This is a genomic window from Pedobacter agri (genome assembly GCF_032678665.1).
In the GTDB taxonomy this organism is placed as follows: Bacteria; Bacteroidota; Bacteroidia; order Sphingobacteriales; family Sphingobacteriaceae; genus Pedobacter; species Pedobacter agri_A.
This window is the reverse complement of the sequence record NZ_JAVTSH010000005.1, coordinates 173,015-230,685: the sequence shown is the minus strand read 5'-3', so window position 1 is coordinate 230,685 and position 57,671 is coordinate 173,015. Positions and strand designations below refer to the sequence as shown.

The 57,671-nt window shown below is 38.3% G+C and carries 43 protein-coding genes and 1 tRNA gene (2 of these 44 running past the window's edge); 15 read left to right on the top strand and 29 right to left on the bottom strand.

Annotated features, from left to right (window positions below):
• The 11 genes from R2Q70_RS12230 to R2Q70_RS12180 all read right to left on the bottom strand — a co-directional run.
• Positions 1-991: the 5' portion of a sialate O-acetylesterase gene (locus R2Q70_RS12230; RefSeq protein ID WP_316807862.1), read on the bottom strand. Its footprint begins 572 nt before the window's first position; only the first 991 of its 1,563 coding nucleotides appear in the window; it begins with the start codon at positions 989-991; its stop codon lies beyond the left edge, outside the window.
• Between the two features lies 1 nt (position 992).
• Positions 993-2,825: a six-hairpin glycosidase gene (locus R2Q70_RS12225; RefSeq protein WP_316807861.1), complete on the bottom strand. Its 1,833-nt coding sequence runs from the start codon at positions 2,823-2,825 to the stop codon at positions 993-995.
• A 148-nt stretch (positions 2,826-2,973) separates the two neighbouring features.
• Positions 2,974-3,816, bottom strand: coding sequence for a glycoside hydrolase family 43 protein (locus R2Q70_RS12220; protein WP_316807860.1), 843 nt, complete (start codon positions 3,814-3,816; stop codon positions 2,974-2,976).
• 332 nt (positions 3,817-4,148) lie between these two features.
• Entirely contained in the window at positions 4,149-5,549 is a 1,401-nt protein-coding gene (locus tag R2Q70_RS12215) for a glycoside hydrolase family 140 protein (protein WP_316807859.1), read from the bottom strand.
• Between the two features lie 3 nt (positions 5,550-5,552).
• Positions 5,553-8,657 (bottom strand): DUF6298 domain-containing protein, encoded by a 3,105-nt coding sequence (locus tag R2Q70_RS12210; RefSeq protein ID WP_316807858.1) that lies wholly within the window; start codon positions 8,655-8,657, stop codon positions 5,553-5,555.
• Between the two features lie 241 nt (positions 8,658-8,898).
• Entirely contained in the window at positions 8,899-10,530 is a 1,632-nt protein-coding gene (locus R2Q70_RS12205; protein ID WP_316807857.1) for a polysaccharide lyase, read from the bottom strand.
• A 1-nt stretch (position 10,531) separates the two neighbouring features.
• On the bottom strand, positions 10,532-12,187 hold the full coding sequence (locus tag R2Q70_RS12200) for a polysaccharide lyase (RefSeq protein WP_316807856.1): 1,656 nt from the start codon (positions 12,185-12,187) through the stop codon (positions 10,532-10,534).
• A gap of 383 nt (positions 12,188-12,570) precedes the next feature.
• The gene (locus tag R2Q70_RS12195; RefSeq protein ID WP_316807855.1) at positions 12,571-13,557 is read right to left on the bottom strand and encodes a hypothetical protein; all 987 of its coding nucleotides are present in this window, start codon (positions 13,555-13,557) and stop codon (positions 12,571-12,573) included.
• A 47-nt stretch (positions 13,558-13,604) separates the two neighbouring features.
• Positions 13,605-15,497, bottom strand: a complete 1,893-nt coding sequence (locus R2Q70_RS12190; protein ID WP_316807854.1) for a RagB/SusD family nutrient uptake outer membrane protein — start codon at positions 15,495-15,497, stop codon at positions 13,605-13,607.
• Between the two features lie 10 nt (positions 15,498-15,507).
• Positions 15,508-18,663 (bottom strand): SusC/RagA family TonB-linked outer membrane protein, encoded by a 3,156-nt coding sequence (locus R2Q70_RS12185; protein WP_316807853.1) that lies wholly within the window; start codon positions 18,661-18,663, stop codon positions 15,508-15,510.
• A gap of 524 nt (positions 18,664-19,187) precedes the next feature.
• Positions 19,188-19,856 (bottom strand): DUF3826 domain-containing protein, encoded by a 669-nt coding sequence (locus tag R2Q70_RS12180; RefSeq protein ID WP_316807852.1) that lies wholly within the window; start codon positions 19,854-19,856, stop codon positions 19,188-19,190.
• Between the two features lie 346 nt (positions 19,857-20,202).
• Here R2Q70_RS12180 and R2Q70_RS12175 point away from each other — a divergent pair, with 346 nt between their 5' ends.
• Positions 20,203-21,072, top strand: coding sequence for an AraC family transcriptional regulator (locus R2Q70_RS12175; protein ID WP_316807851.1), 870 nt, complete (start codon positions 20,203-20,205; stop codon positions 21,070-21,072).
• Between the two features lies 1 nt (position 21,073).
• On the opposite strand, the gene R2Q70_RS12170 is transcribed toward R2Q70_RS12175, so the two are convergent.
• From R2Q70_RS12170 to R2Q70_RS12135, 8 genes are all read right to left on the bottom strand, one after another.
• Positions 21,074-21,877, bottom strand: coding sequence for a hypothetical protein (locus R2Q70_RS12170; RefSeq protein ID WP_316807850.1), 804 nt, complete (start codon positions 21,875-21,877; stop codon positions 21,074-21,076).
• A 68-nt stretch (positions 21,878-21,945) separates the two neighbouring features.
• The gene (locus R2Q70_RS12165; protein WP_316807849.1) at positions 21,946-22,878 is read right to left on the bottom strand and encodes a dihydrodipicolinate synthase family protein; all 933 of its coding nucleotides are present in this window, start codon (positions 22,876-22,878) and stop codon (positions 21,946-21,948) included.
• Between the two features lie 51 nt (positions 22,879-22,929).
• Complete coding sequence (locus R2Q70_RS12160; RefSeq protein ID WP_316807848.1) at positions 22,930-24,498, bottom strand: sodium:solute symporter; 1,569 nt, start codon at positions 24,496-24,498, stop codon at positions 22,930-22,932.
• Between the two features lie 301 nt (positions 24,499-24,799).
• The gene (locus R2Q70_RS12155) at positions 24,800-28,288 is read right to left on the bottom strand and encodes a malectin domain-containing carbohydrate-binding protein (RefSeq protein ID WP_316807847.1); all 3,489 of its coding nucleotides are present in this window, start codon (positions 28,286-28,288) and stop codon (positions 24,800-24,802) included.
• Between the two features lie 45 nt (positions 28,289-28,333).
• Positions 28,334-31,147, bottom strand: coding sequence for a glycosyl hydrolase family 95 catalytic domain-containing protein (locus tag R2Q70_RS12150; RefSeq protein ID WP_316807846.1), 2,814 nt, complete (start codon positions 31,145-31,147; stop codon positions 28,334-28,336).
• A gap of 3 nt (positions 31,148-31,150) precedes the next feature.
• Complete coding sequence (locus R2Q70_RS12145) at positions 31,151-32,743, bottom strand: glycoside hydrolase family 28 protein (RefSeq protein WP_316807845.1); 1,593 nt, start codon at positions 32,741-32,743, stop codon at positions 31,151-31,153.
• 15 nt (positions 32,744-32,758) lie between these two features.
• A complete protein-coding gene (locus tag R2Q70_RS12140; protein WP_316807844.1) occupies positions 32,759-34,312 on the bottom strand; it encodes an MGH1-like glycoside hydrolase domain-containing protein in 1,554 nt (517 codons plus the stop codon).
• Positions 34,312-37,056: a hypothetical protein gene (locus tag R2Q70_RS12135; RefSeq protein ID WP_316807843.1), complete on the bottom strand. Its 2,745-nt coding sequence runs from the start codon at positions 37,054-37,056 to the stop codon at positions 34,312-34,314. The genes R2Q70_RS12140 and R2Q70_RS12135 overlap by 1 nt, the downstream gene beginning before the upstream one ends.
• Positions 37,057-37,386: 330 nt before the next feature.
• Here R2Q70_RS12135 and R2Q70_RS12130 point away from each other — a divergent pair, with 330 nt between their 5' ends.
• The 5 genes from R2Q70_RS12130 (at position 37,387) to R2Q70_RS12110 (ending at position 41,527) form a co-directional block, all read left to right on the top strand.
• On the top strand, positions 37,387-38,151 hold the full coding sequence (locus tag R2Q70_RS12130) for an SDR family oxidoreductase (RefSeq protein ID WP_316807842.1): 765 nt from the start codon (positions 37,387-37,389) through the stop codon (positions 38,149-38,151).
• Positions 38,152-38,176: 25 nt separating this feature from the next.
• A complete protein-coding gene (locus R2Q70_RS12125; protein ID WP_316807841.1) occupies positions 38,177-39,031 on the top strand; it encodes a fumarylacetoacetate hydrolase family protein in 855 nt (284 codons plus the stop codon).
• Position 39,032: 1 nt separating this feature from the next.
• Entirely contained in the window at positions 39,033-39,362 is a 330-nt protein-coding gene (locus tag R2Q70_RS12120; RefSeq protein ID WP_316807840.1) for an L-rhamnose mutarotase, read from the top strand.
• A gap of 9 nt (positions 39,363-39,371) precedes the next feature.
• Positions 39,372-40,193, top strand: coding sequence for an amidohydrolase family protein (locus R2Q70_RS12115; RefSeq protein WP_316807839.1), 822 nt, complete (start codon positions 39,372-39,374; stop codon positions 40,191-40,193).
• A 155-nt stretch (positions 40,194-40,348) separates the two neighbouring features.
• Entirely contained in the window at positions 40,349-41,527 is a 1,179-nt protein-coding gene (locus R2Q70_RS12110; RefSeq protein WP_316807838.1) for an alpha-hydroxy acid oxidase, read from the top strand.
• A gap of 237 nt (positions 41,528-41,764) precedes the next feature.
• Here R2Q70_RS12110 and R2Q70_RS12105 read toward each other — a convergent pair whose 3' ends face one another.
• Positions 41,765-42,913 carry an aldose epimerase family protein gene (locus tag R2Q70_RS12105; RefSeq protein ID WP_316807837.1) on the bottom strand — a complete coding sequence of 383 codons (1,149 nt, stop codon included), beginning with the start codon at positions 42,911-42,913 and terminating at the stop codon, positions 41,765-41,767.
• Between the two features lie 130 nt (positions 42,914-43,043).
• Between R2Q70_RS12105 and R2Q70_RS12100 the strand changes: the two genes are divergently transcribed.
• From R2Q70_RS12100 to R2Q70_RS12090, 3 genes are all read left to right on the top strand, one after another.
• Positions 43,044-43,715, top strand: coding sequence for an HAD family phosphatase (locus R2Q70_RS12100; RefSeq protein WP_316807836.1), 672 nt, complete (start codon positions 43,044-43,046; stop codon positions 43,713-43,715).
• Between the two features lies 1 nt (position 43,716).
• Positions 43,717-44,406, top strand: coding sequence for an NUDIX hydrolase (locus R2Q70_RS12095; RefSeq protein WP_316807835.1), 690 nt, complete (start codon positions 43,717-43,719; stop codon positions 44,404-44,406).
• A 177-nt stretch (positions 44,407-44,583) separates the two neighbouring features.
• Positions 44,584-44,656: transfer RNA gene (locus R2Q70_RS12090), tRNA-Lys, on the top strand.
• Between the two features lie 386 nt (positions 44,657-45,042).
• On the opposite strand, the gene R2Q70_RS12085 is transcribed toward R2Q70_RS12090, so the two are convergent.
• Positions 45,043-45,255, bottom strand: a complete 213-nt coding sequence (locus R2Q70_RS12085) for a hypothetical protein (RefSeq protein WP_316807834.1) — start codon at positions 45,253-45,255, stop codon at positions 45,043-45,045.
• Positions 45,256-45,431: 176 nt separating this feature from the next.
• Positions 45,432-47,837 (bottom strand): TonB-dependent receptor, encoded by a 2,406-nt coding sequence (locus R2Q70_RS12080; RefSeq protein WP_316807833.1) that lies wholly within the window; start codon positions 47,835-47,837, stop codon positions 45,432-45,434.
• A 223-nt stretch (positions 47,838-48,060) separates the two neighbouring features.
• On the opposite strand from R2Q70_RS12080, the gene R2Q70_RS12075 reads away from it, so the two are divergent.
• The 4 genes from R2Q70_RS12075 (at position 48,061) to R2Q70_RS12060 (ending at position 51,239) form a co-directional block, all read left to right on the top strand.
• The gene (locus R2Q70_RS12075) at positions 48,061-49,038 is read left to right on the top strand and encodes a Gfo/Idh/MocA family oxidoreductase (RefSeq protein ID WP_316807832.1); all 978 of its coding nucleotides are present in this window, start codon (positions 48,061-48,063) and stop codon (positions 49,036-49,038) included.
• Positions 49,039-49,149: 111 nt separating this feature from the next.
• Positions 49,150-49,500: a hypothetical protein gene (locus R2Q70_RS12070; RefSeq protein WP_316807831.1), complete on the top strand. Its 351-nt coding sequence runs from the start codon at positions 49,150-49,152 to the stop codon at positions 49,498-49,500.
• A gap of 513 nt (positions 49,501-50,013) precedes the next feature.
• Positions 50,014-50,523, top strand: a complete 510-nt coding sequence (locus R2Q70_RS12065; protein ID WP_316807830.1) for a PPC domain-containing DNA-binding protein — start codon at positions 50,014-50,016, stop codon at positions 50,521-50,523.
• 68 nt (positions 50,524-50,591) lie between these two features.
• Positions 50,592-51,239 carry a phosphatase PAP2 family protein gene (locus tag R2Q70_RS12060; RefSeq protein WP_316807829.1) on the top strand — a complete coding sequence of 216 codons (648 nt, stop codon included), beginning with the start codon at positions 50,592-50,594 and terminating at the stop codon, positions 51,237-51,239.
• Here the strand turns inward: R2Q70_RS12060 and R2Q70_RS12055 are convergent.
• A complete protein-coding gene (locus R2Q70_RS12055; protein WP_316807828.1) occupies positions 51,236-51,844 on the bottom strand; it encodes a Crp/Fnr family transcriptional regulator in 609 nt (202 codons plus the stop codon). The genes R2Q70_RS12060 and R2Q70_RS12055 overlap by 4 nt on opposite strands.
• 204 nt (positions 51,845-52,048) lie before the next feature.
• Between R2Q70_RS12055 and R2Q70_RS12050 the strand changes: the two genes are divergently transcribed.
• A complete protein-coding gene (locus R2Q70_RS12050) occupies positions 52,049-52,711 on the top strand; it encodes an HAD family phosphatase (protein WP_316808055.1) in 663 nt (220 codons plus the stop codon).
• Positions 52,712-52,761: 50 nt separating this feature from the next.
• Here R2Q70_RS12050 and R2Q70_RS12045 read toward each other — a convergent pair whose 3' ends face one another.
• Positions 52,762-53,934: an aldose epimerase family protein gene (locus R2Q70_RS12045; protein ID WP_410478380.1), complete on the bottom strand. Its 1,173-nt coding sequence runs from the start codon at positions 53,932-53,934 to the stop codon at positions 52,762-52,764.
• A gap of 221 nt (positions 53,935-54,155) precedes the next feature.
• On the opposite strand from R2Q70_RS12045, the gene mgrA reads away from it, so the two are divergent.
• Complete coding sequence (gene mgrA / locus R2Q70_RS12040) at positions 54,156-55,145, top strand: L-glyceraldehyde 3-phosphate reductase (protein WP_316807826.1); 990 nt, start codon at positions 54,156-54,158, stop codon at positions 55,143-55,145.
• A 32-nt stretch (positions 55,146-55,177) separates the two neighbouring features.
• Here the strand turns inward: mgrA and R2Q70_RS12035 are convergent, their stop codons facing one another.
• The 5 genes from R2Q70_RS12035 to ligD all read right to left on the bottom strand — a co-directional run.
• Positions 55,178-56,368, bottom strand: a complete 1,191-nt coding sequence (locus R2Q70_RS12035) for a DUF3095 domain-containing protein (protein ID WP_316807825.1) — start codon at positions 56,366-56,368, stop codon at positions 55,178-55,180.
• A gap of 103 nt (positions 56,369-56,471) precedes the next feature.
• Entirely contained in the window at positions 56,472-56,666 is a 195-nt protein-coding gene (locus tag R2Q70_RS12030; protein WP_316807824.1) for a hypothetical protein, read from the bottom strand.
• Between the two features lie 103 nt (positions 56,667-56,769).
• Positions 56,770-57,090, bottom strand: a complete 321-nt coding sequence (locus R2Q70_RS12025) for a hypothetical protein (protein ID WP_316807823.1) — start codon at positions 57,088-57,090, stop codon at positions 56,770-56,772.
• 177 nt (positions 57,091-57,267) lie between these two features.
• Positions 57,268-57,564 carry a Dabb family protein gene (locus tag R2Q70_RS12020; RefSeq protein ID WP_010602555.1) on the bottom strand — a complete coding sequence of 99 codons (297 nt, stop codon included), beginning with the start codon at positions 57,562-57,564 and terminating at the stop codon, positions 57,268-57,270.
• A 49-nt stretch (positions 57,565-57,613) separates the two neighbouring features.
• A protein-coding gene (gene ligD / locus R2Q70_RS12015; protein WP_316807822.1) for a DNA ligase D crosses the window boundary here: on the bottom strand, positions 57,614-57,671 show its 3' portion. Its footprint extends 2,642 nt past the window's final position; 58 of the gene's 2,700 nt are visible here — the last part of the coding sequence; its start codon lies off the right edge, out of view — the gene reads right to left on this strand; the stop codon is at positions 57,614-57,616.

Sequence of the window (57,671 nt, the reverse complement as noted above, 5' to 3'; positions counted from 1 at the left end):
CTCCCCAGGCTTTGCGCCAAAGATTAATTAAGGTTTTCAGTTTGTATGAATAACTGATGGTTTCGTTCAAGAAACAATTGGTTTCGCCTTGATACCAAAGAAAACCCTTGATTTTGAATTTAGCCAAAGGCTCTATCATGGGTGTATAAAACTTGCCAGGGTCGTTGCTCACTTTTTGGTTTTTAAAGTATGGCTCCTGGGCAAATGCTTCAGGCGCAATCCAGGGCTCGATCGCACTGCCCGAAACGGAAGAAGAAATCATGCCGACAGGAATGCCTAACTTCTCCTGAATTTCCTTCGCAAAAAAGTAACCCACCGCCGAAAAAGCTCTTAAAGCTGAATCTTCTGCAATAGCCCAACTTTTATGGATAGAATCTGGCTTTGTCAATTGTTTACGGTTAACAAGGAAAATCCTGATTTGTGTATTTTTTGCCTTTTCCACCTCATCAGAAGGAAAACCTAATTTTTCGTTTTTAGGTTTTGGAATTTTAGCAAGCTTACGCATTTGATATTCCATGTTCGATTGACCAGAGCACACCCAAACTTCCCCCACCAAAATATTGGTTAATTCGATTTCGTTGGAACCAGAAATGGTCATCGTTTGCGGTGTTGCTGATGTTTTCAAAGGCATTAAAACCACAGACCAATTTCCGTTTTTATCAGTTACTGCCTGCTTTTTTTGCCCAGCGAAAGTGACTTCCACTTTTTCGTCTGGCAAAGCGTAACCCCAAATGTTGATGGGTTTCTCACGCTGTAAAACCATATTGCTTGATAAAATTTGAGGCAAAAGGATTTTAGCGTTGGCAGAAAAGGAAAGTAAAGAAAGTAGAATAATCATCGCCGTCATTTCGAGCGAAGCCGAGAAATCTTTGAACCTAGCGAAAAAGATTTCTCGACTGCGTTGCACTCCGCTCGAAATGACGGCTTTATTGGTTCTTGAAGTCGTAAAAACGCTAAACCCTAAACTCAAAACACGAAACTTATTCCTCATCCTAAAAGCCTTCCGTTTTTAAATACTTAATTGAATAAATCGCTTCTTTTTTCTCAGATTCGCCTGCATTTTTCAAATCGTAAGTTTGGTCAGCAGGTGTATCTACATCAGGGAAACGACGGGTATCACCGGTTCGGAAAACAATCCTGGAAACATCAGCCACCGGCTGAAAAGCTAAACTTAAAGAAAGTTCTTTTCCGTTGACTGTTAGTGAATAAAACCTGGTGTGTGCATCTAATTTAATTTTGATATCGTAACTTTTCCCAGCCTCGTATTTCATGAAGTTTTTATATCGTGCACCAGCTTTTCCGCTTAAATTTCCAGCGGTATCAAAAGTCAAACGAACACTTGCCATTCCTTTTGCGTCCTGTAATTCAATCTCCAATAAGCCGAAATCGTTCTGCTTTGGTGTAACCGAAAAAGAAGTGATGATTTTCTTCGATGCAGGAAACAACCGTTCTGCTTTTGCGTAGTCAAATGGGTCTTTGTCTTTCAGAACCAAAGTGCCATTCTCCACTTTTACAGGTGCCCAAAGCGGACTGTAAATATTCCATTGCTCCAGTTCTTTCCCTTTTGGTAACTTCCCAAAATCATCATTCACGTGAGCTGTAACTTTATCATTAACAGGTAGCGGAACTGAAGAAACCCAAATATCTTCTTTGTTCATGCTGTAGGTAACCCATAATTTATCATCAGCAGGTTTGCCATTTCCTTCAATAATGCCACGAACATATTGTGGACCATAAGATTTGTAATTCCCACCGTAACGCATCGGCGTAATTTCGCCGTTGATTAAAAGCAAATTGGTGTAATCTAAACCATTTTTACTGGTTGAAATGGCTAGCGGCCATCTGTATTCTGAAGGATTATAAACCGTTGCAAAATTCCCGTCTGCTGTTTTTTGACCCCAAATTTTAGCATTGCTGTTTACAAAACCAGGCGCACGAAAAGCGCTTTCCGGCCAGCTTTTACCATTATCGGTACTGATTGCAGTCAAGGCATTCTTCCACAAACCAACCACTCTTCCATCAGGAAGATGATAGTAGCTAAATGCCTTGTATTGCTTTTGCAAAGTAATTAAAGGGTCTTTCCTATCGGCTTCTTCATTCCATTGCTGCGTCATTAATCTGTTCGCCAGCAATTCTCTACAAGCGGCAACAAAAGCTTTATTTTTACTTTTTGTGAAGTATGGATATTTAGTGTTTTTTTCTGAATAACCTGGATTGTAATGAATGAAATAAATCGGTCCGTATTTTCCATCGGCCTGAATTTCGCGAACGGCTCTACCAATTCCATGCCCGTCATTCGGGTCGTCTTTCGCGTCGAAACTGATGGCGTAAAAACCTAAAACCAGAAACACGTTTTTAGTAGAAACGTAAAATCCCATACGCTGATGCATCACGGCATCTAAATTTTTGGCCACATCAGTTCTACCTTCTTTTGTGGTACCATCGGCAATTCTGTAAATCGGAAAAATCACATCTGGTTTTGTCCAAGTATAACCATCAGGGGAAGATTGTAATAAGGTTTGTCCTGGCGGAATACTTTCCCCGACTTTATCACTTAAATATTCTACGTAAAATTTGTTATTCCAGTAGGCTAACATTGGAGCATGGTTATACGTCCAGCCAAAGTTTTCGGCCAACTCCGGATGTTCTCTGTTTGCCCGGAATGTTTGAATATTATGAACACCTACCACAGGCGTTAGTTGACCGTGGTGGTAATCGGCATTAACCAAAGTTTTTCCAGTATAACGTACCGTATCCTGCGCCTGAGAGGTTGATAGCGCAATCGTAAATGGTAACGTTAAGCAAAGTATTTTAAATATTTTCATTCTATTATAAGTTTTGTCATTCTGAGGAACGAAGAATCTATAACCAATTAGCACTATCTGAAATTAAACTATTAACACCGTCAATGCTTAGTTGAGATTAGTTTTTCATCGCTCTGAGATTCTTCGTGCCTCAGAATGACAGCGGTTGCTAACGTTTCTTCCTCAATCTGTCTATCACTTTCCTTTTCACTTTTATGATCGTTCCGTGTTTATGCCCTTCCGGGATGGAAACCTCTTTAGTTACATCCTTGAAAGTTTTAAAATCGGAAGTTTTGTAGGCCGAATAAATCTTCTGACCGTAAGCATCGAAATAAATCAGCCAATCGTTTTTTACTTTCACCACCGTCGGTCCTTCGGTTAACTTCGGACTAAATGTATCCGAAACATTTTTATAAGGACCCAGAGCATCTTCTCCAAAAGCCACTTTTAAATTCCTGTTTGGGCGGGTATTATCTTTCAAAACCAACACATAATCTTTTGTTGCCCGCTTCACAATTACGGCATCAATCACACTAAAACCTGGGTCTAAAAATAATTTTTGTTCAGAAAAGGTCACAAAATCTTTTGTCGTTATCGAATACATTCGATGGTTATTTTCTTCCTCCTCCATTCCTTTAGCAAAACGAAATGGTATAGTTGAAGCCCAGATGATTACGAAGTCTTTCTTTTCCGCATCATAAAAAATTTCTGGTGCCCAAACGTTAACCGTTTTCGGCTCTTTTTCCATTACTGGAAGAAATTTTTGCGCACTCCAGGTTATTAAATCTTTTGAACTTGCATAGCCGAATCCTTTATCACTTTTCCAACTGCAGGTCCATACCAAATGAAAGGTTCCATCTGCTCCCTGAACGATTGATGGGTCACGCATCACTTTTTGTGTACCAACTTCAGGCTTTAAAAACGTTTTGTTTAAATCAGTCCAGTGGTAGGCATCGTAACTGTATAAAAATCTCAATCCTTCGTTTGCCGGTTCATGAAATGAGGTAAACAAATATGCCTGTTTTGAGCAAGAAGTTAATCCGCACAAAGCCAGGACAATGATGGCTAAACGAAATGATGATATGAATTTTAATTTAAACACTTTATTTGTAATAGTTATTTTTCTTTGTTCACAGTTAGGTTTGTCATTCTGAACACAGTGAAGAATCTTCAACCCATAAGCACAATCAACAATTACCCGATGTCTTAAAGACAACATCATATATGCTCGGGCAGTGTTAATCGGCTTCAGGTTCTTCGTGCCTCAGAATGACAGCAATATTAATGCTTGCTCTAATTGAGATTGCTTCGTCGTTCCTCTTCGCAATGACGACATACCTTATTTTATACCTTATCCAAAATCAACACCCAGTCGTTGCCATTTGCTGGTTCTCCTGGTGGATTAAATTCTTTAATTCCTTTGTTTTCAAATTTCCCTATATCCGTTGTCTTTCCCGTTCTGGGATCGAACCAGGAAGCTTTCACATCATCACCATCTGTTTTTCCTAACTGCACACTGAAAGTCCGGCCTGTGTAAGTATAAAACATAGCATATTCTTCACCACGGGTGGCTAAAACCCTATCATATTTTTCTCCGTTTGAGCCGGCTACCAAAGTCTGGTCAGGAACACGGTCGAAATACGAACGCGATAACATTAAATCTTTCAAATGTTTCATTTGCATAGCGCCTGGAGCGTTTATCGCAGTAATCCATTGGTCTTTCGGACCATAAGCAGGTTTTAAATCTGTTTTTTTGTACATCTGCATCACCGAATTATGCCCATAGGTATAACCAAAAGCACCGGCGAAAACCGACCAATAACCATATCTACGCACATCAGCGTCTGTCCATCGAGGTTCCCTTACATCATGCAAACCCTGCGGAATATCCTCGTAAGAAGGTTCTCCATCAATTGTTGGTTTGGTTGGTTTAAGTTTATAATCAGATTCAATGTATTTCCAGTTATCCTCTCCATAATGCAATTTTTCTTTTGCAGAAGTGTCCTGACTGTAACGTCTGTGTCCAGATTGAATCATGTCAAAATCATTCCACTTTGCATTATGGAACCATGCAGAAGAGGCCGTTCTCCCGCGAGGGTGAAAAGTCATCAAATGATTTGGGTCATTTGCCCGTATGGTTTCGCCAATGGTGGTCCAAACTTTCAAACCATCGCTCCCTTTTATATCGCCACCATTTAACCAAATGATATTCCATTTATCCTTATATCTATCTGCTAAAAATTTAGCATAAACTTTGGCCTGAGCTTCGTTAACCTTTTTCTCTTTTACATTCGTACCCCAAACCGGAACCAAAGCCATATAAAGTCCTTTTTCTGCAGCTTGATCAACCACGTAATCGATGTGGTCCCAATAATCGTAAGCAGTAGAATCTTTATACTCATTTTTATCGGTCACAACAGGTTTTGAAACATCTTTACTTACTAGAGCCGAATCCCCATAAATATTTTTAGCCGCTACATCATGTAAAACCATTACCTGAATCACATTGAATCCTTTTTGTTTTCTATCTTCGAGGTAAGTATTTGTTTCTTCGCGGGTAAGTCGGCTAAACAATAACCAACCGGTGTCGCCTAGCCAGAAAAAAGGCTTCCCATCTCCTGTAGTAAAGTACCTGCCATTTTCAGAAACTAAAAGACTTTTATCGCCAAAATGTGGTTTTTCCTTACAACCGAAAATGGTTAAACACAAAAATGTTAAAAGGTAAAATGTAGATTTTAAAGTCATATTTTATATTTTGTTAATGAAGATTAATTCATCTCCAGTACCCACTTTATTTATTTTCGCGATAGCATTACCGTTAACTTTTTCCTCTTTTAGGATGGCTCCGGTTCTACTATTTAATATTTTCACACTGAATTTCCCGGCAGTTTTGGTTAAATCTAAACCGATGGCTTCTGCCGATGCATTGTAAAAAAGATAGGTTTTGCCTGCATTTTCCAAACCGTATTGTTGTTTGTTTTTACCTATCGGGATGATTGGTTTCAGTGTTGAAATTGCATTTGATAAGGTTTTATCAAGATTTTGAACATTTGATAAGGAACCTCCAGCCATTAAAACTGCCCAACCGAAAGCATCAAAGTTATCGCCCGAATAAATCACTGCTTTCTCAGGAAATTTAGTTTTGTATTCAGAAACCGCATGATAAACTTCTTCGAATGATGTTTTCTTTGGCTTAAGCAAACGGGCATGTTGGCGTGGCGCTAAATTTTGTCCGCCTTGCGGTGCATAAGCTGTTCCATCTGCCTGGTAATGCCAGTATCTGATGTCAATTAAATCAACTACATCAGCTCTTTGTTTATCTGCTAAAATTGCATCCTGCACATCTTTGGTAACACTTAACCCAACGATTGGATGTTTGCCCGTTTCCTTTTCCCATTCTTTAATGGTATCAATCCAGAACTGCACAAAATGCAATGGACCAGTAAATTCGGCACCAATCAATTGAATCACCCCAGAGTTTCCATCAAAATTTTCAAGACATTTTCTGATGTAAGCTTTATGTATCGCTTTGCGATTTTCATTGCTGACATCGTAAAACTGTTCCGCCATGAAAATGCGTTTATCACCAGCGTAAGGCACAGGCTCAGGGAAACCGGTGTTGTTGATGTTATTTGCAGTACGCCAAGGGAAGTCGGCATAATGTGCTCCGGCCTCGATAATATTGTGCTGGAAATAGTTCTGATGAATAAGAACCAAACTTTTCTGGTCGGCCAAGTTTGCGAAGGTTTTTAATCTATCCCAGTACCAAAGGTTATACTTTGTGATGTCGTATTTACTTAGGCCATCCCAGGCTTTATCTTGTCCGCTTCGGGCAAAAGGCAATTCATAAAATGGCGCCCAAACTTCACCGTCCATGCGACGAATGCGTTCGTGGTCATCCCTTCTTCTATCGTACCAAAGGCCGTAATTATGGTCTAAAACTTTAACCGAGCCATTTTTCATGGAATCAGTAATTTCATCTAAATCATCTGTTAAACCATTTCCTTCACGACCAGGAACGAAGCGGGTAACATGAAATTTAGTTTTTTTCAATCCATGCGGACGAGCACTGCCGTTCCACCATGGCACATCCTGGCGATTGCCAACGACGATTTCATTACCGCGAACCAGCCAGCCATTTTTAATGGTCATTGCATCAGCAAGTTTTGGTTCAACGAATTTATCTAGTCCTATCTTATCAATAGTTTTAGCGCCTGTAGATTCAGTTGATATTTTGTTTCTTTCAGCAGCGCTATCGATATATTCTGATACGGTTAACGCAGGTTTGGCCGCAACTTTGGTTAACTTTTGGGCAACATCAACTGGCGGACTACTCGATGCTTCGGTTTCAACAGGTAAAACAAAAGCCCTTGCATCAATTTCATTTCCTAATCTGTCTTTTAGCTGCGCATAATACAAACTACGTGGCTGGATTTGCTCGTTAGACATGTCCCAATAACCATTTCCAGAGAATTGGGCCCAGGTTCCAAAAGCCCAGTTTTGCGCTGTTGGTGGTTGAGGATTATCAACTCTTGCCGCACTACACTGCCAGAAAACACTGTTTGCAGCACTCCAGCCGGCTCCTTGCCCATCCTGACCGCGATTTAAATAACTTAAAGCCTGTCCATCAATGTTTACGATATCGAACAACACACCCGATGCCCAGCTATCAATTGTACCACTAAAACTAAAAGGTAAATAAGATTGGCATTGCACAAAAACATTTGGTCCAGGCGCACAGAAGCCTACCGCAAAATCATGGTAGCCATATTCCGAGTACAATCGTTGAAAAAGCGTCTGTTGTCCGGTCGTGTAAAAAGTATTGCGGCGTTCGCCACCGATTTCGGAGATTGGAGCAAGCGATTTACAATCCTCAACGGTAATTCTTTTTGCCGTTTCTAATACATTTACAGCCGAACCTGCAAAATGCTCAAAAACAACCTGACGAACCCAGGCATCTTCTGCATTTTCTATCGAAATGGCAGTCCAGCGGTGGTATTCATCTTTAATATTTTCTTTGTGATAATCTGATTCAAGCTTTAGGTTTTCAATACCAGATTGTGAAATTCTTCCATCCCATTGGTATTTCGAAACGGTTGCACCGCCGAATTTAGCATCTAAAGCTGTTGTAATCGGTGCATCGAAAGTGATTGTAGAACCATTAATTGCGGTTATTTTTCTATCCCAATGAATATCTCTTGTTCCAGGTTTCCAGCCTAAAGCACTTTCACCGCCACCAAACTCAACTGTTTTTAAGGTTTCAATCCATTCTTTTGTTGATGGGCGATGGATGATAATTTTATCGCCAACCTTAAATCCTGAGGCGTTTGATAAAGTAATTTTGGTTGAATTTACCGGAACATAATGATCTGTTATCGCAATTGGTGATTCCTCAAGTTTGTTGTTTTTGCCTAAAATTCTGATGACTCCAATCCGATCTAAACCGGTTGCGAAGATTTTTGTACCGTTTTCATTTGCTCCGCTGCCGCGAAGAATTACGCCAGATGCAGAGATTTTTAGAGTCCCTGCAACTTCATAAGTTCCCTTTTCCAGCAAAATTGCACCACGCAAGCCATCTTTTCCAATAGGTAATTTTGAAACATAATTGATGGCAGATTGAATTCTTAGTGTAGCATCTCCTTTTGAAACAGGAACAACTACTTTAATTGAAGCGTTTGGAATGGCTTTCTCGCCTGCCATATAACCTGCATAAGAAAAATCTGGAATGCGGTTGCCTTGCTCATCAGCTGTATAGGCCAATTTTCCATCCTTATTTTTAAAAATTGGCTTTGGTGGTTCAATTGGCTTTGTTTTTTGAGCATAAGAAAAGTTTGCAACTAAAAAAAACATCATCAAAATTGATAAGCTTTTTAGTTGTTTTACTTTTAATATGTGGTTAGTATTTGGCATTTTTATTTTGTTATACTTTCCGTCATTGCGAGGCACGAAACAATCTTACAATGGAGGCTTTCGCATTAGGATTGCTTCGTGCCTCGCAATGACGAACTGGTTAAGCAATGTGCGTAGTATTTCGCTTTGGTCTTTCCCTTTGAACTTTCTACTTTCAACCTTTAACCTTTAACTTTCAACCCTATTATGGCCTCACTTTACTCACATCCACTAAGCTATTCAAATAAACTTCGATATTGGCATAACCAGATTTCGAAATTTTAGCAGCATCTTTTGCATCTTTTGGATTCAATCCGTTTTTTATTTCCCAGGCGTCAGGAATACCATCGTTATCAGTATCCAAATAAGGTTTTCCTTTATATTCCGGATAACCACCAACTTGAGCAATATCTGAAATAATGCCTTGTTTATAAGAATCAGCAGGTAAACGACGCTTTACATAATTTTGTGGAGCAGGCAATTTCCCATCTTCAACATGTTCAATTTTACCAGTAGCAACCTGTTTAACGATACGCTGGTCAACAGCATCGCGAACAGGTAATGATGCACCTGCATTTGCAAGCACATAATCATAAGCTTTTTTGGTATCGATGATGGATATCTTCGCCATTGGCAAAGGCTTATCTGTACGAATAGAATCCAGCAACTTTTGCTTATCGCGTTTGCTTTCCGGCTGAACGCCGCCGTCCCAATTATTTTTGGTTACTTTCTCGTTGCCTTCAACGATGTTACCGGTCACGTAAGCACGACCGAATTCATTTGTATATCTTTTATCTCTTCCAGATTCTGGTTTTAAGATGCGGTAAGAAATTGGCTCTCCGGCAGGTGTAATAGGCCCAGGTTTGTAATAATTGTTTACGAAACTATAAAAGGAAGCATTATCGCCACCATCGGCACTCCTGTTCCACCAGTTAAAAACTACATTATTAGCAAAACCAAAATCGCCATACATTCCAACAGAAGGATTTCTGGCAATGTTTGATGCCCAAAGGTTGCGCATGAAAGTAGAATTCAAACCACCAATTGTACTTCCAAAAGCATGATTATAGGTATCTAAAGCCTCAGAGAAAATAGAGTTCTGAATGGTCACGTTTACTGTAGGCAATTTCTCAGGCTTGGAACCATCTTTCTTATCATAAACATGGCGATAAATCGACATATTTTCGTCTAAACCCCAGCTTGCAGAAACGTGGTCGATTATGATATTACCCACAGGATTGCCACCAATAGCATCATCTCTACGCGTCACATCAGTAGCGCCACGACGGAAACGTATGTAACGAATCACCACATCGTGAGTGTCAATCCAGATTGATTCACCAGCAACACATACGCCATCGCCAGGTGCACTCTGACCCGCAATCGTAATATATGGTGCACGAATACTCAATGGAGATTTTAAACGAATGATTCCGGCAACATTAAAAACAACAATCCTTGCACCTCCTTGCTCACAAGCTTCACGCAAAGTACCCTTGCCTGAATCTTCCAGACTTGTAACTACGTAAACTTTTCCACCACGACCGCCAAAAGAATAGGCTCCGCCACCTTCAGCACCAGGAAAGGCCACCATTTTCGATTGTGGTAAGTCGCTTGGTTTTGCTGCCCATGGAATATAAGGTTTACCCGCTTTAGCCTCGGCATCGATTATTGGCTTAACTTTTAGAAATTGCTGGTCTGCCCTGCTTCCTAGTTTTGCCATCAATGAATCAGCCTTTTTTTCCATCGCCTCAGGAATCACAGGATATTGCGCAAAGGCAACATTTCCAATGCCACAGAGCGCAATAATGCTTAAAAAAGAATTCCAGTTGCGCATACTAGTTAGGTTTTACAGTTGAAACGGAAACTACACTGTTTAAATAGTTTTCGATATTCGAATAACCATTTTTAGTAATTTTTGCTGCATCGGATGCATCTTTCGGGTTCAAACCATTTTTCAACTCATAAGCATCTGGCATCCCATCATTATCTGAATCTTTGTAAGGCGTTCCTTTATAATCCGGATAACCGCCTACCTGAGAAACTTCTGTAATTATGCCTTGTTTGTATGAATCTCCCGGTAATCTGCGATGTTCAAATTGAAATGCCGATGGTTTAGCATCAGGATGAACTTCAATAATTCCTGTTCTTACCTGTTTTACTATTCTTGTATCAACAGGATCTCTTTTCGGTAAAGTTGCGCCTACATTTGTAAGCACAAACTCTTTAGCTTGAAGAGTTGGAATGATAGATATTTTAGGCATTGGAAAAGGTTTTTTTGCCCTCATTGCCGCAAAATATGGCGAAGCTTGCTCGAAAGTCATTAAACTTCCTTTTTTATCTTCAAGCTGTACGCCACCGTTCCAGTTATCTTTAGTTACTTTATCGTTGCCTTCGATAATATTTCCATCTACATAAGCTCTTCCAAAAACAACATATGGCAATTTACTACGACCAGATTCAGGCTTTAAGATCCGGTAAGAAATTGGGTCTTTAAGCTCAGTAACTGGTCCCGGTTTATAATAATTGTTGATGATATTATACTGTGCGGTGTAATCGCCACCATCAGTAGAGCGATTATTCCAGTTAAAAACTACATTGTTTGCAAAATTGAAAATCCCATTCCAGCCAATTGATGGATTACGAGCACCGTTATCAGCCCAAAGATTGCGAACAAAAGCACAGTTTTCGCCGCCCAATGTAGAGCCAAAAGCATGGTTCCAATAATCCAAAGCTTCAGAGAAAATAGAATTTTGAATGGTGATGTTTACTGTTCCCAATTTGTCTTCGATTTTACCTGTACTGTCGTTATACATGTGGCGATACATCGACATGTTTTCATCCAATCCCCAGCTTGCAGAAACGTGGTCAATCATGATATTTCCTACCGGATTACCACCAATTGCATCATCGCGGCGACCTACAAAAGTTTCGCCTCTGCGGAAACGCATATAACGCACAATAACATCATGCGTATTTAACCAAACTGATTCGCCTGCAACGCAAACGCCATCGCCTGGTGCGGTTTGACCTGCAATAGTAATATATGGAGCACGAATAATTAGTGGCGATTTTAGGCGAATGATACCCGCAACATTAAATACCACAATTCTGGCTCCACCTTGCTCACACGCATCACGTAACGAACCCGGACCGCTATCATTTAAATTTTTTACAACAATAACTCTACCACCGCGGCCACCGAAACTATAAGCGCCACCACCTTCAGCACCTGGAAATGCCAATAATTCTGATTGAGGTAAATCTGTAGGTCGACCCGCCCATGGGATATAAGGTTTGCCTTGTTTAGCTTCTGCTTCCATAATTGGTTTTGCTTTTTCCCATGCAATATCTGATTGACGGGTAGCTGCCTTCATAATCGAATCAGACTGTTTTTTAACGTCATCAGGAATTTTCGGGTATTGTGCAAAAGCTGAACCAGCTGAGAGGATTAATGCTGATGAAAATAGCAGATTTAATAAGTTCTTTTTCATTTGTGTTTTGCTCGTAAAGAAAACTAAGATTTACCGGGAAAATTAACGGTGAAGAATTTCAAAAAGTTAATTTAAAAATTGTGGCTCATTCTTTAGTATTTCTTGGTTATAAGTTTTGGTTAGAAAGTATATTATTTCAATAAATAAAGGCTTCTGAAAATGATAAAATATAGCATTTTCTCTTTATCACATATCATTTTATCATAAAGTAAATAGACTTATTTTAAATCAATCTGCTTTTAGAAGCTGCGATACAAGATAGAAATAAATTTCATATATAAATGTAACATTCTTAAATGAAAAAAGGAAGCAATCGCTGCTCCCTTTTTTTCAAACCAAATATATATAAAATTGTGGCGGTGCAAACCGCCGAGAAAAGCATTTTATCGTTGCACTTTGATGCTCACGTTAATGAATGGTCTCTTCTGCAAATCAGAAGTTACTGCATTAATATATAACATTCCATATCTACCTTCCGGTGTAAGGAAAAACACGGCATTTCCTGCTGCCAATCCATTGGCCGGCGTAGTCTGCGTAGTTTCATTAAAAGTTATTGCTCTTGCTTTTGCTAATGTCTCAATAGAAGAACCAGAAATTGCCGTGGTAAGGAAAGCATTCGCTTGTCCGGTTACTGGCTGGCTGAATTTAGTTGTTCTTTTTGGACTAAAGCCGCTGATATCGTAAACAGTTAATGGATTAGTAGCCACACTTGGAGAATATAAATTGACTACCCAGGTTGGCGTTTGAACTGTAGAATTAGCGCCTGGTTTTCTGTAAATACCAAAATCTATTTTTCCAGCATTAGTTGCCGCATTGGTATAACTGAAAGTAGTAGCATCAGTAACAGAAAAGAAGCTTGGTAGGATTTTAGCTACAGTATCTGGTAAATAAATATCTCTGTTTGCATAAATCATAAAACTAGGATTAACCTCAACCGTCACTTTTTTGTAACCATCACCAATATAAACTCCTTTTTCATTAAGCGCACAAATGCGATAACTTTGTTTTCCATCACGAAGTGCAGCTGCAGGAAAGGCAGAATTTGGTAATTTAATAATTGATGAAAAACTTCTACGTTGAGCAGGATCGGTAATGTTAACCGTATAACGCGTGGCCTGAGCTGTACCAGCAGAAACTTCAAAAATGTAAGAATACATATCTTCTTTGGCAGAGCTGATCGTAAAATCTATCCACACCTCTTCTTTATCATTAATTAATTTATAATCGGTAACACAACGCGGATCACTATTGTTAAAAGTTACGGTTACATCTTCGAACATGTTAAATATGTTCGTCGACTCCTTTTTACAGGAGGCGAACACAATAACACATAAAGCGATGAATAACTGATGAATATATTTAGTTTTCATTATTTTAATTTTTAATCAGATTTACTGAAACGTTTATGCTTTAAATATTAATCAAGTGGATCAAATGTACCACCGGCCCACCCAATAGTTGGAAGAATTTTATTACCAAAACTCACAAAATCGTTATGGAACGTATAGAAGTAATGAAATTCTGGAACATTATACGGCAAGTAAGTGGTGTTGGTGATGATCACATTTTTAAAGTATTTAGTATAAGTCGCTTTATCATTCACATTTAAAGTTTCTCTGAAAGGCGTTGTTGTACCTGCAACAGGTTGTTCTAATAATCCTTTATCTCTTTGATCAGATCCTGATGGCGGATTTACTAGCTGCACTTCTAACTTAGACATATTGCCTGTTAACAAATGCATGGTACGCGACCTTCTCAAATCAGAATTTCTTTTGTTTTCGAAAGCAAATTCAATTTGTCTTTCGTTTAAGATCAGGTTACGTAATTGAGCAGTGCTTCCAGCCAATGCAAGTCCGTAATCTGAATCACCAGCTACCACTCCTGCTCTCACACGAATTTGTCTAACTAAATCTTTCGCACCAGCAACGTTTCCAGTTTCATTTAAACAATCGGCATAATTCAACATAATTTCTGCAAATCTAAGTTCTATCCAATCCATTCCACTGCCACCACCTATAGAACTACTATAAACAGAAGCACTTGCTGTTAAGGTTGGTGTAGAGAAACGCTTAACATATACTGGAACACCACTACTCTCCCCAACTGCAAGGTTGTAAGTCCATTGTTTTCGAGATGCATTTCCACTTAATGGATATACGGATCCATTCGTTGCAAACGTAGCTTCGAATCTAGGATCTCTATTTTGCCAAAACATAGTTGGATCGTAAGGAAATGCTGTAGATGTATTTAATGGTTTTCCATCTCTCATTGGATAAGCATCTAACATTTTTGTGGTAGGTAAGAAATAAGTATTTGGAAAACCAGTACTTCCACCCTCTGATTGCGGCCTAACGCGAACCTCCGTGTTATTGCCTCTGTTTGGAACGGTACTTGAATAAGTTCTTACTAAAATTGCCTCAGTATTGGCTGTACCTTCTACACGGAAAATGTCTAAATAATTTGGCATTAGTCTTTTTCCAGCCGCAACACACATATCATAAGCCTCTTTATTAGCAGTTAGCGCATCTGCCCATCTTGAGGCCTGATAAGGATGTTTGGCATCATTTGTTGGATTAAATTGAGGACTAGCCCAATACAATAATACTTTAGCCTTTAAACAGGTTGCAATCAGTTTGGTCATTTTACCTCTGCCATCTGCATCGCCTGGATTAAATCCCTCTAATAAAACAATTGCATTATTTAAATCACTTAATATTGCAGCAATACACTCTTTAGCTGGTCTTCTTCCTTCATCATAAATCGTATCGGCTCCTTGTGGGGTTAAAGGTAGTGGAACACCACCATATACTTTAACCAATTCAAAATAGGTAATGGCTCTTAACGCATAATACTGCCCAAGCAATTCATTTTTCTTAGATGTAACTATTTTACTGCCAGGAAGATTGGCAATTGCATCATTACATCTGGCGATATCCCAGTATTTATTGTTACCCGGGTTTCCACCATAAGTATTACCCGTGTACCTTACATCGTTATTTCCCAAAATCCCTTGTAGACCAAGTGCAGCTTTTGCATTTGCATCGCCATCCGGAAAATAATTTTCATCACTCGCATAGTGCACACCGTAACGGTCGGGAGTTAATTGCAGCGGAAATTGATACATCGCTACATCGTAGACCCTGTTCAAATGTAATTGCACAGAACCATCGTTATCCCAAATGGCCTGATCAACACCACCTGTATCTGGTAATAAGAAAAATTCATCTTTGTTTACACAGGCTGGTAAAGCAGCTGCCAGAATGAAAACCAACACTGCTTTATTTATATTATTTCTAATTTGCTTAATCATTTTTCAAAAATTATAAGTTAACACTCAATCCTAAAGACAGCGTTCTCAACATTGGGTAATCCCACGCACCTGAAGTATATGGATCTTTATAAGGTAAAGGATTTACAATGGTCCACAGGTTATTCCCCGTTAACAAAATTCGGGCTCCACCAATACCTAACTTGTTTGCAAAAGCAGTTGGTGCTTTATAACTTAAAGTCATGGTATTGATACGAATCATTGTTCCATCAACAGCCCAAAAGTCTGAGTTTATACCTAATGTTGGATCATCAAATCTCGGATATTTACCTTCCATCGGATTATCTAATGTCCAACGGTCAGTCCAGATATCCAAAGTATTTCTAGTTCTTGACGGTGCTGTTCTTGCTCTACTATCATAGAAAATTTTACCACCGAATCTCGCATTAATATTAGTATTCAAACTAAAATTTTTGTAAGTTAAATTCAATGTGATACCTGAAGCAAATATTGGATTTGTATTGTTGTACAATGGTGCTAAATCACTATCAGATATTACGCCGTCGCCATTTGTATCCTCGTAATACAACCAACCAGCTTGCGGTACCCTATCGTAAAGCCTGTAATTAGGGTATTTCGCCATCCAGGCATCAACATCTGCTTGAGTTCTGAACATTCCCAGGTTAGTTAAACCATAATTGTTCGAACTGTACTTACGTGGATCAGTACCAAATAATTGTAAGTTAGGAAATGTATTATTAATTAAAAATCCTGGAGTATATAAGATTCTATCAGTAACTGAGTTACCGTATGAGAAGTTAATACTCGCACTTAAATTCCAATCTTTAGCTAGTTTTGCTTTATAACCTATACTAAATTCCGAACCCCAATTGTAAAGTTGTCTGTAGTTTAATACTGGTGCAGGCGTACCAAAATATTGTGGATACTGATTATTTGCGCCCAACTCGAAACCATCATAGGTATAGTTTTGGAAAGCTTCGATGCTAATATCTAACTTATTATTGAACATGGAAGTTTCCAAACCAACATTAATGGTTCTTTTTTTCTCCCAGGTAATATCCGGATTAGCCAAGCGATTACGGTTTAAACTGTTTCCATTTGCATTTCCATAGATATATCCGTTGGTTACATCAATCAAAAATCTATCTTGCCACAAGCGAACGCCAACGCGGTCATCACCAGTTGTACCAATATTTGCTTTGATTTTCAAAAAGTTAATAAAGCTTAAGGCTTCTAAATTTTTGAAGAAATTCTCCTGACTCACTACCCATCCCACTCCAATATTTGGCGACACACCCCAACGGTTACCCAATGCGAAGTTTGAAGATGCATCAATACGGGCAATACCCTCAATTAGATATTTCTTATCAAAATCATAACTGAAACGGGCAAAACCAGATCGTTTAGAAACTGCAGTTCTATCTAAGTTAGATGCAACCAAAGTATTAATGTCATAAGCAAAGTACTGATCTATCCCAGGGATAAGTTGGTTGGTGTAACGAACTTGCGATTGTTGAGTATTACCTTCACTTTGCTCAGCACCGGCTAAGAAACTGAAAGCATGTTTCCCAATGGTTTTGTTGTACTGTAGTGTTAGGAAAAACTGATAGCTATTGTTATCAATTAAGCCTGGTGTGAAAGTTGAGTTGGCTGCACTTGTTGGCTGAAAAGTAGCGGCAGTTGTAGTTGGCAACTGGTCAGTGAACAATTCCTGATTGTTACCTCTTTTCACAAAATTGTATAATGTGAATGGTGGTATGTATTGCGTGTTTTTAGAAGATCCGCTTGATTGCGAAACCTGACCCCGAATAACCAGGCCTTTTAAAAACGTTGGCTCATAAGTTAGCGATGCATTAATACGGTACGATTTATTTGAACCGTTATTATAATAACCAGACTCAGAAATGGCTAAAGGATTAATGTTGCTAACGTTAACATTATTTACATTATAGTTGACGAATTTGCCATCGATACTAATTGGAACCCATCTTGGAACTGTAATAAGTCTTTCAAAGAAGGCCGCATCGTTTTCCTGGGCATTATGATGTAGTTCTTTTGTACCATAGTCTACGTTGAAATTTACATCAGCTTTTAAGCCATTCGCTACAGTCGCAACTAAACCACTTCTAAATGAATATTTATTAAATAGCATTCCGGCATAGTTTCCATTTTCACCCTGGTAACTTCCACCTGCAAAAAAGGTAATTTTATCACTACCACCAGAAATACCGATATTATGACGCTGTGTGGTAGCTGCCTGCCATACTTCATCGTACCAGCTTTTATAATCCAGTGTTTTAATATACTCCAGGTCTTCCGGAGCAAAATATTCAGATGCAGCAGCACCCACAGAACGATAAGTGTCATTCAGTAAAGATGCGTGTTCAAAGCCCGATAACATTTTAGGAACTTTAATGGCATCAGAAACGCCTAAATAACCATTATAGGTAATACTTGGCTTTCCAATCTTTCCTCGTTTTGTAGTTACCAAAATAACACCCTTAGCTCCGGCAGCACCATAAATTGCAGCAGAAGCATCTTTTAAGAAGGTTAGATTTTCAATCATCGAAGCATCTATATTATCAAATGCCTCTCTCGTAACTGTAATATTATCTACGACATAAAGCGGTTCAGCAGTAGTACCAGCAGCTGCAGTAGTTGTAGTAGAATTTCTAATATTTAAAGTGATCGCCGAGCCTGGACGACCAGACTCCTGACTCACACCCACACCTGCAATCCTATTTCTTAATGCACCAGCTAAATTCGGCGCCGGAACATCCTGAATTTCTGCGCCGGTGATGGTGGCCACTGAACCTAGAATTTCTGATTTTTTCTTTACTCCGTAACCCACAACAACCACATCATCTAAGGCGGTATTGTCTTCAACAAAGTTTACGGTAATGTTGATTTTGCCAGATAAAGGCACAATTTGCCTTACGTAGCCAATGAATGAGAAAACCAAGGCATCAGTTGCAGGATCGGCGATTAATGCAAACTCACCCCTATCATTGGTGCTCACATTATTAGTTTTACCGCGTATTCCAACAGTCACTCCAGGTACGGGCTGGCCGTCCTTTTTATCAACAACTTTACCAGTAATTTGTCGCTGCTGTGCAAACAACGAAGTACTGATAATTGTCAAGAGTGCGAATACCCAAGATAATTTGCGTAAAAATTTTAAGTTCATATTTATTATTTGGTTAGTTTTTAATACTAATTATATGCAATTGTGGGTCGATCAAACAATAACTATTGTTGATCTTTTTATACAATGTATATTAAAGCTTCATTCAACTTTGAATAGGTTCGTTAATATTAGTTATCCGTTTTAGAAATGAGTGTTTGCTCTGATCAATTGATGTTCCCTATATATGCGAGTTAACAAAGGGACTGGTATTCTGCATAAATGCTATCGTACCTTAATTGTTTTAGTCAAGACGGCTCATATCTTAGTCTATTTGTTTATTATTAATGTTTGGTTAGAAAGTATAATTTATGTTTACAGAATTCACAAATTATAGTTCTTTATTAAATTTCAATTCAATTGTTATATGATTTTAACAAACCAGCGTAATCATATTAACCTAAAGTATTTACATTTTTAATTATGATACAAGATAGAAATAAAATTCATATATAAATGAAATATTCTTAAATAAAAAATGTTAAAAAAATTTGGCTGTTAATTTTGATGCATTAACAGCCAAAAAACTAATTATTTTGCGCTTTAGCTTTTCTTCTTTTTTCCCATTCTATCCCCTCTTTCTTCAGGTCGTAACCAGCTGCAGAAAGGTAGTTGTTTATTCTTCCTTTATATTTTCCGAACCATGCATGTTTCTTATCAGATGATTCAGCGTCCATTGCATACTCACGAGCTTCGGTAAGCCAGGTTAAAATTTGTTTCTTTTGATCTTCAGTCAGGGTTAAAATTTCTTCCTGATAAGCCTTATAGGTAATCGGCAAAACATTATAAGTCATGCCATTTTTCACTAAATCAATTTGTGCTGGCGTTAAGTGTGCAGAAAGTTTACTGATGTATTTGTTATGTAATTTTGCCAGCGATTCCATTACGCCTCTGTTCTGTTTAGCCAGCGCCGAATCTCTTTCAACTTTATTGCCTTCAAGTTTGCTTTTAATATCTTTTGCCTTTAGGTCCCTAATGCTATAGATATCATTAAGGTTACTGTATTGATCTCTAATGATATCCCGAACCTTTTCAGCTTTCTTTGCATCGGCAACGCCTAAATTAACCACGATCTTATCAGCACGCTCCGTAATTGCCTTAATGTATTTATCTTTTTCTTCTGCTGTCATTTTCTGCGCAAAAGTTGTAGCAACACTTGAGAACATTAATAACAAGGCTAAAATTGGTAGTCTCATAATTTTCTTGAATAGTATTTGGTTAAATGTAATTGTTTTGAAAAGCCTAATCTCAAACGACTTAGCTTTCTCTTTCGTAAGCAAAAATAACAGAATTTCCTTTTGTTTTATCTATTCTGAAAATTTATTAATAAATAAAAAATTTATATAGAAATAATTTATCCTAAGATATTTTGGTAGCCTTCCTTAGTGCTTCCTACAAAACTCAACAATCAAAAATAACATTTAATAATACTTTTTGGCCAGTTAATATAGAATGTTATCATAAAACTCGGTAACTTTAAAGCGATTGCTCGTATGATTGAGCAATTAAAATATAAGGTTAACCAAATATCTCAAGCAGTTCATGAAACCTCACTTCCACAAAGTTCCGGTTACGCTACAAAGCTCTTTTAGTATCCGTCACGATATCAACCCTGATTTCGGGAACATCTGGCATTATCATCCGGAACTGGAATTACATTATGTGATTAAAGGTGAAGGTGTTCGTTTTATTGGCGACAACATTAGCAATTTCGAACCAGGTGAAATGATTCTTTTGGGCGAAAATTTGCCACATACCTGGCGATGCAAGGAGGAATATTTCCAGAATAACCGTGATCTAAACACTGAAGCGATGGTAATTCATTTCTTACCCGATTGCCTTGGGAAACACTTGTTAAACCTGCCTGAAGCCTACTTGTTGCCAAAGCTATTTGAAAAAGCTAAAAGTGGCATTGTCATTAATGGAAAAGCGAAAGAAAAGTTAGTGACCTTAATGCAATCGGCGATCGATGCGACAAATTTAGATCGGATTATCATTTTGCTATCCATCTTAAAAACACTGGCAGAAACTGATGAATATGAAACCATTGTAACCAGCAAAAATACTTTCTACCAATCCAATGAATCGGAAACATTAAGAATCAATAAAATTTGCAACTACACTTTAAGCAATTATAAAAAAGACATTACGCTCGAAGAAGTTGCATCCCTTAGTAATCTAAGTATTACTTCGTTTTGCCGGTATTTCAAGTTAATGACTAAAAAAACTTTCTACGATTTTTTAATTGAAATTAGGGTTAGCCATGCCTGCAGATTACTGATTGAAAATAAGTTACCCACCGAGATGATTTGTTTCGATTGTGGTTTTAACAATGTTTCCAATTTTTACAGGCATTTCAAAAAGGTTACAGGCATGACGCCGCTGGATTACAAAAGGAAATATTTGAATTAATTTATTGCTTTATCTTCCCGTAAAGAAACTTCAAACCCATACGTGTTAATATACGTTTCAAAGTATAAGCTTTAAGCTTCAATTGGTGAGATAAGAATAATTCGAATTCGGTTGTACTTAAAATATCGCTGAAATCAGAAATATTCAACTTGAAAAAACTCATCATATGCGAAACCAATTCGACCAAATTAGCTTCTGGAAAAATCAATACGTTTCTTTGGTAGTGATCTATTTTAAACAGTAACATCAATAATTCCTTAAAACTTGATGAACCTGGACGCGAGCTGAATAGAGAAATCGCTTCATCGACAGCGCATTCGTAATCTTCTACGGTTTTGAAATGATCTAATTCTGATGCATTTATTTCGATGTTAAAACTTTCAATCCTTTTCTGTAAATCTGATTTAAAAGTTGGAATGGATGGATCAGGCTTTATTGGCTTACGGCTAATACCCCTCCCGGTTGCACTAAATGTTCCACTAATCAATTTTCCGCCCAACACTTCCCTATTATAGCGTTCAAATTCCTCCTGCTCAATTCTTTGTTTTTCTTTTAATTCATCTTTATTTCCTACCCAAGTAATTAAAAGGGCTTTCGCATGAATATTTATTTCATATTGAATGGTGTAATCGTCAGTAAAACTTGAGCTTCCAGAACCATTTGGATAATGAAAATCAATATCAAAATCTGTAAAAAAAGAATGAGACCGTGTTTCAAAATTGTTAAGCCACAATACTAGGCTGATTCTAGATTCGGGATTATTATTGATGTAATTAATAATTGTACTTTTTGCAAAAAGAAACATGACGCGAGAGAAATTTAGAATGTTGATCTCACAAGTTATTAATTTATGAGGAAAAATTGCAAATTTTTCTAGATAAACATTTGTATATTCAGGTCACTTCTCAAAGCGGTATAATCATCATATAATTTTTCTATTTCTTTCTCGATACCTGGCGTAAAGGCACCCACATTCCGCCTGGTAAATGTGGAAATATCCAATCCCCTCTTTTGTAGAAAGTACTTAGATACAATGGGATATACATTATGCATCACATCCATATTATCGACAATAAATTGCTGAACGATTGCAACCTCATCCTTCATCAGTTCGTTATCGTAATGATCGCAGAGCCACACAATGAGTTCTGGAAAATAGTTCCCCTGAATGCAGGACAGACCAGAGGAACCGGCTTTTAAAGATTCTACCGCATGAACCATGTATGCATCGTATAAACCAAAGGCATGTCCGTCGGTTAGCCGTAGTTTCTCTTTAATCTGAACGAGGTCTAAACAAGTATCCTTATGATAAATTACTCTGCCTGTGGCAACAAAATCAGCCAATTGCCGGGGTTTCAGCACACGTTTGTATGGCACCGGGCACTCATAAAACCCTATTGGAATATCCGGTGTTTGATCGAATAAATCAAAAACACGTTCATTAAATACTTCATCGGTTTCATTTTCATCAGCCAATAAACTGGTTATGGCAATCACTGCTTCCACGCCCAAATCACTTATTGCTTTTACAAAATCGGCTTGTTTCGAAATCGCTCCTCCAAAGGTTCCGGTGGCCACTACAGGCACAGCTCCATCCGTAATTTTAATTACATGTTTAACAGCTTGAATTCGTTCCTCATCAGACAACTCAAACATCTCGCTTGATAAGCAATTCGCAAATAAACCTGATGCACCGGCCTGTAAATAAATTTCAGTTAATTGTGTTAATGCCGGATAATCGATGTTTCCATTGCTCAAAAAAGGCGTGAGCATAACCGGAATGAACCCTTTTTGTGCGTTTTCCATCTCTTAGATAAGTAAAGTTTATAGTTATTGTTAATGGTTATGGTGCTGTGTTTACTTTTCCTTTTTAATCTTTGTCAGAAAAATCCCTACCAGAAATATGGTTAAAGTTCCAACTACAATGATCATATTTTTGTGCAGCGGATTTCGAAAAGCTTCATATTGAGCAGGAAGAAGTGAAGAAAATGTCATCCAAATTATGACTACAATACCGATAATGGTGGCAATAATTGCTTCATGATTTTTAGTTTGCTTACTTACTATTCCTAGTAGAAAAAGCCCAAGCATACCTGCGGCAAAAATCCCAGATAGTTCCCACCAAACATCGAGTATACTCTTCACGCCAATCATGGCAATTCCAGCAATCATACCCAGTAAACCAAAACCTACGGTTGCAATATGAAGCATGGATAGGTTTTGCTTTTCGGTAACGTTAGGTTTAAAATATCTCTTATAAATATCAACCGAAAATACAGTTGCTGAAGCATTCATGCCCGAACTGATTGTACTCATTGCCGCAGATAAAATTGCGGAAACTATTAAACCAACCAATCCGGCTGGAATTTTCGTCACCATAAAATGAGGCATAATCTTATCGCCATAATCTGATGGCAAAAGTGAATTTTGCAATTTCAAAATTTCTGCAGACGAGGCTCCAACATGCAGCCTCTCTACCGCAACCTGGTGTTTGATTGACTGAACCAAATCTGGATTAACTTCATAATAGGCGAACAGGCAAGATCCGATAACAAAAAAAAGTAAGGATGCCGGGATATACAACCAAACGCACAACCAGATTGATTTTGATGCAGCTTTGCCCGACGATGCCGTATGATATCGCTGGATATAATTTTGGTCCATCCCAAAGTTGTTCAGGTTAATGAAAAAACCATAGAGCAACACGACCCAAAATGAAGAACCTACAAAATCTAATTTGAAACTTCCTAAACTAAACTTATCAGCTGTTTTTCCAATCTCTACAATTTTAGTAACGCCGCCCGGCATATTGCTGATGATTAAATAAAGGATGAGCAAAGCACCCAGGGTTTTTACAACTGCCTGTACAACTTCTGTCCATATTACAGCCTCGATTCCTCCTAAGACAGTATAAAATATGATGCAGACTCCCATTACAATCATGATCATTTGCATCGAATATCCAGTTAAAGCCTGTAAGCTCAGGGCGATACCAAAAAATATGGAGCCCATCCTGGCCAATTGGGTGAGCAAAAAGCAGATTACGGCATAAACCCGAGCCCAGGCGCCGAAGCGTTTTTCTAAATGGGTATAAGCCGATATTTCACCTGTATTCCGGTAAAATGGAACAAAATATTTCGATGCCACCCAGGCCGCCAAAGGCATGGAAATACTAAATACAAAGGCATTCCAATTTCCGCCAAAAGCTTTCCCGGGAACGCCCAAAAAAGTATTGCTGCTTAAAAATGTTGCATAAATGGATAAACCTATTGCCCATCCGGGAATGAGGCCCGAGGCTTTTGTGAAAGCTTCGGAATTTTTATTTTTTCTCGAAAAATAAACCCCAACTAATATCATCCCAACAAGGTAAATGAAGATGATCGCAAGATCGAAAATCGGAAGACCTTTCATTACTTGTTGGCTCATTATTAATTTGGTTAAAACAAATATGCATTTCTAAACATCAGCAATTATATAAGATTTTGGCTTAATGTTATATGTTCTTTTCTAAGTTAAAAGTTATAGGTTGAAGGTTACAGGTTAAAAGTTAAATGTTAAAAGTTAAATGTTGAAAGTTGAAGGTTACAGGTTGCGGGTTGAAGGTTAAATGTTGAAAGTTAAATGTTGAAAGGTTTGAGTTCCGCAATAAAAAAATTTCATATTCAAAATCCTGTTTTCCAGCGTTTAATAATGTCTGAAACTATCACTCACAACTTTTAACCATAAACTATTGCACGTCCAGCGCATCAACAGCTAAACCCTTAGCTTCCGTTGCTGTTAAACGCACTTTATAACTTCCGGCATTGATCATACTACCTGTACTCGTGTTGAGATAATTCCACTTTCCGGCCTTTGATGGCGCAAACTCAGCCTGCTCAGTCCGCATTAACGTTCCATCAGCAGAAAAGAATTCGATTTTTGCTTTCATAGGTTGATTAGATGGATTGTGATATTTTATCGTGAGTGAATACGTATCGGCAACACCCACGCCAATTGACCATTCTAAAATACCACCTGCACTTTCTTTAAAAATCACACGAGGTTTATCCATCAAATCCTGCCGGACAATGCTTTGTCCCATTAATTTAGCGTCTGTTGCTTTATAGCTCGTTACCGTTTTTAAATCATAGGCTGGCTCAAGGTCACTTATTGGAGCAACCGCTAGCACGGCTATTCTGCCATTCAAAACTACTTTTTCGTTCGCCTTAAATCTATTTCTATAAATATTAATCTTTTCTCCTGCGCTATTTTCAACCTGCATGTTAGTATTCTCAATTGCTACTGGCTGTGGCCCATCGGCAGAAAAACCTACAAAAACATTAGCTTCCGTATTCACACTAAAAGTTAAATTTTTGATATTTTTCTTAACCTGAATCCATTCTGCACCATATAGATTTGATGGCAACGAGGTAAACACTTCTGGTGAGTCCATATATTGTTGGTCACCAATATCCATCCAACTGTTTAATTTGTAATCACTGCCTGGCTGAAGGTTTATAATCGAATTGCTTTGATTTTCTGATACTTCAATTGCATCTAAACTGGCAACAGCAATGGCAGAAATTACGGCTTGCCCAACTTTAACCTGAGGAAATGAAACTACTAATTGTCCTGCTTTACTATAAGCTTTTACGGTTTTCTTCAGGACTTTGTTCGATCCAACTTCCTTCCAAATGTCTAAATCTTTCAAAACCGTTTTATCGTTGATGGCCACATCGAATATTCTCATTTTTTCAGCATTCATCCCACCGCCAATACCCAACCAAGGCTCGATGAAGTATAATTCAACTAAATACTCGCCATCTTTAGGAACGGGAAAACTAAACTTCAACTGGTCTCTTCCGTATCTGAATGATTGAAAAAGTTTCCAATCTGCACTTCCACTTATTGGCGAAAACGTTCTCCGCTGACTGGCAAAAAAAGCCGGCACACCAGGAAATGCTGAAGTCCAGGAAGTGGAACCATAGTGTTGATTATTCGAAGCTAATTGCTGATCAGCCAACCATTGATTACCTATATGATCCTGATAAGCCGGACCCCCACAGTTTAACCTGTACAAATACTGATAGTTTTTTTGTGCCGCTAAAACATTTGTAGTTTCAATTAAACGTTCAAAATTGGGCGATTTCGGCAAACTATTTAGTACGATCTGATCTTTAGCAACCACTTTTCCATCAACATAACCCACCGCATAAAGTACATTGTATTTAATGTTTGGCTTGTTCCATTGAAAATGCGTTCCAATTACGCCCCGTTTTTGCTTCCCTAAAGATTCACCGTTTACATCATTAAACAGTTCTACTTCATCACAATTCGAATAAACAACAACACTATCTTTTATTCCAGGCTGGTTCCATCTGTTTGGCCAGGTATGCGAAACAATGTAAACCATTGGCTCAGTTTTCTTTGGCGCATAATTGGCCCTGAACATGTAAAAAACATCAGTGGGTTCCTCCCACGGCGTAAACATTCCTTTGTAATTCACAGGACCAACACGATCCAGATCACGCAAACCCTCGCCACCCTGTATACGGCCAGGATTATCATGCGAATTGTAAAGCCAGAAAAAATGTCCTGCTGTTTGATCTTTAACCGTTTCTGCCAAACGCACTTTGGTTTCCATTAAATCGGTCATTTTATTTTCCGTATAATTCTTTCCGTTTACATCCACATCATGCAAATCAATGGTTCGCCATGCGCCATATTCTCCAACCAATACCTGCCTTTTCAAATCTTCACCATACGTTAAAGGATTTCCACCATAAGTTCCGGTCCAGTTTTGAGGCACATCCCAATCGGTGCCCTTACCACCGTTACAAGTGGTTACTTTTCTTTGTGATGAAGCCGTTGGATCAAGCTTGCGAATGAGTGCTGTACACTCTTTGGCAAAATCTTCGGGTAATGTACTTTCATTTTCCAGACCCCATAAAACCACCGCCGGGCTATTTCTGCGTTCTTTTACCCAGTCTGTCAGCAGTGATTTGAAATTCTTTCTGAATTCAGGCGTATCGTACCAAATGTGCGCTGCCATCTGCGTCCAGCATAAAATACCTTCTCTATCCCAATAATCAGAATACAACAGGTTATGTGGTTGATGGGCATCGCGAAAAGCATTAAAACCTGCCGATTTAATTTGCATCACCCTGGAATGAATTTGTTCATTGGTAAAGGCATGGCTTTGCCCGATGAGATGTTCATATTCAGCTATACCATTTATAAAAACTGGTTTTCCGTTTAATAGAAACACTTTTTGATTGGCCAAATCGCCAATTGGCCAACTAATCCATCGGATACCGTACGGCGTTTTTATTACATCAACCACCTTTCCATTTTCAATGATGGACGTTTTTAGTGTATAGAGATACGGATTTTCTAAAGACCACAATTTCGGATTTAAAATCTCATCCGTTTGCTGTGCAACATCTATTGTTTTTCCTGCCGGAAGATTGATTTTTTTGGATAGTGTCTTTTCAATATTTCCTTTGGCATCTAATAACTGATTGAGTACCGTGAGGGTTCTGGTTTTAGCAGAATAATTTTTTAGGGTTGTTACAAAATTCAGGACGGCTGATTTCTCGGAGATCTGATTATCGTTCCAAATGTGAAGGCCGAATGGTTCGATACGCACATCATTGGTTACAATTAAGTGCACCGGACGAAAAATGCCCATTGGCTGAGAGCCTTCAGAAAAACCCCGTTCGGTTGAACAACCACCATCTACCCAGGGCAAATCCTGAATATTTGCAGGATGGTCTGCCCGAACAGCCAGAAGGTTATCCTCGTTATTTAATTTAATTGTTTCCGTAACATCCAATGTAAATGTTGTTCTTCCACCAGCATGATAACCGACTTGTTTTCCATTGAGCCAAATCGTTGCATATGAACCCACGCCTTCGAAATAAAGAAAAAACCGTTTACCTGATTTCGCTTCATTGCTTTTAAAAGTTTTTCGGTACCAGGCGTAACCATGTTTATTGCCATGAAGTTTACGCTGATAGCCTTCGTATTGATCCCAGTTATGCGGCACATTTACTACTTTCCAATTGGAAATTTTATAGCCCGAAGATTGAAAACCATTATGCGCTTTAATGTCTTTTTCATCAGCAACGGTTTCCCAGTTCGCGTTAAGCGAAATATCTTTTCGAAGACTTTGAGCATAAGTTCTCGATAATAAACACAGAAAAAAAATGGTAAATAATGTCTTTTTATTCTTCATAAAATAATCCTCTGCCATTAATAAATTTCGGCGATAATGAGTCGATTAGAATTTCAGGTCTCCGTTCAATTTATAGCTTTCACCCGCTTTGGTATTGAACTCAATTTCTTTATCAAGATATTTAACCTTGCATTTTTCGCCTCTAAGTGATTTTAAGAGTACTGATTTCAACTTCCCACCACCCCAAATCAAATCTATTTCAAAACCACCCCTGGCCATTAATCCGCTAATATTTCCATTAGGAATTTCTGTTGGTAAGGCGGGCAAAATGTCAATATAACCTTGATGACTTTGTAAAATCAGTTCTGCGATTCCGGCGGCACCGCCAAAATTTCCGTCGATTTGAAATGGCGGATGCGCATCGAATAAATTCACGTAAGAACCGGCACCACTATTTGCAGGCTTCATCAGCATTTTAATCAGTTTCATCGCGTGATCGCCATCCTTGAATCTTGCCCAGAAATTAATTTTCCATGCCAGGCTCCAGCCAGTAGCTTCATCACCACGGTAAAACAATGATTTTCTCGCAGCATCCATCATCTTTAAATCACTCTTCCAGGTAATATCATCGCCAGGATAAACGCCCCACAAATGTGAAACATGACGATGCTTGTTCGTGGTATCATCTTTATCTTCCAGCCACTCTTGCAATTGACCATACTTGCCGATTTGATTAGGAGCAATTTGCTTCATTTTAGCGTCAAGCGTTTTACGGAATTCAGCATCAACATTTAAAATTTCTGCTGCAGCAATGCTATTCTTAAACAGTGAGCGAATAATTTGATGGTCCATCGTTGGTCCGGCAACTAATCCTCCATTTTCAGGAGAATTTGAAGGAGTACTTATCAACCAGCCCGTTTTCGGATCTTTAACCAAGAAGTTATCGAAAAACAAAGCAGCCTGTTTCATTAACGGATAAGCTTCATTTCTTAAAAAAGTTTGGTCGCCAGTAAAGGCATAATGCTGCCACAAATGCTGACTCAGCCAGGCCGCACCGGTAACCCAGATGCCGTGGTTGGAAGCGTTAATTGGTGCGGTGCCATTCCATAAATCAGTATTGTGGTGCAGCACCCAGCCCGGGGCGTTGTAATATTCTTTGGCCGTTTCGGCTCCGCTTTGTGATAATCCCTTAATTTTGTTGAACAGCGGCTCGTTTAACGCTGAAAGATTTAGGATTTCTGCTGGCCAGTAGTTCATTTCCATATTAATATTGGTCGTGTATTTACTGCCCCAGGGTGGAGTTAATAAATCATTCCAAATACCTTGAAGATTGGCTGGCTGTGTACCCGGCCGCGAACTTGAAATAAGCAAGTAACGGCCATACTGTGTGTATAACGCTGCGAAACCGGGATCATTTGAAGTTGCAAACTTATTCAATCGCTCATTTGTAGGAAGATTTTCGTTCCCTGATTGCCCAAAATCTACCTGGAATTTATTGTAATAACTTTGGTATTCCTGAACATGGCGCTTTCTGACATCAGCGTACACCATCCCTTTTAGGGAATTCAACGCCTTTGTATTGGCAGCCGCCGGATCTCCAGATACATCCTGAGCATTAATGAAATTGGTTCCGGCGGTTAAATAAAGCGTTACTTCATCAGCTTTGCTGATACTGACTTTATTGTTAAGCACCTTCACGGTACCATTTTTTAATACAGCGGTTAAGCGGCTTTCGCCCTTTAACGCACCATCTTTCACCTGTACTGAAAGTGAAATGGTGTTGTTTCCCAATGTTTTAACAACCGATTGCTGATGGAGACTTGACAACGCCGCAGTTAAATTGATTGATGCTTTTTTATCGGCACTTAGATGAATCACAATCGCCTGATTGGGCTGGCTGGCGAAATATTCCCGGCTATAGTTTACGCCAGCGACAGTATATTTGGTGTGGGCTATGGCAGTAGTTAAATCTAAAGAACGTTTGTAATGAGTAACCGAAGCCTTGTGTTGAAATGTTAGGTTTAAATCGCCAAATGGCTGATAACTGGCCTGATATTGTGCTACCGCTGGTGGACTTTGATTTTGAATTTTATATTTCCAGGCTTTTACCAACGATATTCCCTGCTCCACTTTCGAACCAACGGGATAGATTCCTATTTTTTTTGTCGTGTCCTTGTAACCGCCAATTCCACCACGATCATAATAGTTTAATACTTGAATGGCAATTACATTTTTCCCCGGCTTAATTAATTTCGATGGAAGACTATATTTTCTCGCTTCGGTGCCATCAGTATTCCCTACTAAAACCCCGTTCACGTAGGTAAAATCCTGATCAAAAATTTTGTTGAGATCGAGTATTAAATCTTTTCCCGACCAGTTTTGAGGCACATCAAAAGTAGTTCTAAACCAAACTGCGCCATCTAGATTCTCCAGGCCAAGCGTTTCCCAGCCTTCGTAAGATGGAACCGCAATAGTTTTCCAGAGTTTGTCATCAAAATTTATTGACGAAGGATTTCCGAAAATTCCTTTTCCAGCTTTCATTTCTGCAATCCAGGCTTCCCGATTTCCAGGTTCACTTTGCAAACCCATAAATTCTTTTTGTGCCAGAACCTCTGCTTCCTTTTGTTTTCCCTCGAAAAGTAATTTTCTAATCTCGGGAAGATATTTGTAGGCACCTTTGCGATTATAAATCCGGGGTTTTCCGGTCCAGAGTGTTTCTTCGTTAAACTGGATACGATCGTTTTCCACACCCGCAAAAACCATTGCACCTAACCTGCCGTTACCAATCGGTAAGGCGTCTGTCCACTTTTTGGCAGGTTGGTTATACCACAATTGCTGATTCTTATCCTGCGCCCAAAGAGATGAAGCAGTCGTAGCTATTGCAAAAGCAATGAAAAAAAACTTCGAACTAAACCCCATCAATTATTGACCTTTATCTGCAGAAACATAATCGATGGCTTCATACACATCTTTCTCTTTCTTTACCCCAACTCTGGCGTTTTTAAAGTTATTGTTGCCTAAAGAAATATTTTTTGTTCCGGCGCCGCTTAACTTCAGATAATTTGCGGTGCCCAGAACTGGAAACGAATTATACAAAAATAAATCACTCACATTTTTCAAGTCGATAACTGCAGCATTATTATGCGGCGTGTATGTTTTAAGTCCATCGACCACCAAATTATTTACCCTCGAAGCTTTTAAGGATGGACCTAACTCGGTATTTACCTGAACATTATGAAATTCAATTTTATTTGAAAAACTAATATCGAAACCGGTTTTAGCGTCCATATTGATATCATTAAACGTGATATTTTCAATTGGCATTTCCTCTAGCCCATTTAAATATGCAGCCTGGTTTACCTGACCGGTGATGTTACTGAAATGGATATTTCTGAATTTAGGTGTGCGATCTGAAACCGGCTCCACATTGGTTTTGGCATACTGCATATCTAAAACAATGGCCTGCTGCTTAATATTTTTCATGATGATGTTGCTCACGCGAATTTCTTCTACAACTCCGCCTCTACCTCTCGCTGTTTTAATTCTAATTCCGCGATCAGTTCCATCGAATACACAGTTGGAGATTGTAATTTTACGAACATCACCAGACATTTCACTGCCTATTACCACGCCACCATGACCTGATAACATTGTACAATTGGTAATCACATAATTTTCTGCTGGTGTTGCCATTCTTCTGCCAGGCTCATCTTTTCCAGATTTTATCGTAATACAGTCATCGCCAACGCTGATGTGGCAATCTGAAATGTGAACATTCTTACAAGATTCCGGGTTAATACCATCTGTATTTGGCGAATGAGGATTATTTATCGTTACGGCATGAATTTTCACATTTTCACTAAATTCCGGATTAACCGTCCAAAAAGGAGAATTCCGGATGCTGATGCCATCAATTAAAACATTTTTGCAAAACATGGTTTGAATGAAAGGTGGACGAAGAAAACCACGTTTCATCTGCTTCGGATCATCAGGCAACACAATGTCTTTATTCAGCCTATCAAACTCGTACTGCCATTTTGAGCGGGCCTGACCTTCTTTGTAGCCTTCAACAAAATCCCACCATTTCTTTCCATGTCCATCTATAAGTCCGCGGCCGATAATCGAAATATTTTCAGCTTTGTAAGCATAAAACAATGGTGAAAAACTTTTCACATCGACGCCCTCATACCTGCTTTCAACCATTGGTAAATAATCGTCAAAATTATCGCTAAAATGCAATTCAGCTCCTGCATCAATGAAAATTGTAATGTTACTTTTTAAATGAATGGCTCCGGTTAAATATTTACCTGCAGGAAAATACACCGTTCCTCCACCTGCTTTTGAAGCTGCATCTATTGCTTTTTTAATGGCTACGGTAGCTAATTTACTGCTATCGTTTTTTGCGCCATATTTGATAACATTGTAATATGACTGTGCCTGAGCTGAATTTAAAGCCACAACCAGAACCATAAGGGTTGACCAGAATTTCACAGCACTTACTAAATTTTTAAACATGATAATTTCTTTTTACTAACCGATTGGAACTTTTACAGGCTTTAATCCGCTGGAGCGATAGATTTGCTTGCCATCAACGAAAATCATAAAACCTTTTCCTTTATTATATTTTTTCCCGTTTTTATCCCAAATTAAGGTAACTATTTTATCGTGATAAGTCAAATTATCCAAGGCAAACCAATTCCATTGATTTTTTGGAATTAAGGGATAAATTTCCAAAATATTATCCTGTCTAGGTTTTACACCGATAAGATCATTTATAATTAAATCATTAAAGGTAGAGTGGTTATAAAAACTACTTCTGGTATTATCGCCTTTTAACCATTCACCTGTTTTTTCATCCTGATATTCACCGATGTAAGGTTTGCCATTTTTAACATGAGAAGCGGCATACTGATGCAGTTCTGTATAGAAAACCTTCGCATTCATTTTGCCATGATTTTTGTAATTCGTTAGCAAATTTGCGAGCCCTTTTAACGTTTGTGAACTGGCAAATGGCCAAAGTGCACCGTCCCATTCGCAGCTGTGTCCGGTGCCACGGGTTCTGAAAGTTGGCTCTCTACGCTCTGCCGTAGTTAAACCCCATGGTGCTTTGAAACCTGCTGTATCCAGCAATTGGTTCCAGGCTTTTGCATATTCGGCTTTATCATCTGGCAAATTGAAATCCCAGGGTGTAAAACCAATCGCCTCACGTACATTGGATGAACCGCCTTTTGCTTTTCTGGTTTCGAAAAAAACTTCCGACGAATTCCACAGGCTATCTTGAACCAGTTTTTTAACAGCTGCAGCTTTTGCCTGGTATTTAGAAACAAGAGCCTGATCGTTGAACAGGGTAGCGATTTTAGTTAACGCGATGGCGTTTCCATACATGTAGCTGTTAATGGTTGGCCGTTGGTTCTGGTCTCTTCTCGAACCGCTTACCGATTCTTCCATACCATCTTTAACATCATGCTGCCAGAATAAACCGTTTTTTAGTTGTCTTTCACTTTCCCATTTCTCATAGTCTTTATCCAAAGCAGGCAGAATGTCTTTTAAAAAGCCCTGATCAGGTTTAACCAGATAATTTTGATAAACCGCATCATCAACCCAGCTGCTGAACTGGTGAAAACGCTGTTTGGTTTGACCAACATCGGCTTTGTACAGCCAGAATTTGATATAATCTTTAAGGTAGCTGTTATCTTTTAGCCAGCGGCCTTCGTAAATGTGATGCCCTAAAGCACAGCTGATGGAGTTATACTTCCCAGCATGTTTTACCGGCTCAATAAATTCAGTAAAGATGAATCCCTCCGGAGTTTTTACTAAGTGCTTGCGGAAAGTCCACCAACGGTAATAGTAATTTTGTTCCAGTACCGAATCGGGGCATTCAAAAACAGGAGCCTGATCGGCCAGCCAGTTAAATGCCTCAGCATTCGGAATGTAATTCTTAACGGCTTCATCATCAATGGAATTAAAATAAGTAACATATTTATTGAGTTTCTCATTACCAATGATTGATTTCTGCTGTGCAAAACCAGTTAATGTCGCAATCGACAATGAAACCGTTGCTATTAAATTTCGTGTATTTCTCATTATTCGAATAACCAATCTATGTCTTTACCTCTACCATCTAAACCAGCATTGAAGATACGCAGTTCCTGTTTATCATCAATAAATCCTAACATCAAACATTCTCCTTTGCCTAAATTCAAAGTATGCGTTCCGGCAGGGAAAGAATACGCATGAACGTTTGCTGGTGGAAATCCGTTTAACACCAAAGCATTTGAGATTTTAATTTCCGATTGACCGTAATTATTAGCACTTGCATCGGTTTCCAATTGTGGCGGTGCCAGATAATTGGGATTTTTCTGGTTAAAAAATCCAATCAACAATTTAACAGGAACTTTGGTAGAAAACCTAATCTCCGTGCCAACTTTAAGTTGTTTTTCTTTCGAAATTTTAATCCCTTTTAAACCAACCAGCTGCTCAGCAACCTCTTTAATCTGGACATTGGTGTCGGCAAAAACCTCAACATTTTTATTGATGAGATAAGTTCCGGTTTCGTTTAAGACCTTAACATCTGCTGCTTGATAAGGAACAATTTTCGCAGCAGTAGCACCATTTAAAGATTTCAAAGAATCAATGCTTTTTTTGAAATGGCTTAATTCTTTAGTGAAAACCGGCAACATTTCTTTCCAGTGGATAAAAGTTTTGTCCACGCCCCTCATCGGGATTTTTCGTTGCTTAGTCTGCATGCTGTTGGCATACAAATAACTATCTTCTGTGAGCTTAACCAGTTTTGCATAATGATCTACACTTTTTTGAAGAAATGGCAAAGCCTGCTCCAGATCTGCCACATTGTTTGAATATTTAAAACGTAAGATCCAAAGTGCTGACTTTACCTTTTCGGCGTAGAAGTTAGCCATTTCATCATAACAGTACATGTCGTTTTTTAGGCGTTTGAACTCTTCCACATCTTTGGTGGCTTTTACCGTTTCAATAGATGCTAACCCTTTTTTACCATGCTCAACAACTTCTTTTGCTACCTGAACTGGGGTTTCGCCGATGTGCCCCTGCTTTTTCCATTCCTTTTCAGCATAATCAATAATCATTTCACCTTCAGGCGCTTCCGATTCGTACATTAAAGTAAATAAACCGTAACGGAAAGGATTGATCAACTGAGTCATCAACATGCCCAGGGTAAGTGTTTGGCGATTACCATCTGTAATTCCGTACCTGCGCAAAAGTTTTGGTGAAATTTCTCCGGATTCTTCATATGCATTAAGAATCGATTTTCCATCTGCTAAGCTTGAACCATATTTATCTGCAAGTTGCTTACCCCAGTAATTAATTTCCTGTGAACGGTCTCTTTCCGATTTCCAGGCATAACGGGCCCATTCTTTGTACCAGATCCAGTCGCGATCTACCTCTAAAATTCTCCCTTTTACATCATCGGCAGCATAAGGCCAATCCCAATAACTGTGTTGCGGATACAAATGCAAACCTTTGGCATTGTAAATCTTATTCATCGCCTGCACTGATTTCTGGATAAAATCAGCAGATCCATATCTGAAAGGCTCCAAATTCGCGAGAATGTGAACGTTTGAAATATTTACGGTGCCAATTGCAGCAAGTTTTCTATTCAGATCGGCCCAGGCGCCACGCGGTCCGTAAGTGGTGAGTGCCTCTCCATTAAATTTATTCTCGGTATACAGATTTTTGTAAAATGGCAAAGCGGCTTTCATTACGGCAGGCGCATCGGTATCATGAGCACGTAAAACGATGGGTGGCTCTTCTTTAATTCCGGCTGCTTTTAATCCATCTTTCACACCCGGAATAATGGTTTTAGTGAACCAGTCAATATCATCCTGACCAACACCTTCCATCGCTTCACCTAAAGCAACCATTAAACCCACGTTTGGATATTTCGCCACAAAAGCAGCGATTGATTTCTGTGTATAATCCGCAATTAGTGGAATAATCGGGCGATTGCGATCTTGTGTTTTTAAGCCATGTTTATCGGCAAAAGGTTTCGGGATGATGATATTGTAAAACATCTGAATCACCCAGATGCCACGTTTATCGGCTTCTTTTGTTAGGAAACGAAAAATCTCCTCATTTTTTTTCAAGGTTGCATCATCAACCTCAACTGCATAAGGATATTCTTTAAGCCGAAGCAAAGAAGAAAATGGGTGTCCGTTCCACAAATAAAGTGAGTTGTAACGGTTATCAACCATCATATCCAAATACTTTATCCACAGCTTTTTATCGTATAACCATGGGAAAGATTCTTCGGTATAAGGATATTCATAAACATCATGACCGGGAAGGTAATCGGGTTTTTGCAAGCCAATACAAGTACCACGCAATACCATTTCAGGATGATCAGTTACTGCAAGTTTAGTGGGCAGACTTTTATTTTCAGCAATCCTGTCGATTAAATCAAGGCAGCCATATAAAGTTCCAGAATGATCGGCACCAATAATATATAGTGTACCATCTTGATCGTAAGAAATTAAAAACCCCTCCTTACCAGCTTCCAAAGCCTTATTAGCCATAGTAACAGGATATTTTGTTTTTAAAACCCTGTCATCTACTGATCCAATTACAATGGAATTTTTCCCTTTACTAACATTTTCACGGTAATTTACTACGGTAAATTTGATATCATAACCTTTACTACGTAATGTATTCATTAATCGTTCCAGACCATACTTTTCACGTTGTCCGCTTTGCGATGAAACATAAATGGTTTTAGATAATGGTGCAGATTCTGCCGACTGGACAACTGTTTGATTAATAAAAAAAAGGAAAATAAAAATCAGAAAATTTCTCATTCAATTTGGTGATTGTAGAAACCCTGCAAAATGTGGTTTCTGATGATATTTGGTTAAATTGTTTATTTAAATATAAATAAATTATTCAAATATAAGTAATATAGCGTTTTCATTTTGTAATATTTCTGCAAGGTAAACCCTAAAAGCAGCCAACCAGTTATGTTATGATAAGATAAAACAACGTTTAGGCAATAATCGAAAGTTTTTAATCAAGATTATCTGCTTAATTTGTATGCTGATAAATTTTATAGCTAGGGATTTTATAGCTTAAGTTTTAGTCATTAACATGTTTTAACCAAATGATCAATAATTTCAACCGAATAAAAGTATATGTTTTCATTACAAAATAAACGAGCTGTTGTTACCGGAGGCGGTAGCGGAATTGGCAAAGCCATAGCCACAATTTTAGCCAAACAAGGTGCCGAAGTTCACATTATCGAACTTGGCAAAGAACAAGCTGAAACGGCTTTAGCTGAAATTGAAAGTACCGGAGGAAAAGCTTTTATTTACGCTTGTGATGTTTCTGATCATAAAGCAGTTAAAGAAGTTTTTAATCAGATTGGACAGATTAATATCCTGGTTAACAATGCCGGAATTGCACACATTGGCAAGGCTGATACCACAGAAGAACCTGATTTCGACCGTGTACTGCGTGTTAACGTTAAGGGTGTTTACAACTGTTTATATGCCGCCATTCCACAACTAAAATTAGCAGGTGGTGGTGTCATCATCAATATGGCTTCCATTGCGGCTTTAATTGGTTTGCCAGACCGTTTTGCCTACAGCACGGCAAAGGGCGCTGTGAAGGCCATGACCATGAGTGTGGCAAAAGACTATATCGGCGAAAACATCAGGTGTAATTCCATTTCGCCTGCCCGTGTGCATACTCCATTTGTAGATGGATTTTTGCAAAAAAACTATCCTGATAATATTGATGAAATGTTTGAGAAATTATCAAAAACTCAACCCATTGGCAGAATGGCGAAACCTGAAGAAGTTGGTGCATTAGCATTATACCTGTGCAGTGATGAGGCATCTTTTATTACTGGCTGCGATTATCCTATTGATGGCGGTTTTACTACTTTAAACAACTAATACAACTCTATAAATACATATAAAAATGAAATTAATACGATTTGGCGAACTAGGAGCTGAAAAACCAGGAATCATTGTAGACGGAAAATATTTTGATGTTTCATCATTGGTAACAGATTACAATGAAGCCTTTTTTGGTGGCGATGGCCTGGAAAAACTAAAAAATGATATTGAAGCTGCTGATTTACCGGAGGTTGATCAAAACGTTCGTTTAGGTGCTGCATTGGCTCGTCCTTCAAAAATTATTTGCGTTGGGTTAAACTATAAGGATCACGCTGCAGAAACCAATGCACCGATTCCTGCTGAACCAATTTTATTTTTCAAAGCTACCTCAGCAATTGTTGGTCCGAATGATGATTTGATCATTCCAAAAAACAGTAAAAAAACAGATTGGGAAGTGGAATTGGCCATCGTTATTGGTAAAAAAGCCAGTTATGTTACTGAAGAAAATGCTTTAGATCATATTGCAGGTTATGTTTTGCATAATGATTACAGCGAGCGTGAATTTCAACTGGAAAGAAACGGTCAATGGGTCAAGGGAAAAAGCTGCGATACATTTGCCCCTATCGGACCATTTATTGCCACGCAAGATGAAATTGCCGATGTACACAATCTTCGTCTTTGGTTAACCGTTAATGGCGAAACTTTGCAAGACGGAAACACTTCGAACCTAATATTCAATGTTCCTTTCATGATTTCTTACATTAGCCAGTTTATGACTTTATTGCCTGGAGATGTAATTACCACCGGAACACCTGCAGGTGTAGGCTTAGGACAAAAACCAGAACCTTGGTATTTAAAAGCTGGTGATGTGGTAGAATTAGGCATTGATGGCTTAGGAAGCAGTAAACAAGTGGTGAAAGCTTACAGCGAAAACTAATATGAGACGATACTGCTTTACGCTCGATTTAATTGATGATGACGAACTTATTGCTGCATACAAGCAGTATCATGAAGCCATTTGGCCCGAAATTGTAGAAAGTATCAAATCTTCAGGAATCACCGATATGGAAATTTACCTTTCCGGAACTCGTTTATTTATGATTATGGAAACGATTGATACTTTCTCATTTGAAAATAAAGCAAAAGCCGATCTTGAAAACCCTAAAGTTCAGGAATGGGAAACCCTGATGTGGAACTACCAGAAAGCTTTACCAAATGCCAAACCCGGAGAAAAATGGCGGTTAATGGATCAAATTTTTAAACTATAAACTATTTTTATGATTGACGCTCACGTACATTTCTGGAATTTTGATCCCGTTAGAGATAGCTGGATTACCGATGAAATGAATGCCATACAGAAAGATTTCTCGCCAAAAAATCTGATGCGCACCTACAACGACCTTCAAATTACTGGTTGTGTGGCGGTTCAGGCCAATCAATCGGAAGAAGAAAATGAGTTTCTACTTACGCTGGCCGAGCAAAATGAAATGATTAAAGGAATTGTGGGCTGGATAGATCTAAAAAATCCAAACTTACAGGGTCGGTTAAACTACTGGAACAATTTTAAGAAGATAAAAGGCTGGCGTCATGTGCTGCAAGCTGAAACCGCTGAATTTATTCTCGATCAGGATTTTATTGCCGGCGTTAAGCAGTTGAAAAATTTCGGGTACACTTACGATTTACTTTGCTACCACAATCAGTTAGACAGCATCATCAAGATGGTAGATCAACTTCCTGATCAACCTTTGGTACTCGATCACTGTGGTAAACCTGATGTAAAATCACAAGACTTAAAAAACTGGTCGGCAAACATTAAAACCCTTGCTCAAAACCCGAATGTGCTTTGCAAAGTTTCTGGTTTGTTGGCCGAAGCAGATTGGAAAAACTGGAAAGAAACTGAGCTTTTCAATTGCTTTGATGTAGTTTTTGAAAACTTTGGTTGCCAAAGGGTGATGTACGGAAGCGACTGGCCAGTGATGTTAATCAGTCGCCCATACCCGGATTGGTTTAATCTTGTATGGAAATACGCTGAAAGATTTAGTGAAACAGAAAGAAAATTAATTTTCGGAGATAATGCAAAAGCTTTTTATAGGCTTTAGTTGTGCTTCTAATCTCACACTGGTTTTCAACGAGCGTGGAATGACCCATCGTACTTTACGATAAAAACATAGCAGATAGAACAGGACGGATAATCTAAATTTAAATGTTAGTTTTCGCTTCCAAAATAATGATCTGACCAATATAATATTTACATATGAGTAAAAAGATTACATTCCCATACCATCCACAATACCCATCCGTAGCCGATTTAAGGAAAAAAGCGAAATCAAGGATACCAAAATTTGCGTTTGATTATCTGGAAGGTGGTTGTAATGAGGGACTTAATTTAGCCCGGAATGAAAACGATTTCGATAATATCTACCTTAAACCAAATTACTTACGTGTTGGTGGAGATATCGATATGTCGGTTGAATTATTCGGTCGTCGTTACAGCGCACCATTTGGCATATCGCCAATCGGTTTGCAAGGTTTGATGTGGCCAAATGCGCCTGAAATTTTAGCAAAGGCTGCTGCGAAAGCGGATATCCCATACACCTTAAGTACTGTATCTACCAGTAGCATCGAACGCATTGCCGAAGTATCAGATGGTAAGGCCTGGTTCCAATTGTATCATCCTACAGAAAATAGTTTAAGAGATGATATTTTAAAACGCTTAAAAGCCGTTGAATGCCCGGTGTTAGTGGTTTTGGTAGATGTACCTGCATTTGGCTTACGTTACAAAGAAATTAAGAGTGGTTTATCTATTCCACCAAAAATGTCGATCAATAACATTTTACAGGCTTTTGCCCGTCCGCTGTGGGGAATTAAAACCTTGCAACATGGCATTCCATCTTTTGCTACGCTGAAACCCTATATGGAAAAAGGAATGGACATGTCGCAATTAGGACAGTTCATGAACAAAACATTTACCGGCAAGGTTGATATTGAAAAGGTTTCTGCCATTCGTGATTTATGGAAAGGTCCTCTGGTATTAAAAGGAATTGCAACCGATGAAGATATGCAGGCCGCTATCCAAATTGGTGCTGATGGTGTGATTGTTTCCAACCATGGCGGCAGACAAATTGATGCAGGCGAATCTTCTATTAACTCGTTGATTAAACTGGCAAACAATCCGTTATACAAATCAAAATTGAAGATTATGTTAGATGGAGGTATCCGTTCGGGGGTTGATTTAGCCAGAGCGCATGCCGTTGGCTCAGAATTCAACTTCATGGGCCGACCTTTTATGTATGGCGTTGGCGCACTGGGCAACGAAGGCGGAGATCATACCATCAACATGTTCAAAACACATTTGTACCAGATTATGCAACAATTAACCATTGAGAAGGTTACGCAATTTCCCGATCGCCTATTGGAGCCATTGAAACCCTAAATCCCCTAATAAGGATTTCCGCAAGGAGCAGAAACCATTTTGCATCAAAATGAGATTGCTTCTCCCGATGAAGTACCGGGATCGCAAAGACGAAAATCTTAATTACGGAATCAGAGAAAAACAAAAAAGCAAGACTAGTCGGTCTTGCTTTTTTTATTTATTTCAATTTGATACGATTGATAACCCGTTTAGGAACAGCCATCTCGCCTTTTAAACTCTTTTTATGGGGTTGGTGGGTTATTTAAACTTATACGTCGTGCTGGTTTTATAAGTTTCTCCCGGCTTCAATACCGTTGAAGCGAAATTCGTATGATTTGGTGCATCAGGGAAATGTTGTGTTTCTAAACAAAAAGCAGAACGGTGAGGATAAGACTTGCCACCTTTACCATCTTTATCTTCTCCGGTTAAAAAGTTTCCACTATAAAACTGTAAACCTGGTTCAGTGGTATACACTTCCATCACAATTCCGGTTGCGGTACTTTTTACCGTTGCCACAGGTGTTTTATCGTCATGTTTCTTTAACGCAAAATTATGATCATAACCTTTACCAAATTTGAGTTGTTCTTCACTTGCATCAATGGCTTTTCCAATGGTTTTTGCTTTATTAAAATCAAACGAAGTTCCGGCTACAGCCTGCAATTTCCCTGTCGGTATCAAGGTAGCATCTACAGGCGTGATAGAATCAGCGGCAATCGTCAGTTCGTGATCCAGGATGGTTTTATTTCCCTCACCATTTAAGTTAAAATAAGCGTGATTGGTTAAATTAACTATTGTGGTTTTATCCGTCGTGGCTGAATAATCAATTTGTAAGGCATTATCGTCTGTTAAAGTATAAGTTACTTTCACATCCAGCTTGCCAGGATAACCCGCTTCTCCATCATTTGATACATAACTTAGTTCCAGCTTTTGTCCGTCAACCTGCTTCGCGTCCCAAACTTTCGAAAAGAAACCATCTGTTCCGCCATGTAAAGTATTTACACCATCATTTAACTGTAGCTGATAGGCCTTACCATCAAGGGTAAACTTTCCCTTACCTATCCTATTGCCATAACGGCCAATTAACGCACCAAAAAATGGTTCGCCTTTTTTACGATAAGAGCCAATACTATCATAACCTAAAACCACATCCACTAATTTATGATCCTTATCTGGAACGAGAAGCGATACCACTCTCCCGCCATAATTGGTAATTGTAACGGTTGCACCTGATTTATTTTTCAAAGAGAACAGCTTTACACTTTTTCCATCAATGGTAGTGGTATATTTTAATGAGTCCTTTTCAACTTTGGTTTCAGTGCCCTGGTCACTTTTAGAATTACAAGCAAACAATGTTGCCGACAAACAGATTGCAGCAATTGGGAAGCCTTTTAAAAATATTCCTTTCATATAGATTTATTTTGGTTGATTGCTAAAGTATGAAAAATAAATTAACGTTATTCTAACGATTATCATTTTATTTCGGTTAATATTGAGCGGATTTATCTACATCAGAAAAAATCACATAATTTAGCAACCTATGGAAGATTTGAATTTCAAACCCAAAGCCATTATTTTTGATTTGAACGGAACCATGATCGATGATATGAAATATCACACCCTGGCCTGGCATTCGATTATGAATGATGACCTAGGTGCCAGCTTAACCTACGAAACCGTTAAAAAGGAAATGTATGGTAAAAACCATGAGGTGCTGGAACGCGTATTTGGTAAACATAAATTCAGTGTAGAAGAGGTAGAAAAACTATCTTTTGATAAGGAGAAACGTTATCAGGAAGGCTATTTCCCACATCTGGCTTTAATTGATGGACTAGATAAATTTCTTGGAAAGGCAAAAGAAAACAGTATCGCCATGGCAATTGGTTCTGCTGCAATTCCTTTTAACATAGATTTTGTGGTAGATGGATTAAATATCAGGGATTATTTAACTGCCATTGTAAGTGCCGATGATGTTCTGACCAGTAAGCCAGATCCTGAAACCTTTTTAAAAGCTGCCGAAGCGCTGGGCATTGAACCTGATGACTGCCTGGTTTTCGAAGATGCGCCAAAGGGCGTTGAATCCGCGTTAAATGCAGGCATGAAATGTATTGTGTTAACCACTACACACAAGGTTGAAGAATTTGATGAATACAGCAATATTTTGGCTTTCATCGCTGATTATAAAGATGAAAAATTAAACTCTCTTTTTTAAAATGGCAAAGTATTTAAATCAAAAACCCGTACTGGTAGCTGTTGATTGCATTATTTTTGGTTACGATGGCGATCAGCTTAAACTTTTAGTAATCAAAAGAGCCATTGAACCTGTAAAAGACCAATGGAGTTTAATGGGTGGTTTTATTGGTGAAAACGAAGACCTGGATGGTGCCGCAAAAAGAATTCTTTTGGAACTCACCGGCCTGCATGATGTTTACCTGGAACAGCTCCATTCTTACGGCAGTCCAAACCGCGACCCAATTGAACGTACCATTTCTGTTGTATATTTTGCCTTAATCGATATCAATAAATACAGCCAACAAATTAACGATCAATACCATGCAGAATGGTTTAAGCTTAAAGAGGTACCCGAACTGATTTTTGACCATGATGAAATGGTTAAAGCGGCGATGGACAAAATCCGCTACCAGGCGGCCCTCCATCCTATCCTGTTCGAGCTGTTACCGAAAAAGTTTACCATTCCGCAATTACAGGCTTTGTACGAACAGGTGTACGATTCTCCTATTGATAACAGAAACTTCATCAGAAAAATCACCGCCAGTGGGCTTTTAATTAAACAAACGGAGAAAGATAAATCGAGTTCGAGGCGTGGTGCTTTTTATTTTAAGCTGGATAAAAACAAACACAAGGCACAATTTCAGTCGTTTTTAAATTTTATACCCAAGTAATATTTTTTTTTAAAAAAAATTTAAGGGGCACGCGTAGCGGATACGAAATTATAAATCAGGCACTTGACTTAACATTTTTTTAACACGGATAAATACCCCTTAAATAATTTTAAAAAAACATTTGCACGATTAATTTTTATCTCTATATTTGCACCTCCTTAAACAACAAGGGAAAATGATTCCGTAGCTCAGCTGGTAGAGCATTACACTTTTAATGTAGTGGTCCTGGGTTCGAATCCCAGCGGGATCACAGAAAGCCTCACAGAAATGTGGGGCTTTTTTGTTTGCATTATATCCAGATGGCGTTTGTTTTTTCGCTTTAGATTTGAGTGAAGCAGAGTTGGCAAACACTTAAACAAGACATGGTTTTATGCTATCGGATTGCAAATTCGAGGCTATATTTATTTCGAGATGCCCTGAAGAACATCTCGAAGAGCTGAATTAAGGCTAGTCTACATTCCTTATCTAAAAGGATCGTAACACAAGTTTTATATATGTGTAGCGACTTTTTTGGCTTAACCATAAATATTTGCCAACCCATTTTGCTTAGGCGTATTGAGTTTAAGATCCATTTGTGAATTCACGGAACAAAAGAAAGCCCCGATTATTCGAGGCATAACTTGTAATCATTAATTTCTAGTTCAGCGTATCAATCGTATTCAGATACACCGCTGCTATTAAACGTTCTTCTAATTTTTCTATGCCATCTAGCACCGAATGCTTCAGCGCAATTGGCGCATTCGATTCATCTACCCACTGTCTCATGCGGGTAATTTTTTCTTCAATTTCAAATAATCTGAATTGTATTCGGGCAGTTTCTTCCACCATTTCCACAAAACTGTTTCTCATAACCATCTATTTTAAAGTCCATCCCTATGGAAGAATCTTTATTAAACAACATTCTTAAGCTCCTGATTGTTTTGCCATTAGCTAAATCTACCGTCAGTAAACAAACATTATTCCACATTTATTTTCGAAAAAAAATGCCACATGATTTCTCATGTAGCACCTTGTTAATTTTTCGCTTAGAATCGGTAGCCGATACTTCCAGAAAATGTTCTCGGCCGCATTGGCTCAAGTGTAGTCCAACCTTTATAATATTCTTTATCGGTTAAATTATCCAGTTTCAAACCAAAAGTAAAAGCGCCTGTAGCGTATGATGCTGAAGCATTTAAAATGGTGTAAGACGGCAAAGTAAATACACCTACAGTTGCGTCATTTACGATATTGTTTTCGCCTGCATAGTTTCCGCCAAAGCCGAAACCTAAACCTTTAGCAGCACCCTGGGTAATTTTGTAACTTAACCACAGGTTTACCAAATCTTCAGGACCAGCGGCAACTGGTCTCCTGCCTTGTACATTCGCACCTGCATTAGTCAGCTTACTTTTGTTTTTAGAATAACCGGCGATAATGTTAAATCCATCGAACGGGTTTGCGATAATTTGCGCTTCGAAGCCTTTGCTATATTGGTCGCCACCCTGAGTGTATTGGTTTAAACCAGTGCTTAATACAATATTCGACACCTTAATATCATAATAACTCAATGAGCCAGATAATTTACCATCAAACAAATCTGATTTAATACCCGCCTCTAACTGGTTGGCGTGTTCAGGATCGAAAGTCGTAATCACATTGGCACCACCAACCAACTGGTTGATTGGCGCAACATTTTTGAAGCCGTTCATATAATTACCGAAAACAGATAACTGATCTTGAATAACCTGATAAACCAATCCGAATTTTGGTGATAATGCGGTTTGCCCGTATCGGTTTGCAGCAGCAACACTTAAACCTGCATTTCTAAAATGATCTATACGTAAACTTGCCATGGCAGACAATGCCGGTGTAATATTAAAAACATCAGACACATAAGCACTGTAAATTGATTGTGTTGATCTGGTATTACCCCCGTAGCCTGCTGTGGCGATGGCGTTATCTGCTGCCTGGCTGGTTAAGTTTTCAGCTGCCGGAACCAAAGGATTAACCGATCCGAAAAGTGCATAATTGGAACTATTGTTAATCGAAGTCGCCAGGTAATAATCTAAGCCGGCAACAACTCTATTGCGCATGTTACCGATTTTGAAATCGCCGGTAAAGTTCTGCTGAATATCTGTCGTTTCCGTTGTAGAATTCTGGTTGGTAATGTACCTCGAAAAAATACCATTACCTGATACAGGAACATTATTTACAGAAGCTACGCCTTCAAATAAATAGGTATAATAACCTTTCGATTTTGCCGTACCTCTGGAAACGATGGTTTGTGAATTCCATTCATCAGAAATTTTATAATTCATTTGTGCCTGAACCGTAGTCACAGGATTACTCATAGAAAGTGCGTTACTGGTGTAGGACTTCCGGTTATCATAACCTAAACCATCGAGCGTAGTTGTTCTTAACGGATAACTTCTGTTGAAGAAAAGCATCGTTGGATTAGTGCCATCAGAAATTAAAAACTGGGCATTGAACAAAAACGATAATTTCTCATTCACCTTGTAAGATAAGGATGGCGCAAAAAATCTTGATTTCCTGAAACCAGCATCCTGAAAGCTACTTTCGTCGTGGTAAGCAGCATTCATTCTGAACAAAACTTTATGATCAGCATCCAGCGGTGTATTTACATCAGCTGTGATACGGTTTAAACCATAACTTCCGGCAGTATAATTCACCTCTACCATTTTATTGTCAAATGGCTGTTTGGTAACGGTGTTAATCAAACCACCGTATGAAATTAAACTGCTGCCATATAAAGTACCTGATGGACCTTTCAAAACTTCGATTCTTTCTACGTTAGAAACATCCAGACTTCCATTTGTTAAACCCGGTAAACCATTTACCAGCGTTGGTTGAACAGCGAAACCTCTCAAAGAGAAATAACCTGCACCATCTCCTCCTCTACCTGATGATGACCAAAGTTTGTCGATCCCAGGAGCGTTTCTCAACGCATCATCAAAATTGGTTACCAGTTGATCAGCTAATAATTCCTTTGCAATAACCGAATAAACCTGTGGGTTCTCTAAATTGCTTAACGGCATTTTCGAAACAAACTGGCTCTCTTTGGCGAAATATTTGTTTTTCTTTCCGCCGCTCACCACAACTTCCTTTAGCTGTTGGTTAGATGCTTTTAAGGATAAATCTAAAACAGCAACCGACCCAGCAGTTACGGTTACCTGACCTGATGCCGGCGCTAAACCGACCAATCTGGCAGTGACTGTATAAGTACCAGCAGGAACATTTTTAAGTGTATAATTACCAGATTTGTCGGCCGTGGTATTTGCAATTCCTTTTATGGTTACCTCTACGGCTTCAGCAGAAACGCCATCAGAGGTTTTAATTGTTCCTTTAACCGTGCCAAAATTAACCTGCGCCAAAGTTGTAAGGCACATCAATAGCAATGCAAACGTTGAAAGATAAAATTTGTAAATTTTTAACATATTATTTAGAATGATTATAAACGGCAAACATACAAGAAGAACAACCACTCAAACAAACGTTATTTATAATGATTACAAATAATACATTGAAATGACATTCAGCATATATTGATGCTCGGTTTGCCGCTAATTCTCTCGACCAATCATTTTATGGCGTAATAAAAAGGTGATTTTATTTAATAATAGGCAGCTATTGTTAACTTCGGGTTTAGATAAAATGTTGATGAATACAATTAAATGGGGAATTATTGGTTGCGGCGATGTGACCGAAGTGAAGAGTGGCCCTGCGTTTAGCAAAGTTCCAAACTCATCGTTGGTAGCCGTGATGAGGAGAGATGCTGTAAAGGCAGAAGATTACGCTAAACGCCACAATGTACCAAAATGGTATGATGATGCCACTGCATTAATTAACGATCCTGAAGTCAATGCCATTTACATTGCCACACCGCCACTGCAACATGAAGAATATACCTTGCAATCGCTGGCCGCAGGCAAACCTGTTTACGTAGAAAAACCCATGGCATTAAATAGCGATGCCGCGGAAAGAATGGCTGGTGCAGCTGAAAAATATGGTGTAAAATTGTGTGTAGCACATTACCGCAGAGAACAGCCGCTTTTTCTAAAAATAAAAAAACTACTGGAAGAAAAGGTCATTGGCGATATCCGCTTTGTAGATTTAAAAATGCTGCAAAGCAAAAAGGCTGATGTAATTGCAAAATCAGAACACAACTGGAGGTTAGATCCTGCCATTGCCGGAGGCGGTTTATTTCACGACCTGGCACCACATCAACTGGATTTAATGCTTTATTTTTTCGGCAACCCCGTTAAATCGCATGGAGTATCGCTAAACCAGGCCACAGCAGAAGGTGTTGATGATTTGGTGACCGGGCACATTTTATTTGAAAGCGGTGTTATTTTTAATGGAACCTGGTGCTTCACTGTTGCTGAAGGCGAAACAAAAGACAGCTGCGAAATATATGGATCAAAAGGTAAAATCAGCTTCCCGATGTTTGGTCATCAAATCAAAATCATTACCAATGGACGGGAAGAAATTATTGATTTCGCACCTTTACAGCATGTGGAGCAACCCATGATTGAAAAAGTTGTTTCTTATTTTCTTGGTCAGTCAGCAAATCCATGTAGCGGAAATGAAGCGGTTAAAACCATGAATTTATTAGATCGTTTTACAGAAAAAGATTAAAGCGGCTGGTTTGGTATTTACAATAATACATTGTTTCTAAGAAAATCATTTTACTTTTTGCAATGCTAAATAAATGTTTATCCGTTTGTTAAGCAAATATCCCTTATCGCTATGAAAAAGTTATCTCTCATCCTATCCTTAAGCTTTGCCTCATTTATGGTGAAAGCCCAAACCTTAATTTTGGCTAAAGATGCTGCCCAGTATATTGGTAAACCAGTTAGCGTTTGCGATTCGGTATACAGCACCAAAGCTTTGGATAAATTAAGCTTAATAAATCTCGGAGGTGCCTACCCAAAAGAACTCTTAACCATTGTAATCAACAAGGAAGATCAGGCTAAGTTTACTGCTGAACCATCAAGTATGTATTTGGGAAATAATATCTGTGTAACGGGTGTAGTGACTGAATTTAAAGGCAAACGCCAAATTGTAGTTACTGATCCTAAACAAATTGTTGTAAAATAATCTTGCTTTTCGCCGGGTATCCAGGTATCGCTTTCCTGCCAATCTTCAGCTGTAACAAACTGAATGAACATTATTACAATCGCTTGTTCTTGTAGCTTAAACCCACATTCAAATAAAATCCTGGTAACCAGTTTGCTATTGCTTCGGATCATAAGAGGCCAAATTGATCAGGATTGATGAACGAAAAGATAAATCAACCTGATTGCCTCCTCGTTTAAAGGAGGACAATTTTGGTTGGAGCGTTAAACTGGAAATATGATCTAAATGTTTTCGAATCGACTGAGAAGCCTTTTCGGTTGGCAAATAATTTATTTACCAACCATAAAAGCATAGATATCCTTATTATCTGATGTGAAGATGGTAAATCGATTTAATTTCTCCTAACAGATTATACATAAAGCCTTTTTTCCGTGATGGAATATGAATTTTCCGTTATGAATTTTCCTGATAAGCCCACCCATGAAACCTTTCTTTTGTTTGAGATGTTACCAACACATACAATAACCTATTCAGATGAAAAAAACGGTTTACTTTTTACTTTTATCACTAACAATTTTAAGTTTTAGCTCGAAAGCGCAAAGCACCAATGCCGAAACAGCCAAACGGTACATTAAAACACCTACTGGTTTTTTCATGGTGCTGCGACAGGGAGATGATGTATTAGCCCAGTTGGAAAACATTGCTATGATCGAGAAAATTCCGAGTGCAAGCTACTCCGGAATGGGTTTTGTAAACGCAAAGTTTGGCTTTTTTAATTTCAAAACCAAAGAGTACGAACCAAAGGAATTTGATAACGTAGAATTGGCGAGCATGAATGGCTCGATTGCATGGCAAAATGGAAAAGCTTCTCTCCACACACACGGAACGGTAACAGGTAAAAATTTCAAAGCCTATGGTGGTCATTTATTGGCAGCTACTGTTGGTACGGGTTCAGTTGAAATTACTATTACTGTTCATCAACAAAAATTAGAACGTATTAAGGAAGAGCCATTGGGTGCCAATGTTTTAAATTTAGGTAATTAATATTTTGCAGAAATCATCATCAGCAATGCTTAGAAAATGATAGTTTTGAGAAATTCATTTTATCATCAATGCACATCAAACGCAACACCCTAATCATCATACTTACGCTCCTCATTATTGCTTTTACCTCATTGAGCATTTTTATAGCTGAACATCCAATACTCCCGTTTGATATCAGAGCTTCTTTGTTTGTTCAGCAATACCAGGCAGATTGGCTGGATAAACTAATGCTGGCCATTAGTTTCTTTGGAGAATTACCTTGGTCGTTGTTATCGGTTTTGGTAGTCGCAGCTATTTTTTACTGGCAGAAATTTAAGCGTGAAGGCTTATTCATGGCCTCGATATTGCTTTCCGGTTTGATTATTCTGGGGATAAAAAACATGATCAATCGTCCGCGTCCGACAACTTTTTATGTGCGCTTAGTAGAGGTAAACCGGTTTCAAAGCTATCCAAGCGGCCACGTATTGTCTTATGTGCTTTTCTTTGGCTTCCTTATCATTTTGATGGATCGTTTAGACACCATTCCAAAAACAACCAGAAACATTGTTACTTACGTGTCTGCGTTTTTGATGATATCTATTGCACCTTCAAGAATTTATTTGGGTGCGCATTGGTTCACAGATACTTTAGGTGGTTTCCTTTTAGGGTTAATATGCCTCTTCCCGCTGTGTTATTTCTATTTTAAAACAGATTCACCACGAAATGAAAACAACTAGGCCGCAGACCCCAGTTTTTCTTTTTTTCTGATTCTGCTTAAGGTTTCTATCCGCATTCCGAGATAAGTTGCTAAAAACTTGATGGGAACCCGATTTTTCAAAGTCGGATTTCCGGCCCTAAATTGGTTGTATCTTGCTTCTGCTGATGGTATTCTAGATAAAATTCCACGTTCCTGAGATAGGTGGAAGTGAAATGCCAGTAGCTTTCGGGCAAGAATGTTCATTTCCGGATACTTAACATACAGATCATCGATAAACGAGTAACGCAATACAAGTAATTCTGAATCTTCGAGTGCCTGAAATTTTTCTTCATAGATTGGCTTTAGCGTATTTGGATTACGCACATGGCCAACAATATGGTTTTCATCAGTAATTAAAGTGGTAATATCTTTACCTTCATCAATAATAAATCCCCTGAACAACCCTTTTAAGATGATGAATACGCAATCTCCCTCATCACTATTTGCGCAACTGATCACCTCATTCTTTTTCACAAATACATGATAAGTTTCTTTCCGGGCAATAGAAACTATCTTTTTCGATAATGGGTAAAGACTGTTTAAAAACTGAATAAGGTGCTCACCATCATCTTTTACTGAACTCATAAATACAAAATTTATATTTGGAATAACTACACGCAATGTATTACTTGTCAGTAAATTTTCCAAATAAAAAAGACTGATTAAATGAGTTTTTGTAAAGCTTAGAAATACCCCTGCTAAGATATATTGTAATATTTGCAGATTGATTTTAAACATTAAAATAATTTAACATGATCCTTGATAAATTCTGATAATTTTGCGGCTATGATGAATAAAAAACCTAAAGCATTTCTCTTCGATTTAAATGGCACAATGATTAATGACATGGAATTTCATAATCATGCATGGCACTCCATATTAACTAAAGATTTGGGTGCAAGCATTAGTTTCGAAGCTGTAAAAAAGGAAATGTATGGCAAAAATCAGGATTTGCTGGAACGCGTTTTTGGTGTTGGCCATTTCTCACAAGAACAAATTGATCAGATCTCTATCGAAAAAGAACACCGTTATCAATCGGCCTACAAAAAACACTTAACGTTGATTCCAGGTTTGGCCGAATTTTTAAACGAGGCAAAAGCATCGGGCATTTTAATGGCAATTGGTTCTGCGGCCATACCTGTTAACATTAATTTTGTGCTCGATAATTTGAATGTGCGTTCCTATTTTTCGGCTATTGTAAGTGCTGAAGATGTTGAAAACAGCAAACCCGATCCGGAAACTTTTACTAAGGGAGCCAACATTTTAGGCGTTCATTTTGATGACTGTGTGGTTTTCGAAGATGCACCAAAAGGTGTAAAAGCGGCGCAAAACGCAGGTATGAGATGTGTTGTGTTAACTACCATGCACACCGCTGAGGAATTTTCTGCATACAATAATATCGTCGCATTTGTTAAAGATTATAACGATCCTATCTTAAAAAATCTTTTTTAAAGATCAGGGCTACAAATGCGACCCCGATCTTTAAGGTAGAAATAACGCGATTAGTTCGAAAACTTATAAATCGAACTTGTTTTATAAACCTGCCCTGGCTTTAACACCGTTGATGGGAAAGCTGGCTGATTTGGCGAATCAGGGAAGTGCTGTGTTTCCATGCAAAATGCCGTCCTAAAATTATCTTTAGTTCCGCCTTTGAAAGTGTTTTTGCTTTGCATAAAGTTACCGCTATAAAATTGAAGACCGGGTTCTTGTGTATACACATCCATCACAATACCGGTTTTATCGCCTTTAACACTTGCCGCCTGATACATTCCCATGCCTTTTGTTTTGTTTAAAACATAGTTATGGTCATATCCTTTTCCGAAGGTTAGTTGTTCATTTTTATCTTTAATACGGGCGCCTATCGTTTTTGTAGTCGTGAAATCGAAAGGTGTATTTTTAACTTTTTCAATTTTACCGGTAGGGATAAGTGTAGAATCAACTGGCGTATATTCATCAGCAAATATTTTAACCGAATGATTAAGCACATCACCACTTCCCTCTCCGTTCAGATTAAAAAATGCATGATTAGTTAAATTCAGAACGGTCGTTTTATCGGTAGTTGCCTGATAATCCATTTTTAGTTCATTATCATCTGTTAAAGTGTAAGTAACCGAAACCTTTAAATTTCCAGGGAAATTTTCTTCACCATCTTTTGATAAGTAATCAAATTGTATGCTGTGATCATTAAGTTGTTTAACATCCCAAACCACTCCTTGATAGCCTTTTTTGCCGCCGTGTAAAGTATTCTGACCATTATTTGTAAACAGTTGGTATTGCTTACCATCTAGCGTAAACTTTCCTTTAGCAATACGATTTCCGAAACGTCCAATTGTTGCTCCAAAGTAAGGCTCTGCTGAAATTTCATAATCGCCCACACTTTTAAAACCTACTACCACATCGATCAATTTTTTATCTTGATCAGGCACTAATAAACTTACCAACCTGCCGCCATAATTGGTAAAAACAGCCTGAGCATGATGTTTATTTTTTAGGGTGTAAAGGTTTGTCTTTTTGCCATCAATCTCTTTTTGAAAAGAATCAGCTACTAATTTAACGTTGGCGAGTGAATCAACTGATGACGTGTTTTCGGCTTTCGATTTTCCATTATCGGATTGGCAGGAAGCAAATCCAATGCTGGCAATGGCACAAAGGCTTGCTAAAGATTTTATTTTCATCATTTTTAATATTGGGTTAGATTGCCGGCACTTAACCGACCAATTAAAAGTTATCAATACAAATAAAACGATTTACAATTAAATTGCAGCAAATAACTGATGTATTTATTATGTGATAAACCTCAACTCAAAACCAACAAAAAAATTGATCTTATTAGCATTTGAACAATAAATTATCAGATTGAAAAGAAACTTACTAATTTGCCCTTAATCAAATAAATATGAACAAAAATATATCAGCAAGCCGCTACGACAACATGTTGTATAATCGCTGTGGAAACAGTGGATTAAAACTTCCAGCCATATCATTGGGTTTGTGGCATAATTTCGGGCATGTAAATGTGTTCGAAAATAGCAAAAACCTTATTTATACCGCTTTTAATAATGGCATTACACATTTTGATTTGGCAAACAATTATGGTCCGCCTCCCGGCTCAGCCGAAGAAGTGTTTGGCAAAATTTTACGCGAAGATTTTAGGGGCTATCGCGATGAAATGATCATTTCGAGCAAAGCTGGTTATACCATGTGGGATGGTCCATATGGCGACTGGGGATCAAAAAAATATTTGATTTCGAGCCTTGATCAAAGTTTGCAACGGATGAAACTCGACTACGTCGATATTTTTTATCATCACCGTCCCGATCCGGAGACACCGTTAGAAGAAACAATGGGCGCTTTAAGTTTATTGGTGCAACAAGGGAAAGCGCTGTATGTTGGCATTTCAAATTATCAGGCGGAAGAAGCCGCAAGGGCCATCGAAATTTTAAAAGCCAATGGAACACCATGTTTAATTCATCAACCTAAATATTCGATGTTTGAGCGATGGGTTGAAAACGGCCTGCTGGATGTATTACAACAAAATGGAGTTGGCTGTATTCCTTTTTCTCCGCTTGCGCAGGGATTATTGACTGATAAATACTTAGGTGGCATTCCGGCTGATTCGAGGGTTGCAACCAGTGGTGTATTCTTGAAGGAGAGCAGCATCACTCCCGAAAAAATTGATGTGATTTCTAAGTTAAATGAGATTGCAAAATCTCGTGGGCAAAAATTATCGCACATGGCATTGGCATGGATACTAAAAGATAAACGCATTACTACTGTACTTATTGGCGCCAGCAAGCCTGAGCAGATTACAGATTCAATTAAAGCTTTGGACAACACGCACTTTAGTGCTGAAGAAATTAAGCTGATTGATGAAATTTTGAAATAAGATTTTGAGCAATAAGGCCTGGGATTTGTAATCTAAGCCTTATTGCTTGTTCCGGTTGTGAAAGTTTGTTGACCGCTAAAAATTTTCTCCTTTAAAACTGCAGCAGCCGCAGTGTAACCGCCTTCTGCCCCATCAACGAAATGAATGTGATCATCCTCCAAATCACGAACATAACATGACATTACCGATTCGCCGCTTACATAAATGCCATATAAAATCTCATGATTACGCTCCATCTCATCTAAACTTTTTTGAAGCTGTAAACGCTGAAGACCTGTTCCTGTAATTACAGTATTTATTCTTCCATCAATCACGAGTGTATCTGACATTTCTACCAACTGGTTGAGGTATTTTTTACCACGCTCAGTTCTGAAATAAATGTAGCCATAAGCATTAATAAACCAGGTTTTTATCAGTTCAAGCCATTTAATTTTGCCCAGGCGGTGTCGCATCTCCCTACCCAAATGATTGAAACTTGTCCTGAATATTAGTTTTGGAATGGAAATCGGCTGGCGTTTTTCAGGAGTACCATAAGTCTGATCTATCTGTGCAATTACTTTGCTAAATACTTCGGCTTGCTTATTACAATCCTGTGCAACAGCAATCAGTGTAACCACCTCTTCACTATTTTCCGGTGGCTGAATTTTATCCCACCGGCATTGCATGCCACTTAAATCTAATTCTTCGTTTTCTTCATCATGATCGGCAAAAAGATAATTCTCTCCTTTGATGATTTTTTCAGCGTAATCAAGTCCATCTCCCAAAATGATGGGAATGGAAAATTGCTTTGAGATACTAAAACGGCTAATTTTTAAATGATGTCCATGTTGGTAAATTTCGCTTACAGGAACGATTCCCGCTCTCAAATCAAGATTGAAATTCTGCAAACTGTTTCTACGATAAACCGTTAATGCTTTCATTGCCTGGTCTACAATGGCAGGCGGAACGATAAATGTTGCCCCATCGCCTCCGAAAAAAAATGGAACAGACAAATTTGCCTTGAACGCAATATTTAATACCGTAACAATACTTCCGGTGGCAATAAGATTTACATTTTGGTGAAGGCCAGACTTTACTGCAGTAGTTGAATTTTTAATATCGGTTATAATAACATACCAATCATCGGGAACCTTTAGAAACAGTTCTTTACTTAGTAATAACTGATGCAACGGTATTCTATTTACCGGTAGATTAGCAAAAAAATGAGCTTGACTGGTAGACATATTAAACCCTTAGTATAATTAATATACGAAATTGATTCCAAAGGGTTTTAATAAATGATGTTTTTCCAATATGGAAATATCACGCTATCTAATCCTAAGAAAATTAAACAATAAACATAATGGTTTTGCTTTTATTCAGATAGAAATAATAATAAGATTGCTTGTGGCGGCTAACCTTTTCAATATTCAAAACCTTTCCTGATTTGCCAAATTCATCAGCGATAAAATCTCCGATCCTAATACTGTCAAGCTGGCGGCTATCAACAGCTGCTCTTTTAATAAGTTTTAACTTGTTCATGATTGCGTTATTTGCAATCATTTACGACGTAAAATTGGCCGCAGATTTTACGATTAATTAATTACTAATTTTTGAGTAGTGCAGATACTACAAAATACTTAATTTATGCATGAACAAGTTCATACACCCGTTTCATGTACAAAGCCTCATCTATAGTTTTAAAAAAATCAGACCATTCATTACGTGTAAAAACCAAACTGATATCGGGAAATGGCGTAGAAAGAATCACAACTTCCTTCCCATCTGGTCTGTTTTCCAGATAATCATCAAATTCCAGCTTTTTCGTAGCCAGGTAAAAAGCATCAAATTGCTGAAAGGAAAAATTCATTAACACTCCCGCTCGCCAGATATTTAAAACCTTACAATTATTGCATTGCGCAATGGTAACATTTTGATTTTGAGCCAATACAGTTGTTTTACACATAAACCCTTTGTTAAATTTACACTAATGATATTTACAAATATCATATTATTTAGAATTATTCCAAATAATATTTTTCAATATGTTAAGGTTTCATTTTACCTGGGAGTTGTTTGCTTTTTAAAGCAGTAAAGGCTTAAACCAAACAAAGGCCAGATAAATCTGGCCTTTGTTTGGTTATTAATTTGCATCGTAAATAATTACCTTTTCAAAGTAAATCCTGAATTCATCGAGAAATGCTTTGTGTAAAGGATGCACCTGGTAAACATCGTGTGCAGCCAAATCTTCAAAGAACAAAATTAAGCTAAAAGTATAGGTTGTATCAACCACTGCCCTTTCAATTGGCGCAGGTATTCCGATATGGAAATTTTTAACAACTTCAATTTGTTCAAGGGTTTGCAGGCTTTTACGGAAAGCAGCTTTTTGTTCATCGGTGGTATCGGCTTTAAGCCAGAATAAAACGTGGTGGGCTATCATCTTTATTTTTTTTCCAAAGATAATGAAAGACCTAATAGTTCATCCACATTTAGCCAAAAACACTTTTCGCTTTGCTGATTGCTTTTTTTAAATCTATGCCCTTACCT

What these genes read in the sequence shown, in the direction of transcription:
- R2Q70_RS12065 (WP_316807830.1), top strand. Translation starts at nt 50,014, where the DNA reads ATGAAAAAAACGGTTTACTTTTTACTTTTATCACTAACAATTTTAAGT.
- R2Q70_RS12095 (WP_316807835.1), top strand. Translation starts at nt 43,717, where the DNA reads ATGGCAAAGTATTTAAATCAAAAACCCGTACTGGTAGCTGTTGATTGC.
- R2Q70_RS12195 (WP_316807855.1), bottom strand. Translation starts at nt 13,557, where the DNA reads ATGAAAACTAAATATATTCATCAGTTATTCATCGCTTTATGTGTTATT.
- R2Q70_RS12180 (WP_316807852.1), bottom strand. Translation starts at nt 19,856, where the DNA reads ATGAGACTACCAATTTTAGCCTTGTTATTAATGTTCTCAAGTGTTGCT.
- R2Q70_RS12205 (WP_316807857.1), bottom strand. Translation starts at nt 10,530, where the DNA reads ATGCGCAACTGGAATTCTTTTTTAAGCATTATTGCGCTCTGTGGCATT.
- R2Q70_RS12055 (WP_316807828.1), bottom strand. Translation starts at nt 51,844, where the DNA reads ATGAGTTCAGTAAAAGATGATGGTGAGCACCTTATTCAGTTTTTAAAC.
- R2Q70_RS12100 (WP_316807836.1), top strand. Translation starts at nt 43,044, where the DNA reads ATGGAAGATTTGAATTTCAAACCCAAAGCCATTATTTTTGATTTGAAC.
- R2Q70_RS12070 (WP_316807831.1), top strand. Translation starts at nt 49,150, where the DNA reads ATGAAAAAGTTATCTCTCATCCTATCCTTAAGCTTTGCCTCATTTATG.
- R2Q70_RS12165 (WP_316807849.1), bottom strand. Translation starts at nt 22,878, where the DNA reads ATGGAAAACGCACAAAAAGGGTTCATTCCGGTTATGCTCACGCCTTTT.
- R2Q70_RS12035 (WP_316807825.1), bottom strand. Translation starts at nt 56,368, where the DNA reads ATGTCTACCAGTCAAGCTCATTTTTTTGCTAATCTACCGGTAAATAGA.
- R2Q70_RS12225 (WP_316807861.1), bottom strand. Translation starts at nt 2,825, where the DNA reads ATGAAAATATTTAAAATACTTTGCTTAACGTTACCATTTACGATTGCG.
- R2Q70_RS12135 (WP_316807843.1), bottom strand. Translation starts at nt 37,056, where the DNA reads ATGAGAAATTTTCTGATTTTTATTTTCCTTTTTTTTATTAATCAAACA.
- R2Q70_RS12110 (WP_316807838.1), top strand. Translation starts at nt 40,349, where the DNA reads ATGAGTAAAAAGATTACATTCCCATACCATCCACAATACCCATCCGTA.
- R2Q70_RS12150 (WP_316807846.1), bottom strand. Translation starts at nt 31,147, where the DNA reads ATGGGGTTTAGTTCGAAGTTTTTTTTCATTGCTTTTGCAATAGCTACG.
- R2Q70_RS12030 (WP_316807824.1), bottom strand. Translation starts at nt 56,666, where the DNA reads ATGAACAAGTTAAAACTTATTAAAAGAGCAGCTGTTGATAGCCGCCAG.
- R2Q70_RS12170 (WP_316807850.1), bottom strand. Translation starts at nt 21,877, where the DNA reads ATGTTTCTTTTTGCAAAAAGTACAATTATTAATTACATCAATAATAAT.
- R2Q70_RS12210 (WP_316807858.1), bottom strand. Translation starts at nt 8,657, where the DNA reads ATGATGTTTTTTTTAGTTGCAAACTTTTCTTATGCTCAAAAAACAAAG.
- R2Q70_RS12075 (WP_316807832.1), top strand. Translation starts at nt 48,061, where the DNA reads ATGAATACAATTAAATGGGGAATTATTGGTTGCGGCGATGTGACCGAA.
- R2Q70_RS12160 (WP_316807848.1), bottom strand. Translation starts at nt 24,498, where the DNA reads ATGAGCCAACAAGTAATGAAAGGTCTTCCGATTTTCGATCTTGCGATC.
- R2Q70_RS12190 (WP_316807854.1), bottom strand. Translation starts at nt 15,497, where the DNA reads ATGATTAAGCAAATTAGAAATAATATAAATAAAGCAGTGTTGGTTTTC.
- R2Q70_RS12025 (WP_316807823.1), bottom strand. Translation starts at nt 57,090, where the DNA reads ATGTGTAAAACAACTGTATTGGCTCAAAATCAAAATGTTACCATTGCG.
- R2Q70_RS12085 (WP_316807834.1), bottom strand. Translation starts at nt 45,255, where the DNA reads ATGAGAAACAGTTTTGTGGAAATGGTGGAAGAAACTGCCCGAATACAA.
- R2Q70_RS12060 (WP_316807829.1), top strand. Translation starts at nt 50,592, where the DNA reads ATGCACATCAAACGCAACACCCTAATCATCATACTTACGCTCCTCATT.
- R2Q70_RS12200 (WP_316807856.1), bottom strand. Translation starts at nt 12,187, where the DNA reads ATGAAAAAGAACTTATTAAATCTGCTATTTTCATCAGCATTAATCCTC.
- R2Q70_RS12120 (WP_316807840.1), top strand. Translation starts at nt 39,033, where the DNA reads ATGAGACGATACTGCTTTACGCTCGATTTAATTGATGATGACGAACTT.
- R2Q70_RS12155 (WP_316807847.1), bottom strand. Translation starts at nt 28,288, where the DNA reads ATGAAGAATAAAAAGACATTATTTACCATTTTTTTTCTGTGTTTATTA.
- R2Q70_RS12145 (WP_316807845.1), bottom strand. Translation starts at nt 32,743, where the DNA reads ATGTTTAAAAATTTAGTAAGTGCTGTGAAATTCTGGTCAACCCTTATG.
- R2Q70_RS12140 (WP_316807844.1), bottom strand. Translation starts at nt 34,312, where the DNA reads ATGAGAAATACACGAAATTTAATAGCAACGGTTTCATTGTCGATTGCG.
- R2Q70_RS12045 (WP_410478380.1), bottom strand. Translation starts at nt 53,934, where the DNA reads ATGAAAATAAAATCTTTAGCAAGCCTTTGTGCCATTGCCAGCATTGGA.
- mgrA (WP_316807826.1), top strand. Translation starts at nt 54,156, where the DNA reads ATGAACAAAAATATATCAGCAAGCCGCTACGACAACATGTTGTATAAT.
- R2Q70_RS12185 (WP_316807853.1), bottom strand. Translation starts at nt 18,663, where the DNA reads ATGAACTTAAAATTTTTACGCAAATTATCTTGGGTATTCGCACTCTTG.
- R2Q70_RS12130 (WP_316807842.1), top strand. Translation starts at nt 37,387, where the DNA reads ATGTTTTCATTACAAAATAAACGAGCTGTTGTTACCGGAGGCGGTAGC.
- R2Q70_RS12175 (WP_316807851.1), top strand. Translation starts at nt 20,203, where the DNA reads ATGAAACCTCACTTCCACAAAGTTCCGGTTACGCTACAAAGCTCTTTT.
- R2Q70_RS12115 (WP_316807839.1), top strand. Translation starts at nt 39,372, where the DNA reads ATGATTGACGCTCACGTACATTTCTGGAATTTTGATCCCGTTAGAGAT.
- R2Q70_RS12215 (WP_316807859.1), bottom strand. Translation starts at nt 5,549, where the DNA reads ATGACTTTAAAATCTACATTTTACCTTTTAACATTTTTGTGTTTAACC.
- R2Q70_RS12105 (WP_316807837.1), bottom strand. Translation starts at nt 42,913, where the DNA reads ATGAAAGGAATATTTTTAAAAGGCTTCCCAATTGCTGCAATCTGTTTG.
- R2Q70_RS12080 (WP_316807833.1), bottom strand. Translation starts at nt 47,837, where the DNA reads ATGTTAAAAATTTACAAATTTTATCTTTCAACGTTTGCATTGCTATTG.
- R2Q70_RS12020 (WP_010602555.1), bottom strand. Translation starts at nt 57,564, where the DNA reads ATGATAGCCCACCACGTTTTATTCTGGCTTAAAGCCGATACCACCGAT.
- R2Q70_RS12125 (WP_316807841.1), top strand. Translation starts at nt 38,177, where the DNA reads ATGAAATTAATACGATTTGGCGAACTAGGAGCTGAAAAACCAGGAATC.
- R2Q70_RS12050 (WP_316808055.1), top strand. Translation starts at nt 52,049, where the DNA reads ATGAATAAAAAACCTAAAGCATTTCTCTTCGATTTAAATGGCACAATG.